This is a genomic window from Lachnoanaerobaculum sp. Marseille-Q4761 (assembly GCF_017565785.1).
In the GTDB taxonomy this organism is placed as follows: Bacteria; Bacillota; Clostridia; order Lachnospirales; family Lachnospiraceae; genus Lachnoanaerobaculum.
This window is the reverse complement of the sequence record NZ_JAGEKB010000001.1, coordinates 1,320,509-1,378,179: the sequence shown is the minus strand read 5'-3', so window position 1 is coordinate 1,378,179 and position 57,671 is coordinate 1,320,509. Positions and strand designations below refer to the sequence as shown.

General features: G+C 36.9%; 51 protein-coding genes and 2 pseudogenes (2 of these 53 running past the window's edge). 5 read left to right on the top strand and 48 right to left on the bottom strand.

The window, feature by feature from the left end:
• Positions 1-1,155 carry the 5' portion of an AAA family ATPase gene (locus tag J4O15_RS06355; protein ID WP_243761970.1) on the bottom strand. It extends 165 nt beyond the left edge of the window, so the window shows 1,155 of its 1,320 coding nt (coding positions 1-1,155); it begins with the start codon at positions 1,153-1,155; its stop codon lies off the left edge, out of view.
• Complete coding sequence (locus tag J4O15_RS06350; protein ID WP_208100097.1) at positions 1,103-1,786, bottom strand: D-lyxose/D-mannose family sugar isomerase; 684 nt, start codon at positions 1,784-1,786, stop codon at positions 1,103-1,105. The genes J4O15_RS06355 and J4O15_RS06350 overlap by 53 nt, the downstream gene beginning before the upstream one ends.
• A 230-nt stretch (positions 1,787-2,016) precedes the next feature.
• Here J4O15_RS06350 and J4O15_RS15895 point away from each other — a divergent pair.
• Positions 2,017-2,256 (top strand): annotated as a pseudogene (locus J4O15_RS15895) (ISNCY family transposase); the annotation flags it as partial.
• Between the two features lie 38 nt (positions 2,257-2,294).
• Here J4O15_RS15895 and J4O15_RS06345 read toward each other — a convergent pair.
• The 5 genes from J4O15_RS06345 to J4O15_RS06325 all read right to left on the bottom strand — a co-directional run bounded on the left by J4O15_RS06345 (position 2,295) and on the right by J4O15_RS06325 (position 6,867).
• Positions 2,295-2,609: a hypothetical protein gene (locus J4O15_RS06345; RefSeq protein WP_208100096.1), complete on the bottom strand. Its 315-nt coding sequence runs from the start codon at positions 2,607-2,609 to the stop codon at positions 2,295-2,297.
• Between the two features lie 197 nt (positions 2,610-2,806).
• Complete coding sequence (locus J4O15_RS06340; protein WP_208100095.1) at positions 2,807-4,135, bottom strand: IS4 family transposase; 1,329 nt, start codon at positions 4,133-4,135, stop codon at positions 2,807-2,809.
• A gap of 17 nt (positions 4,136-4,152) precedes the next feature.
• Positions 4,153-4,350, bottom strand: a complete 198-nt coding sequence (locus J4O15_RS06335; RefSeq protein WP_008752917.1) for a hypothetical protein — start codon at positions 4,348-4,350, stop codon at positions 4,153-4,155.
• A gap of 595 nt (positions 4,351-4,945) precedes the next feature.
• Positions 4,946-5,230 carry a DUF4491 family protein gene (locus J4O15_RS16435; protein ID WP_083810537.1) on the bottom strand — a complete coding sequence of 95 codons (285 nt, stop codon included), beginning with the start codon at positions 5,228-5,230 and terminating at the stop codon, positions 4,946-4,948.
• Entirely contained in the window at positions 5,227-6,867 is a 1,641-nt protein-coding gene (locus J4O15_RS06325; protein ID WP_009220020.1) for a DUF438 domain-containing protein, read from the bottom strand. Before J4O15_RS06325 ends, J4O15_RS16435 begins: the two co-directional genes overlap by 4 nt.
• A gap of 494 nt (positions 6,868-7,361) precedes the next feature.
• Between J4O15_RS06325 and J4O15_RS06320 the strand changes: the two are divergent.
• Positions 7,362-8,099, top strand: a pseudogene (locus J4O15_RS06320) (IS1634 family transposase); the annotation flags it as partial.
• A gap of 252 nt (positions 8,100-8,351) precedes the next feature.
• Here J4O15_RS06320 and J4O15_RS06315 read toward each other — a convergent pair.
• The 36 genes from J4O15_RS06315 to J4O15_RS06140 form a co-directional block, all read right to left on the bottom strand.
• Complete coding sequence (locus tag J4O15_RS06315) at positions 8,352-9,644, bottom strand: ABC transporter substrate-binding protein (protein WP_208100093.1); 1,293 nt, start codon at positions 9,642-9,644, stop codon at positions 8,352-8,354.
• Positions 9,641-10,294 carry a response regulator transcription factor gene (locus J4O15_RS06310; RefSeq protein ID WP_208100092.1) on the bottom strand — a complete coding sequence of 218 codons (654 nt, stop codon included), beginning with the start codon at positions 10,292-10,294 and terminating at the stop codon, positions 9,641-9,643. The genes J4O15_RS06315 and J4O15_RS06310 overlap by 4 nt, the downstream gene beginning before the upstream one ends.
• Positions 10,287-11,618 carry a sensor histidine kinase gene (locus J4O15_RS06305; RefSeq protein ID WP_208100091.1) on the bottom strand — a complete coding sequence of 444 codons (1,332 nt, stop codon included), beginning with the start codon at positions 11,616-11,618 and terminating at the stop codon, positions 10,287-10,289. Before J4O15_RS06305 ends, J4O15_RS06310 begins: the two co-directional genes overlap by 8 nt.
• Before the next feature lies 1 nt (position 11,619).
• Complete coding sequence (locus tag J4O15_RS06300; protein ID WP_243761969.1) at positions 11,620-12,444, bottom strand: substrate-binding domain-containing protein; 825 nt, start codon at positions 12,442-12,444, stop codon at positions 11,620-11,622.
• Positions 12,445-12,581: 137 nt separating this feature from the next.
• A complete protein-coding gene (locus J4O15_RS06295; RefSeq protein ID WP_009220475.1) occupies positions 12,582-13,553 on the bottom strand; it encodes an ABC transporter permease in 972 nt (323 codons plus the stop codon).
• Positions 13,554-13,565: 12 nt separating this feature from the next.
• Positions 13,566-15,050 (bottom strand): sugar ABC transporter ATP-binding protein, encoded by a 1,485-nt coding sequence (locus J4O15_RS06290; protein WP_208100090.1) that lies wholly within the window; start codon positions 15,048-15,050, stop codon positions 13,566-13,568.
• 98 nt (positions 15,051-15,148) lie between these two features.
• Positions 15,149-16,165 carry a sugar ABC transporter substrate-binding protein gene (locus tag J4O15_RS06285; protein ID WP_009220473.1) on the bottom strand — a complete coding sequence of 339 codons (1,017 nt, stop codon included), beginning with the start codon at positions 16,163-16,165 and terminating at the stop codon, positions 15,149-15,151.
• A 199-nt stretch (positions 16,166-16,364) separates the two neighbouring features.
• Positions 16,365-17,114 carry a Rossmann-like domain-containing protein gene (locus J4O15_RS06280; RefSeq protein WP_208100089.1) on the bottom strand — a complete coding sequence of 250 codons (750 nt, stop codon included), beginning with the start codon at positions 17,112-17,114 and terminating at the stop codon, positions 16,365-16,367.
• 66 nt (positions 17,115-17,180) lie between these two features.
• On the bottom strand, positions 17,181-18,017 hold the full coding sequence (locus J4O15_RS06275) for a class II fructose-bisphosphate aldolase (RefSeq protein ID WP_208100088.1): 837 nt from the start codon (positions 18,015-18,017) through the stop codon (positions 17,181-17,183).
• 2 nt (positions 18,018-18,019) lie between these two features.
• Entirely contained in the window at positions 18,020-19,135 is a 1,116-nt protein-coding gene (locus J4O15_RS06270; RefSeq protein WP_208100087.1) for a carbohydrate kinase family protein, read from the bottom strand.
• 92 nt (positions 19,136-19,227) lie between these two features.
• Complete coding sequence (locus J4O15_RS06265) at positions 19,228-20,124, bottom strand: magnesium transporter CorA family protein (protein WP_208100086.1); 897 nt, start codon at positions 20,122-20,124, stop codon at positions 19,228-19,230.
• 29 nt (positions 20,125-20,153) lie between these two features.
• Positions 20,154-20,798: an IMPACT family protein gene (locus J4O15_RS06260; protein WP_009220468.1), complete on the bottom strand. Its 645-nt coding sequence runs from the start codon at positions 20,796-20,798 to the stop codon at positions 20,154-20,156.
• A 252-nt stretch (positions 20,799-21,050) separates the two neighbouring features.
• Positions 21,051-22,394 (bottom strand): efflux RND transporter periplasmic adaptor subunit, encoded by a 1,344-nt coding sequence (locus J4O15_RS06255; RefSeq protein ID WP_208100085.1) that lies wholly within the window; start codon positions 22,392-22,394, stop codon positions 21,051-21,053.
• Between the two features lie 2 nt (positions 22,395-22,396).
• Positions 22,397-24,742 (bottom strand): ABC transporter permease, encoded by a 2,346-nt coding sequence (locus J4O15_RS06250; RefSeq protein ID WP_208100084.1) that lies wholly within the window; start codon positions 24,740-24,742, stop codon positions 22,397-22,399.
• The gene (locus tag J4O15_RS06245; protein WP_007594847.1) at positions 24,742-25,446 is read right to left on the bottom strand and encodes an ABC transporter ATP-binding protein; all 705 of its coding nucleotides are present in this window, start codon (positions 25,444-25,446) and stop codon (positions 24,742-24,744) included. Before J4O15_RS06245 ends, J4O15_RS06250 begins: the two co-directional genes overlap by 1 nt.
• A 17-nt stretch (positions 25,447-25,463) precedes the next feature.
• Complete coding sequence (locus J4O15_RS06240; RefSeq protein ID WP_208100083.1) at positions 25,464-26,117, bottom strand: TetR/AcrR family transcriptional regulator; 654 nt, start codon at positions 26,115-26,117, stop codon at positions 25,464-25,466.
• A 262-nt stretch (positions 26,118-26,379) separates the two neighbouring features.
• Complete coding sequence (locus J4O15_RS06235; RefSeq protein ID WP_009220464.1) at positions 26,380-27,075, bottom strand: lecithin retinol acyltransferase family protein; 696 nt, start codon at positions 27,073-27,075, stop codon at positions 26,380-26,382.
• Between the two features lie 85 nt (positions 27,076-27,160).
• Positions 27,161-28,408: a GTPase HflX gene (gene hflX / locus J4O15_RS06230; protein WP_208100082.1), complete on the bottom strand. Its 1,248-nt coding sequence runs from the start codon at positions 28,406-28,408 to the stop codon at positions 27,161-27,163.
• A gap of 7 nt (positions 28,409-28,415) precedes the next feature.
• Entirely contained in the window at positions 28,416-29,255 is an 840-nt protein-coding gene (locus J4O15_RS06225) for a tetratricopeptide repeat protein (protein ID WP_243761967.1), read from the bottom strand.
• Complete coding sequence (locus tag J4O15_RS06220) at positions 29,233-29,664, bottom strand: dUTP diphosphatase (RefSeq protein WP_208100080.1); 432 nt, start codon at positions 29,662-29,664, stop codon at positions 29,233-29,235. The genes J4O15_RS06225 and J4O15_RS06220 overlap by 23 nt, the downstream gene beginning before the upstream one ends.
• A gap of 5 nt (positions 29,665-29,669) precedes the next feature.
• On the bottom strand, positions 29,670-30,275 hold the full coding sequence (scpB, locus tag J4O15_RS06215) for an SMC-Scp complex subunit ScpB (RefSeq protein WP_208100079.1): 606 nt from the start codon (positions 30,273-30,275) through the stop codon (positions 29,670-29,672).
• Positions 30,268-31,062 carry a segregation and condensation protein A gene (locus J4O15_RS06210; protein WP_009220459.1) on the bottom strand — a complete coding sequence of 265 codons (795 nt, stop codon included), beginning with the start codon at positions 31,060-31,062 and terminating at the stop codon, positions 30,268-30,270. The genes scpB and J4O15_RS06210 overlap by 8 nt, the downstream gene beginning before the upstream one ends.
• 37 nt (positions 31,063-31,099) lie before the next feature.
• Positions 31,100-31,975, bottom strand: a complete 876-nt coding sequence (locus J4O15_RS06205) for a metallophosphoesterase (RefSeq protein WP_208100078.1) — start codon at positions 31,973-31,975, stop codon at positions 31,100-31,102.
• A gap of 7 nt (positions 31,976-31,982) precedes the next feature.
• Positions 31,983-33,350: a serine hydrolase gene (locus J4O15_RS06200; protein ID WP_208100077.1), complete on the bottom strand. Its 1,368-nt coding sequence runs from the start codon at positions 33,348-33,350 to the stop codon at positions 31,983-31,985.
• 264 nt (positions 33,351-33,614) lie between these two features.
• Positions 33,615-34,802 carry an NAD(P)H-dependent flavin oxidoreductase gene (locus J4O15_RS06195; RefSeq protein WP_208100076.1) on the bottom strand — a complete coding sequence of 396 codons (1,188 nt, stop codon included), beginning with the start codon at positions 34,800-34,802 and terminating at the stop codon, positions 33,615-33,617.
• 19 nt (positions 34,803-34,821) lie between these two features.
• Positions 34,822-36,522, bottom strand: coding sequence for an acetyl-CoA carboxylase, carboxyltransferase subunit beta (gene accD, locus J4O15_RS06190; protein ID WP_208100075.1), 1,701 nt, complete (start codon positions 36,520-36,522; stop codon positions 34,822-34,824).
• A gap of 24 nt (positions 36,523-36,546) precedes the next feature.
• Positions 36,547-37,890 (bottom strand): acetyl-CoA carboxylase biotin carboxylase subunit, encoded by a 1,344-nt coding sequence (locus J4O15_RS06185; protein WP_009220454.1) that lies wholly within the window; start codon positions 37,888-37,890, stop codon positions 36,547-36,549.
• Complete coding sequence (gene fabZ / locus J4O15_RS06180) at positions 37,891-38,316, bottom strand: 3-hydroxyacyl-ACP dehydratase FabZ (protein WP_208100074.1); 426 nt, start codon at positions 38,314-38,316, stop codon at positions 37,891-37,893.
• Positions 38,317-38,342: 26 nt separating this feature from the next.
• Positions 38,343-38,777: an acetyl-CoA carboxylase biotin carboxyl carrier protein gene (gene accB / locus J4O15_RS06175; protein WP_208100073.1), complete on the bottom strand. Its 435-nt coding sequence runs from the start codon at positions 38,775-38,777 to the stop codon at positions 38,343-38,345.
• A 4-nt stretch (positions 38,778-38,781) separates the two neighbouring features.
• Positions 38,782-40,017 (bottom strand): beta-ketoacyl-ACP synthase II, encoded by a 1,236-nt coding sequence (fabF, locus tag J4O15_RS06170; protein ID WP_208100072.1) that lies wholly within the window; start codon positions 40,015-40,017, stop codon positions 38,782-38,784.
• Positions 40,018-40,044: 27 nt separating this feature from the next.
• Complete coding sequence (fabG, locus tag J4O15_RS06165; RefSeq protein ID WP_009220450.1) at positions 40,045-40,791, bottom strand: 3-oxoacyl-[acyl-carrier-protein] reductase; 747 nt, start codon at positions 40,789-40,791, stop codon at positions 40,045-40,047.
• The gene (gene fabD / locus J4O15_RS06160; RefSeq protein ID WP_208100071.1) at positions 40,788-41,705 is read right to left on the bottom strand and encodes an ACP S-malonyltransferase; all 918 of its coding nucleotides are present in this window, start codon (positions 41,703-41,705) and stop codon (positions 40,788-40,790) included. The genes fabG and fabD overlap by 4 nt, the downstream gene beginning before the upstream one ends.
• A 2-nt stretch (positions 41,706-41,707) precedes the next feature.
• Positions 41,708-42,646 carry an enoyl-[acyl-carrier-protein] reductase FabK gene (fabK, locus tag J4O15_RS06155; RefSeq protein WP_009220448.1) on the bottom strand — a complete coding sequence of 313 codons (939 nt, stop codon included), beginning with the start codon at positions 42,644-42,646 and terminating at the stop codon, positions 41,708-41,710.
• A gap of 51 nt (positions 42,647-42,697) precedes the next feature.
• The gene (acpP, locus tag J4O15_RS06150; RefSeq protein ID WP_009220447.1) at positions 42,698-42,934 is read right to left on the bottom strand and encodes an acyl carrier protein; all 237 of its coding nucleotides are present in this window, start codon (positions 42,932-42,934) and stop codon (positions 42,698-42,700) included.
• Between the two features lie 59 nt (positions 42,935-42,993).
• Complete coding sequence (locus J4O15_RS06145; RefSeq protein ID WP_009220446.1) at positions 42,994-43,935, bottom strand: beta-ketoacyl-ACP synthase III; 942 nt, start codon at positions 43,933-43,935, stop codon at positions 42,994-42,996.
• A 125-nt stretch (positions 43,936-44,060) separates the two neighbouring features.
• Positions 44,061-44,987: a succinylglutamate desuccinylase/aspartoacylase domain-containing protein gene (locus tag J4O15_RS06140; RefSeq protein WP_208100070.1), complete on the bottom strand. Its 927-nt coding sequence runs from the start codon at positions 44,985-44,987 to the stop codon at positions 44,061-44,063.
• A 246-nt stretch (positions 44,988-45,233) separates the two neighbouring features.
• Here J4O15_RS06140 and J4O15_RS06135 point away from each other — a divergent pair, with 246 nt between their 5' ends.
• From J4O15_RS06135 to J4O15_RS06125, 3 genes are all read left to right on the top strand, one after another.
• The gene (locus J4O15_RS06135) at positions 45,234-46,775 is read left to right on the top strand and encodes a carbon starvation CstA family protein (RefSeq protein WP_208100069.1); all 1,542 of its coding nucleotides are present in this window, start codon (positions 45,234-45,236) and stop codon (positions 46,773-46,775) included.
• A gap of 142 nt (positions 46,776-46,917) precedes the next feature.
• Positions 46,918-47,835: an AAA family ATPase gene (locus J4O15_RS06130; RefSeq protein WP_009220443.1), complete on the top strand. Its 918-nt coding sequence runs from the start codon at positions 46,918-46,920 to the stop codon at positions 47,833-47,835.
• A complete protein-coding gene (locus J4O15_RS06125) occupies positions 47,832-49,532 on the top strand; it encodes a hypothetical protein (protein ID WP_208100068.1) in 1,701 nt (566 codons plus the stop codon). Before J4O15_RS06130 ends, J4O15_RS06125 begins: the two co-directional genes overlap by 4 nt.
• A 28-nt stretch (positions 49,533-49,560) precedes the next feature.
• Here the strand turns inward: J4O15_RS06125 and J4O15_RS06120 are convergent, their stop codons facing one another.
• The 5 genes from J4O15_RS06120 to cooS form a co-directional block, all read right to left on the bottom strand.
• Positions 49,561-52,773, bottom strand: a complete 3,213-nt coding sequence (locus J4O15_RS06120) for a type I restriction endonuclease subunit R (RefSeq protein WP_208100067.1) — start codon at positions 52,771-52,773, stop codon at positions 49,561-49,563.
• 14 nt (positions 52,774-52,787) lie between these two features.
• Positions 52,788-54,683: a restriction endonuclease subunit S gene (locus J4O15_RS06115; protein ID WP_208100066.1), complete on the bottom strand. Its 1,896-nt coding sequence runs from the start codon at positions 54,681-54,683 to the stop codon at positions 52,788-52,790.
• A 3-nt stretch (positions 54,684-54,686) separates the two neighbouring features.
• A complete protein-coding gene (locus tag J4O15_RS06110; RefSeq protein ID WP_208100065.1) occupies positions 54,687-56,252 on the bottom strand; it encodes a type I restriction-modification system subunit M in 1,566 nt (521 codons plus the stop codon).
• A 395-nt stretch (positions 56,253-56,647) separates the two neighbouring features.
• Positions 56,648-57,349, bottom strand: coding sequence for an NYN domain-containing protein (locus J4O15_RS06105; protein ID WP_208100064.1), 702 nt, complete (start codon positions 57,347-57,349; stop codon positions 56,648-56,650).
• A gap of 187 nt (positions 57,350-57,536) precedes the next feature.
• Positions 57,537-57,671: the 3' portion of an anaerobic carbon-monoxide dehydrogenase catalytic subunit gene (gene cooS, locus J4O15_RS06100; protein ID WP_208100063.1), read on the bottom strand. The gene runs 2,028 nt beyond the window's last position; the window shows 135 of its 2,163 coding nt (coding positions 2,029-2,163); the start codon falls outside the window, past its right edge — the gene reads right to left on this strand; its stop codon occupies positions 57,537-57,539.

Here is a 57,671-nt window from a genome sequence, read left to right as displayed (position 1 = left end):
GAACACCTCAATCGCACGTAAAAAATATGGACTATGGGTATTTATCAAAATATGCAGTCCCATCTCTCTTTGAAGTAACACTATAATTTCAGCCAATGTAACCTGCCAATCAGGATGAAGGTGCACTTCAGGCTCATCAAGTATTAAAGTTCCATTTTGTACTATGGTTCCGTTATCTATCAGGCTTTTAATTAAATAAAATGTTTTCATACCTGATGACAGGCTGTCTAATGATAATCCCCTTGTCCTCTTAGAACCTGAGATGCTGTCTTTATCCGTTTCAAATAATGACATATCCGAACCTAAGGTATCGTTGATTTTTTGATATACCGCACTTAATTTTTCTTTTAAGTTTACTCTATCTACCAAATTTAAATTTTTAGTGCTTTTATATTGCTTTATTAACTCCCCCCTGTGATTTGTAGTTTTTTCATTTCGTATATCAGAAAATAATGATTCAGGAGATATTTCAAATAGGCTATGAGAATCCATAATAAACGGATCATCAATATACACAATTCTCTGTATTAACTCTTTTTCATTCACTATCTCCAACAGATTATCCTTGTTATCAAAAATAACTTCTATTTTATGGTCTTTTATCTTTATTTCAATTTCACTTTTCTCACTACTTTGGATATTAGTTATATGCCCGTTAAACTCCCTCAAAAAAATTTCTGAAACAATTTCATTTCTCAGTAAATCATCTGAAGTGGAATTAATCTTTATCACTTTTTCAACTAAATCATCAATAGGTGCCGACTCATTATATACCTTTTGAAATTCTTTTCTAATACTGTTTTTATCAGTATTCCCCAATAAAGCCTTTCCCATTTCTTCTAAATCTATATTCATATTTTTGAAAAAATCCGGAGGCATCATATATAATTTATAAATCAAATCCTCAATAGCATACATTTTCTCCAAATTTATTTTCCTTGACATATTGCTGAATGAGTGAAACATTGCAAATAAACTTCGGCTGACTGTACTTTTTCCTGTGCCGTTCAAACCTGCTATTATTGTAATCCCTTTAATCTCTATCTCTGCCGAATCTATCTTTCCGACATTACTGATTTTTAATTCCATTATTCTCTCTTTCTCAATCCTTCGCCGCCGGATACTCATTGCAAAGCAATCTGTAAGGCGCTTCATCCTCTTCTATCTTAGGGAATCTGCCTATATCCTCATAGAATCTGTTGTCGATATTGTCATCGTTACATTGTGATACCTCTCCTATAAGCACGCTGCCGCTTCCCGGTTCCACATGGAATTCATGATATTGATGAGGCCATATCGTAATGCTCTCTCCCGGTAAAAGCTTTACCATGCTGCCTGCCTTTACATAGTATGACCTGCCGTCAGAGTTTATAAGCACATCGGAGTCGCTAAGTCCACCCTTGCCGTCATCATTATATACCTTAATAAGGAGTGTTCCTCCTCCCCTATTAATTATATCCTCCGATTTAAACCAGTGGAAATGCATAGGTGCCATCATATCATCCCTTAAGAATAAAAGCTTCTCGGCATAGACCTTTTTATATTTCTCATTGTTTCTGTTGCCGTTTCTTATAGTGATAAGACCAAAGCCTATTTTATCAAAATCTCCCAGACCGAAATCAGTGATATCCCATCCGAGCATATTATCCCTTATTTCATCATATTCATGCCCCTTATTTTGCCACTCATCAGGTGTCCAGTTACAAAACGGCGGTAGATGAAAGCCGTTTTCTTTTATCAGAGCCTCCATCTCTTTTATGATGCTGTTAATTTTTGATCTTTTCATGTTTTTCCCCTTTCTTGTATTAAATATTTTAGGCGTTTTCGAAACGCCAAAAGCCGTATAAATACGACACTTTTTTGTTACTGAATATAAAAATCTCCTCTCGGTCTGTGATATAATTTAGTTGAACAAAAAACATATGCCACATCCCGAAAGGAGACATTACTACGATATCACAAAAACAACTCTCTTTGGCAGATATTTTTGAAGATTGTAAAGATATTTTTGAATCTGACAAAAATGGGATTCCCTGTTGTCCCCATGATTCTTCACTTCCAATGAAACATGAAGGAAGTAAATCTCATTTAAAGAGCAAGCTGTCCACAATGAAATTCGTATGTCCCAAAATGAAATTGGAATACAACCGACAAGACAAGTCCAAACGAAGTGTCTGTCACTGTGACAATCCTTGTACAACTTCTTCCTGCAGTAGAATGATTTATGTTTATCCTGAAAAGAATCTCAGAGCTTATTATAACTCACTTTTAAAAAATTTATTTTTTCTACTTACTCAGCGAACTGAACAACCGTATATTAAAGACAACAGTACTGTAATCAATATACGAATTATAATATGAGACAATTGTAAATTTCCAACTATATAACCGGTAAAAATTACCAATGGAATCATTAACAATAAGGAAAGATATACAAGCCATGGTAGATTCTTGACTGTAGCCGAAATCAACAAAATAGCTCCGATAAAATATAGCAAGTGAATGCTTTGAAAACCTATCTCTTTCATTTCCGCAATCACTGCAATAAGAGTCAGAATTGCATACAATGCGATAAATGCTCTAGAAAAAATATTAAGTACAATTTTCAATTTTCTTCCTCCTTTTGAATAAAATTATAATATAGGCGTTTGCGAAACGCCCAAAGCCATATAAATACGCAATGTCATTAACTTAACGTTTGGAGCATACTCTTGCAAATAAGGGTATCCTCTTTTTCTTTCACTTTTACTATTATTAGCTTAAAAAGAGCATAGTTCACCAGTTTAAATCGAAATGCTTATTCAGTTTAGAAACTTCGCTTATGTGTATTCGAGAAATTTGCTGCAAGCTGTCCTTTAGTTCTGTGATAATGTCTATCATGCCTTATCGGCACTACATTTTTGCTTATTTCATCATACAATGCCTGTAGTAGCGCTACTTTTTTATTTCCATCTTTTTCTATAAGAATGTATATTAGGTCATTTTTCAGAAGTCCGATACTTAGGTTTCGGTTTAACTGCATTGTATGTTTATAATCATTCTTTAGGTGCTCCTGGCTACTTTCTTCTATATCACAGATTATATCTTCTGCAAGATTGCTAACATAAATAGTGCTGTTAATGTCCTGCTCAATAAGCACTGATTTTATCCCTGTGAAATTTTCGATTTTTAATCTGTATTTCAAAACTTCATAGGCCGTCTCTATACCCCAGCGCATATGATACAGTTCTGCAAAGCATTCCTCTGGAAATTTATCCCGTGGAAGATTAGTAGCGAAAATTTCTGACTTTCCATCATCTAAACACACCTTTACAAATCTCATTGAAAAGGAATCTCTGCTCATCATGATAGTTTCTTCTTTTTTGCCAATATAATTTCTCCTTCTAGCCTTTGTTAATGTTATGTCGACATCCTCATCATTTGATTTTAATTCTTTCTGTTCAGCCTTATAGTCACTTGTTTTTAGTCTTGCTACAAAATACACTCCATCATCTATAAAATTCAAAAATGCCGGTGTCGAAGGATAACCTCTATCCATAACAACAAGATAGGGATATCTGTTTCCAATTGTATCCTTTATTCCTTTTAACTGTTCCTGGGCTACTCGCATCTCATCAAACTTTACGGTATTAATACTGCTTTCCAGAATAAAGCGATTAAGAACGTCGTAAATACATCCCAGCCCAATCTGAGCACATGGTTTTCCTCCTCTCACTGAGGCACTTCCGTATTTCTCGATGGTTTCATCAGTTGTAGGAATATTTATATCAGATCCATCTGCAGCTAAAATAAGGAATCCTTTATAGGTATATGGTTCTACCTCTTCATCCTGGTAAAAATTTTTATTATGTTCCTGATAAAGAAACTTAAATGCGTCTGGATTTAATTTCATCCTTTGCTTTAGATAACCTGGTTTAGATATTTCTGTTCCCGGATGTGTTGTTTTCATATAATTTCGCAGCTCCATTTTGAGAGTAAGGCCCTTGCGATTAAACATAGAATACACTAAATCTTCTAGTGGCATCTTTCTACGTCTGACAAGAGTATTTGTTTTGCCACCACGACATACCTCAAGAAATACATCTGAAAGAATATTATTCTGATCTTTTAATAGTCTATTCTGTGATTTTCTCACTACAGCCCTTCAATTATTTAATCCTCATCATAAACAAGACGAGGTTTCTTCTTAGCATAGGCTGCCTTCAAATATGGAATCTGCTCCCCAGTAACTGCACCCAGATTCGCTTTCACTGTCTGCACAACCTTGCCATCAATACGTTTGTTTTCAACAAGGCTGGCATAATAATACTTTTCACCTCTATATTCTTTTGTAAGTATTTTTATAAACATGCTACACCTCGTGATTTTTCTCACTATAAGTATAGCATAATTATCGTTTTTAAACTATCTTTTTGTAATATTTTTCTCACTACTCTTAAGTTAATGACATTGCGTAATTACGCCGTTTACGGGCTCTTGACTCTTTCCCAACTGTCAAAGACGGGAGTATATATCGATTGAATATTGTATACAATAAGAATTATTATTGTTTTTAAATTAGTGCATACTAACTTTTACACAACAATATCACAGGCGTATAAAAAATATTAAATAATAAATAATAAATAAAAGTAAAACAATATAAACAAAATATAAAAACAATATAACGAAATTCGTGCTTTATAAGCAAATGCCTATATAGCATAAAGAATAAAAATAGGATATATTCTTATTATTAGAAAAAAGCATAATGAAGAATATGAGGGGTAATTTTAGAAGTATAGGGAGAATGAAAAATAATTTTTTTATATGTATTAGTGAATAAAATAGAAAATTAAAAAAAGTGGCTGTAAAAATAGAAGCTTGAAACTCTTTTCATGAGTTGTTGCCTAAAGAGAGCTTTCTATTTTTACAGCATCTATAGCTTTATTTTCGTTGTATTGAACTATTTTCTCTTTGGATTTTTCGGGAACCATCCTTTTTCCACTCTTTTTTCCTGCTCATATAATTCATGGATACTCCAAAAGCAGGAAATGCCAAAGATGGCCAAACTTCCGGAGAGGAAAAGAGAAGGGAGAAAAATGCTGGCTACACAAGCGAATAGACCTATTATGAAAAAAAGCCAGGCTATTTTTTTACTAAAGTAATACTCCGCATAGACCACTATGGGGTGAAATATCCCTATGCAGAGAAAACAAACCAAGCCTAAGAGTAAACCTTGAAAGCTCATAGTTTAAAATACCCCCGAAGCTCTCGAAGCAGAGTGTTAAGATCCACCTCTGCCCGTTCACTCATCATCTTTACCGTGGCTTTCGGCATCATAATACGAGCAAGAGGAGTGTTTAAGGCCTTAAAGCGATCGCTTAATCGGAAAAGGAGAGTCTTAACATTGGGATCTGCTTCCAAAATATCTTTTAACAGAGTGTCTTCGGTGATTTCTGTCAGCTTGCCGGCTGTCAAAGACTCTGTACTTTCTCTATTTTCTTCGTCTCCCAAAGTCCCTGCGTTTTCTTTATTGCCTACATCTTCAGAAGTCTCTGAGTCTTCTCTCTTGTCTTCGTCTTCAGCAGTCTCTTTGCCTTCTCCCTTTTCCTGCTGCTCCCAGGTCAGAAGAGTTTGAGAGCCCTGTAGGGAACGGATATGGGTGCAGTCCTGCATCATTTCCAGCACACCGCGGAACTTTCCCTTTTCATCTCGAACCGCATAGTAAACGATATAAATAAAGAGGTCCGGCTTGTTGATCCAAAACTCCGCCTTGTCCTGCTCTCCGGAACGAAACTTTTTGATGATTTCCTCAACGATATGTACAGAAGCCTTTGGATGACAGTTTTTCACATCTCTTCCGATGACATTTTTACTTCTGGGAAAAACTCTGTGCTTGGTGTCGGTGTAGAAGCATACCAGTTCATTTTCGTCCACATAGGAAAGATCCACCGGCATGTGCTGGTAAATCAGGTTAATCTGATCCAGGGTAAGCTGACCAGTAGTAACATTCAACTTTTCTTCTTTATTGTTAAAGCCGTATTTTCCCAGAAGACCGGCAAGCTCTTCCGCAAAACTGGGAGCGGAAGAAAGTCCGGATAGAGGAGCACCGGATGTAGAAGCTGAGACAGAAGAGGAAGCCGAAGCTGAATTGTCGGACTTATCTGCTTGCACGCTAATATAGGCAAAACCGATTTCCCGGTCTCCCTCGGCCATATAACGGAACTCTTCTTCATTAATCATTTCCAAGGAGGTGGGGTAGAGGATATTTTCTTCCTTGTCCATCAAATCCCGAACATCAGCCACAAGTTCTGCCTGCTTTCCGATAAATTCCTCTTCCTTATCCTCTAAAAGAAGATTGTAGCACTCTGAAATCTCATCCCGGATAAAGTCATCCAAAGTCCACATGGTGGTGGTAGGGCGAGTAAAGCCTTTCTTTTCCAAAACCGGGTATAATTGGTTTTGCTTTCTGGACAAATGAATCTTGAATTTCAACAAGTCTTCATAAAGCTCCAGCCATTGGTTTTTAATGAGAGGGTACTGCACCAAATCCTCAACGGAAAGCAGTAGTTCCTTCATTTTGGCATTTTCCCTACGGTAACAGGAGATGGGATGATTTTCCGGAAGCTCTTGATCCTTTGTGACTAAAACATCCTGGAAGACCTCCAGCATAGCCTGAATATCTTCCTTAATGCACTCATCTTCGGTTTCTTCCACCATTTCCTGCTCGATAATGGCGATTTCATAGGGGGCAAGGTGCTGTACTCTATCTTTAAGGGCTTTTCTTGCTTCTTCCAAAGAAATCTTTCCCTCATCATAGGCGGATTTTATTTCATGGACAATTTCTAACTTCTTACCATCAATATTTTGAAAATTCTCTCTCATAGTTTTCTCCTTCAGGGGATATTCCTATCTGCTATCCAATTAGATTAGAAAGGAAAATATAGTATTGCATAGTTGGTTAGAATAATCTAACTTATAATATTATAGCAAAAAAGAAGAAAGAAAAACAATGAAATTTCCATATTAAATTCTAAAGAGATTTTCATAGAATTTCTCCAAAGCCTTATTTATATGTTATAGAAAAATATCTTCAAACAAGTTTACGGAAAGATAGAATAAAAAATATTAATGCATCCCATAACGAAGCTTTTATTTATAATTCTTAATAACGGCATTATACTGCTTAGGTAGACATGGCTAACCAATTTAAAAAAATAATGAGAAAAAGATTTTCTTGACTAACTATTCTGTTATAAAGCTAATCCTAGGATCTTAGCAGAGTAATAGTAGGGAAAAGTATAAAACGATCCTTATTATTCGGATCGGTAGTTTGACAGTTATATAATTCCAAAATCTCCTCAGGCCTCGAAAAGCCTTTAAAAATCCATGACATCTGTGCTCAGATTGCCGAAAAGTACAAGTTTGAGTTTGACCTGAATCAAATCCTGTCTATGCTACTTTTCTCTAGGATTATTTATCCCGGGTCCAAGAGGTCTTCTCTTGAACTTTCAAAAAAGTTTCTTGAAAAGCCTGACTGCAAGCTCCATCACGTTTACTGTGCACTGGAAATCCTTGCAAAAGAGAATGTTTTTTTCCAGTCTCAACTTTACAAGAATTCCGAAATGGTACTGAATCGACATAAAAGAGTTCTTTACTATGACTGCACTAACTATTACTTCGAGATTGAGGAAGCGGATGATTTCAGAAAATATGGTCATTCCAAAGAAAACCGTCCGAATCCGATTGTACAGATGGGGCTGTTTATGGATGCAGATGAGATTCCTCTCACCTTCTCCCTCTTTAACGGAAATGAGAATGAACAACCTTCGATGAAACCATTGGAGAAAAAGATTCTTTCTGACTTTGGAATGACGAAATTTATTGTTTGTACAGATGCAGGACTATCATCAACTTCAAATCGTGTTTTCAACAACACGCCGAACCGGAAATTTGTTACAACGCAACCAATCAAAAAGCTGAAAGGACATCTCAAGGATTACTGTCTTGATGAAGACGGATGGCACCTTATCGCAGATAAAACAGAGTATAAGCTCAGTGAATTAGATGAGATTGAGAACTACGAGAAGACATTCTATAAAGACCGATGGATTAACTAAGACGGTCTGGAGCAACATCTCGTTGTCACCTTCTCCTTTCAATATCGGGATTATATAGGCGTTTGCAAAACGCCAAAAGCCGTATAAATACGACACTTTTTTGTTACTAAATATAAAAATCTCCTCTAGGTCTGTGATATAATGGAGTTGCACAAAACCATAAACCACATCCCGAAAGGAGACATTACTATGATATCACAAAAACAACTCTCTTTGGCAGATATTTTTGAAGATTGGCGAGTTTTGCAATTACTTAATTAAATATTTACTCATTTGTCTTTGCAAAATTCTAAGTGCATTTTCTATATCATCACCCAGATTCAATTTGGAAATCTTTGAATCCGCCATTGATATCGCACCTTCATATCCGCTAAATTTCGGTTTGCCGCTGCCGTTTTCAAGTATATGACAAATAAGCTTGGAATCTATAATATCCTCATTTTCCTTAAAAATATTTTCAGACTCCTTACTTTCCATCACTTCCTTTAAAACCGACGCCACAGGCATATCATTGTACAAAGTCTGTTGTATTTCCACATCATAGGTCAGAGTTTTTAAAAATTCCCATGCAAGCTCTTTCTTATTTGATTTTGCACTTATTGCAATATTCAGACTGTCAATCATACTTACATTATTGCCGGATTGACCTGCCGGCATAGGTATACAATCCCATGCAAATCCTGTATATTTTTTTATCTTATAAGGATAGGATTTATATGTTCTGTATTCCGCCAATGACATTTGACTAAAGGCAACATTGCCGCTGTCAAACTGCTCCTTTGTTATATTTTTATTTCCGTTCAGGGATTCCAGACTTTTTACAAATCTTATCGCCTCTGCAAGCTTCTCCTGATTAAAATATGATTTTTTACCATCCTTGGAAAACAACTCCACATCATTTGAAAGCGCGGCATTTATCCAGTCATATTTATATATTCCGAAATAATCTGGGCTACCGTCCAAATCTCTGTCAAGAGTTATCATTCTGCAAAGTCTGTAAAAATCATTAAAGGTATAATCATTACTTGGAATATCCAGATGAAAGTTTTCAAGTAATGTCCTGTTTACAAACATAAGTGTCGGCATTGCCTCATATGGCAGAGCATATCTGTGACCTCCAAAAACACCCGAACTTGCAATCTCGCTATAATATTTATTTATATCAAAATCACTGTCTTTTGCAATATATTTATCCAGATTTTCTATCAGACCGAGATTTATATAATTCTCAAAATCCTCATCCAGTACCATAAATATATCGGGCATTTTATCCTTTAAGATTCTTTCAGACATCCATTCACTGTAATCTTCCTTTAGTATGCCGCCGGAATATTTTATTTTTACACCTGCATGCTCTTTTTCAAATTTTTCTATTGCCTTATCAATTACAGAATAACTCTCCTGAACCGCCACATCCCAATTGCTGCCGTTAAACATCGCAAACTCTATCACGGTTTCTTTAGGTCTGCATCCATATACATATATTCCAAGTAAGACTGTTAAAAGAGCTGTTGCTGTAAATATTATGCCCCTCTTTTTCACAACTCACCTCTGCCTATTGCCCATATTGCAAGCTGTGTTCTGTCACGGAGTTCTAATTTATCCAGTATGGTTGACAAATAATTTCTTACAGTGCCTTCCGAAAAGTTAAGTTCCTTTGCAATTTCCTTATTACTTTTCCCCTTTGCCACCTCTTCTATTATACTCCATTCGTTTTTTGTTATAGCCTTTACATTTTCTGTGGGTACATGCATTGTTTCATTATTGACTGCAAGCTTTGAAAAAAATCTTAAAACCTTTGAAGCAATATCCGGATTTATCATTGCCTGACCTTGATATACGGTATTTATCGCCTCTACAAGACTCTCCATACTTATACCCTTTAAAAGATAACCGCTGGCGCCGTATTTTAGCGCATTAAATACATACTCATCATCATCAAAGGTTGTCAGTATTATTATTTTTATATCGGGATATCCCTCTTTTATAATCTTGGTACAGGATACACCGTCAAGTCTTGGCATTCTGATATCAAGAAGTATTATATCCGGTCTTTTTTCTCTGACACTTCTTATAACTTCCAGCCCGTCTGACACCGCATCCGTTACCTCTATATCAGGCTTACTCTCAAGGATTATCTTTAAGCTTTCTCTTATCAGTTCCTGATCATCTGCAATTAAAACTTTAATCATATTCCTCTCCCCATCTTATAGGTATCATAGCCTCCACCTTAAATCCCTTATCGCTGCTAAAGCTCACCTGACCTTTTAGCATATTTACTCTTTCTCTGATATGTCTAAGTCCGAATCCCGCTTCCAGCTTTTCACAACCTATTCCGTCATCACATATCAAAAGTCCTATACTTCCATAGCTTTTCTTTATTAAAACATCTATATTTTTAGCATTTCCATGTCTTATAGCATTGGTTAGGCTTTCCTGTACGATTCTGTATATAGCCGTCTCCTCATCTTCATCAAACTTTAAAATATCCGCATCACAATCGAATTTAATATTTACCCCTGAAATCTTTTTAGTGTTTTCCACCAGTTCCTCGATTGCCTTTTTCAGGTTTAATCTTTCCGTGGCATCAGGTCTTAATGAACTCACACTCATTCTTATATCCTTGATACCGTTCCTGCTGACCTTTGAAAGCAGATCCAGCTGGTTTCTAAGCGGTGTTTTTTCATCTCCCGCCAATGCTATACAGGCATCAATACCTGCCGCAAGCCCTGTAAGTGTATGCCCCAAAGTATCATGTATCTCTCTTGCAATACGGTTTCGCTCCTTTATCTCAGCCAGCCTTGCATTGTCCTTTAAAGACTTTTCAAGTTCTTCATTAGTCCTTTGCAAGTCCGTATTTGCTATCTCAAGCCTTTTATTTAACTCAAGATTTTTCTCTATGATTTCTTCCTTGCTTACTATTATAATAATACAACATAGTATAAAACATACCACAGTCATCAGATTTAACACATTATAAATAAAATATATAAAGGTCTGCAAATTCTGGCTGCAGGTTTTTATATATGATGAGATATCAAAAATATTTATAAAGAGTTTTACAAGTTCATGTGTCGTAAGTAGATAACTTATCATTGCAATCACTACAACTATGGGCATATATTTATTTCTTTTTAAATACATAAGTGCATTTGCAAAAGTCCAAAGCAGTATTCCGTTATAATTAAAATTCAGCAATACAATGCATATCAGTCCCAAAACAAATTCTATTACAAAGGTAATAAATACAACTTTTGTATAGCCTGCAATATCGCTGTTTCTTAAGCAAAAGGTCAGTATAAAGCATACCGATGATATAAGCGTAAATATAAATATATGAAGCGTATTTCCCGGTACATTTACCGCATTTGATAAAAAAAGTTTTGCCTCATGCAGACTTACAATCCTCTCCGTCACTATCCATATAAAACCCGAGGTCAGCATCATAGCCGCAATGGATATGCAAAGCATTATATCCAATATTGTATTTATTTTTAAATATCCTATACTTTTCATATTATTGCCATTTTGATATATCAAATCTCGTTATATTTCCTGCATTTATCAAATCCACATCTATATGAATATCCGATTCTATTTCCTTTCCGTCCAGATAATCATATGCCACTCTTGCAGCTTCCTTTCCCATATAAATCGGATGCTGTGCTACAGTTGCGGTATAAAGTCCCTGCCTTATAAGCTCTTTTGCATCCGGAGAGCCGTCTACACCATAGATTAAAAACTTTTTTTCGCTTTTTTCTCTAAGTGCGGCAATCGCTCCTATGGCTGTAGGATCATTAAGTCCGAATATAACATCAAATTCCTTATCATTTGTTTTTAAATATTCACTCATGGCTTCATTCACGGTTTCTATTTCACTGACACCGTCTATTTCATCCACGATTTCATACCTGCCCTCACCTGCAAGTCTGTCTATAAAGCCCTGTCTTCTTTGTACCATTGATGAAGCTATAAGATTTGCAACTATAAGAATTTTTGCTCCTTCGGGCTTTTTTCTTATCAAATCCTCCGCCAGCAATACTCCTGCCTTATAGTTATCTGATTGAATGGCACTTATCACTCCCACTCTGTTATCAACATCCGTATCCAGTAAAATTACAGGTACTCCCTTACTTTGACATTTATAGAGTGCCTTTTCTATTCCGCTCTTATCCACTGCATTTACAAATAAAATATCAATGCCTTCATCAAGCATATCTATAATCTGTTCATTCTGCCTCTCCTGACTCTGTGCCGGATCTCTTGTTATAAGTATATCACCATTTGCCTCAATAGTATCTCTAAGATTTTCATTAAGCACATTAAAATACGGATTATTCATAGTCATATATGTTGAGCCGAAGATTATTTTTTTATCCTTACTTCTTATCTTTAGTAAGAATATCAATAAACACAATAAAAAAACATATGCTAAGAGCATATAAAATACTCTTAGCCTGTTTTTGCCGTTTTTTTCCATTATTTACTCTTTTTTAAATTCCTGATATAGTCAATAAATACCGCAAGCAGTATAACAATACCCTTTACAACTGTCTGCCAGAAAGAGTTTACATTCATAAGATTAAGTCCGTTACTCAAAATTCCTATAATAAGCGCACCTACCAATGTACCTCCAAGCTTTCCATATCCACCGGACATGGAAGTTCCGCCTACCACTACCGCAGCTATGGCATCCATCTCCGCACCGTCACCTGCCGTAGGCTGTCCGGAATACATACGGGAAGCGAGGATAACTCCTGCAAGTCCTGCCATAAGTCCCGAATAAGTATACACCATGAATTTTACTTTTGAAACACTTATGCCCGAAAACTTTGCCGCAAGTGTATTTCCGCCGACTGCATATATATATCTTCCGATTTTTGTTCTGTTCATTATAAGAACCGATATTATAAATATTATTATCATTATAATAACAGGTACAGGGAAAATCCCTATATATCCGGCTCCAATCCACTGCCATTCCTTGGATACCACTCGCACCGGTGAACCTCCGGTATATACTCCCGAAAGTCCTCTTGCAATATTCATTGTAGCCAATGTTACGATAAATGGAGGTATTGTGGTTCTTGAAATAACAAATCCGTTAAATGCACCTATTATAATTCCGATAAGTACTCCTATAATCATTGCCAAATATATATTCATACCATATCTGGATACACAGCCGGCAGCAAACACTCCTGAAAGTGCTATTACCGAACCTACAGACAAATCAATACCGCCAAGTATGATTACCATTGTCATTCCGCATGCAAGAAGCATATTTGTAGATATCTGTCTAAGTACATTAAAAACATTCTTTGTTGTAGGGAATGAGCTGCTTGTTGCAGGAAATACCGTAAGGAATATTGCCAGCACCAGCAATGCAATAATGATTCCCATATTCTCTTTGAAAAAATTTAATGCCTTCATATTGTTTGATTTTTTCACTTTTTACCTCCATTATATAGCTGCCAATTCCATAATGCTTTCCTGTGATATTTCCTCGTGGTCTATACAGCCTCTTATTGTTCCTGCCGCCATAACATATACTCTATCGCTCATATTTATTATTTCAGGCAGCTCCGAGGATATCATAATGATTGAAACTCCGTCTTTTACCAGTTCATTCATTATTTTATATATCTCGGATTTTGCACCTACATCTATTCCTCTTGTAGGCTCATCAAGTATCAGAATCTTAGGATTTGTGGCAAGCCATCTTCCAATCATCACCTTTTGCTGATTTCCACCTGAGAGATTTCCGATTATCTGCTCCTGTGAAGGTGTTTTGGTAGCCATCATATCTATATATTTCTGAGTTATTTCAATCTCTTTTTTGGAATTTACATTCAGATTTTTTATAAACTCGTCAAGCACTTCTATTGTGGTATTGTATTTTATATCCTGAAGTAAATAAAGCCCCTGCTCCTTTCGACTCTCAGGTACCAGTGCCAGTCCGTTTTTTATAGCATCCTTAGGTTCTTTTATGCTGACCTTTTTGCCGTCAATATATATATCGCCCATAGCATCTTTTGAAAGTCCGAATATTGCCTGCATAGCCTCGCTTCTGCCTGCTCCTACAAGTCCGGCAAAGCCTATTATTTCACCCTTTCTTAATTCAAAGCTGACATCTTTTACCTTATCACCGTCCTTTAGATTCTCCACCTTCAAAACCACCTCTTTTGTAGGCATAAAATCTCTTACATAGTAATTTGTCAGAGTTCTTCCAACCATCATTGCTATAAGCTCATCCTTGTTGGTTTCCTTTACCACCTTGGTACCCACATACTCGCCGTCTCTCATTACGCTTACTCTGTCACATATTTCTTCAAGTTCGCTCATCTTATGTGATATATATATGATACCCACGCCCTTCTTTGTCAAATCTCTCATTATATTAAAGAGATTTTCCACCTCTCTGTCACTTATAGAGGATGTAGGTTCATCCATAACAAGTATTTTGGCATTTACAGACACCGCCTTTGTTATTTCCACCATCTGCTGCTTAGCTATAGGCAAATTCATAACAAGTTCTCTTGAATCTATATCCATACCCAAATCATCCAATATCTTTTGGGCATCTTTTTCCATTTTTGAAATATTTACGGTAAAGCCCTTTCCGGACTCTCTTCCAAGATAAATATTTTCAGCCACTGTCATATATGGCACAAGTACCAACTCCTGATGTATTATCGCAATATTATTTTTTGAGGCATCATGTACAGATTCTATGGATACCTTTTTGCCCTCAATCTCTATCTCACCTTCATCAAGGCTGTATATTCCACCCAGCACTTTTATAAGCGTGGATTTACCCGCACCATTTTCTCCCAACAGTGCATGCACTTCTCCCGCCTTTAATTCAAGGTTTACTTTATCCAAGGCTTTTACTCCGGGGAAGCTCTTAGATATATTTTTCATTCTTAATAAAATATTGTCCGTCACTGTTTCACCTGCTTTTATTTTCTAAATAAGGCATCCCTTAGGATGCCTGAATTTTTATTATATACAAGGATATAACCCTTATTTGTTCTTAAAGAACATTACTGCCAGCCGTCTGTTCCGTACTGTGCCACATTGTCTGATGTAATAAGGAATGTCTCTACAGGATATCTCTCATCAACCTGCTTTCCTTCTACATAATCATACATTATCTTTACCGCCTGCTCTGCAATAGAAACCGGAGACTGTGCACCGCTACCCTCTATTAAAGATTCTCCCGAAGCAAGCTCTGATTTGATATCAGGTGAACCGTCAACACCATAAATCATGCAATCCTTAATACCTGCAGCATTTGCCGCTGCCAAAGCTCCAAGTGCTGTAGGATCGTTTCCGCCAAAGATAGCAACTACATCAGGATTTGATTGTAATAAATCCTCTGCAATACCCATTGCAATCTGAAGATTTCCCTTTGCATCCTGCTGTGCAACCACTTCAAAGCCATGATCCTTTATAGCATCCATAAATCCGTTTGTTCTGTCTACTACTGACTGCATTGTAGGGGAATCAAGAACTATGATCTTTCCTCCGTTAGGTGCCTTTTTAACAAGGTCCTCACCTACCACTTTCCCTGCATTGTAGTTATCGGAACCGGTGTATGAAACAAGGTATGACATATCACCTACCTCCGTATCAAATCCTACCATAGGTACACCTGCCTCCTTAGCCAAATCAAGTGCAGGTATAATGCCCTGTGCATCAACCGGATTCATAAACAAACCGTCAAGCTTTTGTGAAAGCATATCCTCTACCTGTGAAATCTGCTTTGTAACATCATTTCCCGGATCTGTTACGATAAGTTCATCACCGTTTGCCTCAACCAATTCCTTGATTTTGTCCTGAATAGTAACAAAGAAAGGATTGGTTCCGTCCATACATGTGTATCCGAATTTATAATGCTTTTTTTCGCCACCGGCACTTTCGCTCTTTTCCGCCACAGTGGTTTCCTTGCTTTCTCCCTCAGATGCGGCCTTTGTCTCTCCACCGCCTCCGCTTCCACATGCTATCAAACTACCTGCCATTACCAATGCCAATGCACTTGCTAATAATTTTCTTCTCATAAGTCCTCCTCATTTTACCTCTTTGGGTGTTGTAATTATAATAACAATACTTAGTCTGCTTAATAATTGTTTTTTGTAATAATTATAGGATGACAATTGTCATTTTTTAAATGGACTTATTATATAGCTTATATCAGATTTTTTGCATATCAGGATACTGTAGTCCGACTTAACAGTAAAATTGTGCAAATTTTTCATTTTATTCGGATTTAAAACAGACACGCTTTAAACCAAGCAAATATGCCACTCCGGCAAGTGTGGTACCGTAAAATCTTACATCTTTACCGCTTTCCATATAGTTTAAATATTCAACTATTGAACCGTTTGCAATTGTACTTCCGGTACATAGTATCAAATCTGCCCATGCTATGGCTTCATCATGTTCTTTGCCTCCATCTTCTACAGTTACACCGTTTAGAGTTTTTCCTATATTTTCAGGATCCAGATCCAGTATACGCATATTATAATGCAAAGAAAGCTGATTAAATAATGCCGGCTGATAGCCTATCTGTAATATATTTGGATTATCAAAGTTTTCTTTAAGCCAATCTATAAAATCCTTCGCACATTCCTCAGGTCCATTATTTTTACAATGCACAGTATGGTCTATATGCCCGAGGTATCTCATTACGGCATTTATACATGCTATAAATAAAGCCCTTGCATGCTCATTGTATGCTATATCCGCATTTATTATATTATCAATATTTCCCGTATAATCTGCCGGTGCCAAAGTAAAAGCCTGACCTATACAGCCCCTGTATTCAGCCATTACCATTATTTCTTTGCCTGTAAGTATAGGATAATCTGCTCTCTTTGTATCTCCTATAGCTTCTTTAGGCGTCATTCCCCTTGATTTTATGGAAATATTTTTTGTATCACATTTATACTCCTTTAGCAATTCTTTAAATTTTTCTCTAAGAGTTTCAAACAATTCCTCCTTTGTCATGCCAAAATCTCCCTTTTTCATAAAAATATAAGTTCGGGCATTTTATATCACAGTATTCTTCCTGCATTATCTGTTTTTAAAGATTTTTATTGCATCCTTATAGGTCTGCTTCATACTCTGCCTTGCCTGTACAAATATATCATGTGAATATAAGTTTCCGCTTGTATCCGCTGCCATTTGTCTTATGGCATCACCTGCAAACTTGGCGGCATAAGTATAGAAGTTTATTTTTCTTACTCCACGGTCTATGCATTTTCTAAAATCACCGTCACTGATACCCGATCCTCCATGCATTACAACCGGAACACCTGTAAGTTCTCTTATCTTTTCTATTCTTTCAAAATCAAGTTTCGGTTCACTCTTATATATGCCGTGAACAGTTCCGAATGAAGCCGCCAATGCATCAATACCTGTTTCTTCCACAAAAATCTTTGCAAGTTCGGGATCCGTATATGCTCCCATAATATTATCCTCTGCACCCTCAGCACCCATTGCACCAAGTTCCGCCTCTACCCCTGCCGCATATTGATCTGCAAGAACCTTGGCATATCTTGTATTTGCCACATTTTCCTTAAAGCTTAGTGCCGATCCGTCATACATTATACTTGAAAAACCAATATCCAAGGCCTTTTTTATCTCATCAAAATTATCACCATGGTCTAAATGTACACATACAGGCACCTTTGCCTCCTCCGCCAGCATTACCATTACTCTACCTATGGTATCAAGTGGTACATATTTTCCATGTGCCGCATTGGCAAATTGTAATATTACAGGTGTATCTTCCTCCTGTGCCGCCTCTATCACTGCCATTATTCCCTCAAGTGAAGTTGCATTAAATGCAGCTATTGCCATATTTTTACTTTCCGCTATATCTAAAATATTTTTAAGTGCTATTACCATTTTTACTCCTTTATAAAATCCTGTGTACTCCAGTTATTTTTTATCTTTTCTTTCAGTTTTTCAATATCCGATAATCCGCTAAATGTATCATACTCCGTAATACACATAGCACCTGTCCCCGCCGCTATTTCCATAGCCTCCTTCGGTTTATAATCATTTATAAATCCATATAGAAATGCAGCTATTGCGGTATCTCCCGCACCTATTGCCGATTTTACCCTGTCAGGCTTAAAGCTCTTTTGGAAATATTTAAAATTATCCCATTTAGATCCTATTCCAAGCTTTTTTGAAACATCCTCTGATGTGCATAAATACATACCTGCCGCACCGCATTTTATTAAAAGTATGGATACTCCAAGCTCCATTACCTTCTTTGCAAGAGGCAGGATATCCTTTTTAAGGCTTAGACACATACATACATCCTCATCTCCCGCCCTTTCCAAAAGCTCTTTATATGCCTCCTTATCCATCATACATAGCAATTCTTCAAAGCTTGGCTCAAATATATCCACATATGGAAGTACCTGTTTTAAAATTTCTTTCCAGTCAAGTTTACCCTGTTTACTCTCAAGGTCAAAAGCTGCCACATCAAGACTTGTAATAAGACCTGCTTTTTTTATGTTTTTATACATCTTAATCAAATCCCCGGCATTATTTTCATAAAAGCCTGCCATCAATGTAGGATAACCGAAATGGAAAAGATAGCCGTCCTCTATATTTGACATATTCAAATCATCAAATTTAAATGTATCATTGGTTCCCGTAAAATGCAAAAAACTTCTGTCAAATCCCGGCGGTGATAAAACTATAGTATAAGAAGTGTCCTCTCCCACAGCCTTTATAAAGCTTGTTTTGGCACCCTTTTCTTCACATGATTTTATTATCCTGCGCCCAAACTCATCATCTCCGACCTTGGCAATAAGTTCCACATTCGCACCGAATTTATGCAATGCCATACCGGTATTGTTTACGGCACCGCCATTGGCAACCGTAGCCCTTCCTACATTTATCAACTTCCCGGGCTTTAAAATATTTCCGAAATTCTTACCGTTTGTATCATATATCTGAGGTGTGATATCATAGGATATATGACCTGCCACTATTATTTTTCTGTCCATAGTACCCCCTTTCTAAAAATAATTTACTAAAATTCACAAAAAAATAATAGTTACATTAGTCATTTGATGACTTATATAACTATTATCCTTTGTTATAATTTCTTCCATATAAATTTCCACATTACCCATAAAAGTACTGCGGTAATAACGCTGATAAGTATCCATCCGCCCTCCATCTTGGCAAAGGGCAAGTCTACATTCATACCGAAAAAGCCGGAAATCACTGTAGGTATAGTCATTAGAAGCGACCATATGGTCATAATACGCATGGTTTCATTCAACTTGATATTTATAAGATTATTATACATACCGCTCATCTGTTCCACTATACTTGCCGACATATCAGCCATATCACTTGCCTGCTTCGCCTCTATATATGCATCTTCAAGTTCCTCTTTTTCAGCTTCATTGCATTTTTTTATTGCCGATGTTATTCTCATCTGTCTTATTGCCACCACATTCTGTCTTGTAGCGGCTCCCAAATAAATAAGACCTACCTCAAGATCCGACAAATCCCAGATTCCCTGATTATTTGTATTTATTCTAAGCCTTCTGTTTAGATGTAGTCTTTCCTCATTCAACTTATCAAGTATAGGCATAAATGAATCGGAAATTACAAAAAGGCTTAAAAATAAAAGCATCATAGGGCTGCTTGCCTCTTCCGCTTTTATATACTTTTCAATCTGTGGAACTATATAGTTTGTATCATAAGTAACAAACATAAAAACACTCTCTGAATTTACAAAAAACTTTATAGACCTTGTCTCATAATGTCCGTTATTTTGTGTAAATGCCGGAACATGTATTACTACAAGCAAATTCTTTCCGTCATATTCCACTCTGGCTCTTTCATTGGAGTCAAGCACATATTCCGCCATTTCCTCAGTCAGATCAAATTTTGTTTCCAAGGTCTCTACATCCGCTATATTGCTGACATCTTCAACCCTCCAATAATACTTCTTTCCCTCTTCTCCCAGATACATCTGCATTTAATTATCCTCAAAGCTCTTAGCTGTTTCTATTTATATTCTTTATACCATTTATCTTCAACCGTGATATACTTTATTTTTTCCAAAAGTAATTGCTCTATATTTGCATTGGTCTCTTCTATAAATTTTTTTTGTAATCTCTCATAACTGCTGTCTTCAAATATAAGGCTTATATTTACCATCTCATCAAATACGGTATCCTCTATAACTATATTTTCGCTCTCTGCAATATATTTTATTTTTCCGTAAAAATCATATCCGAATCTGTACTTTACCCTGAATCCGCTTCTAATCTCTCCGCTTTTACTCTTATCAAGTCCTTCTATCACCGCTCCCTGATATGCACGGATAAGTCCTCCCACCCCAAGTAAAGTTCCGCCAAAATATCTTGTTACCACTGCAACTATATCAAAATATCCCTGATTTTCCAATACCTCCATCATGGGCATTCCTGCACTTCTTTGCGGTTCTCCGTCATCAGAGCATTTTTTCTTATTTCCATCCTCTCCTATAATATATGCATAGCAATTATGCCTCGCATCATAGTATTTTTTCTTTATCTTATCTATAAATTCTAAAGCCTCTTCCTCAGAACCCACCGCCGCTATATTGGCTATAAATCTTGATTTCTTCTCAACAATCTCCGCTTCCTTACTTTCCAGAATGATTTTCATAGATTTCTCCCCTGTTTTTTAATATAATCATATATCATTCTATTCACCTCATATTTTTGAACAAAGTATTTTCTCTTCTATAATATAATAAAATCTCAAAAAATCAAATACCGGATACAATACTGAAATTTCTTAAAGAATCAAGTTGTGTCTTACCTGATCTGTAACAAGAATCCTATTTTCAAAAAGTAACCGGTCACAATTGTAACCGGTTAAAAATTCTTGAACATTTATTATCAAGCTTCTATATCTTTATTTCTTTTCTCTGACCTTGCTGCCGTCATTAAGCTTTTCTTCATCCGAATTTATAATCACTTTATCATCCTCTTTTAATCCTTCGCTTATAACTGCCTGTGTGGATGATTTATAGCTTATGCTTACAGGGGTTTTCTTAGCCTTTTTATCCTCTATCTTAAACACATAGTCCACTTCATCTTCAGTAAAAACAGCACCTATCGGTACGGCAATCGCATTATCATTTTTATATAGTGTAAATATCGCATCCACACCATAACCGCTTTTTAATATATCATTCCCTGCATTATCTAATATTGCCACAAGTTTTACCCTGTACTCCTTTAATCCCAGAGGAGACTTTTCCTCAGTCGCAAAATCATATATTTCACTTATCTTTCCGCTGTAGTTTTTCTTTATCCCTCTTAGATTAAACTCAGCCTCCATTACATCACCTACATGCAGATAGGGTATAACATCCGTTAAAACACTGCACTCCAGTCTGTACTCATTATTGTTTGTATCAATTACCGCAAGTTCCTGACCTGCTACAGCCATTGATATATCCTTTGCAGGTATCTTAGAAATAATTCCGTCATATTCCGCTTTTACTTCACAATCTTCTATTTGATGTTCCAACTGTGCTATAGATGTTTTTTCGGATTCAATCGCCGCCTCAATCTGCTTTTTTGTACTTTCATAAAACTTCTCACTGATATCCTTTTCACTTAAGCCCTGACCTTTGAGAGTTTGCAGATATTTATTGCTTTCATCAAGCCTTTTTGATGCGGTTTCAAAATTTGATTTGGCATTTTCAAAATTTGCTCTGGAAGTTTCAAATTCAATCAATGATACACTCTGTGCTTCAAAAAGTGCCTGTTTTGCCGAGTAATCTGTCTGTGCCGCCTCATAAGCTGCTTTTGCAGTATCAAGACTTGATTTCAGTCCACTTATATACTCCATAGGAGATGTTGCCATAAGCTTACCTATATCACTTTCTTCCTTTTTTGCCGTATATGAATCCAAGCTGCTCTGTCTTAACTGCTTTTGATACAAAAGATCTCTGCTTGATATTTTTATAAGCACATCTCCCTTTTTTACCGTTGAATTCTCATTTACCAAAACCTCTTCAATACTTCCGTTCACCTTTGAAAGAATATGATACTCCTTTCCAAGACTTATAACAGCATTTTCCTTATATGTATCATTCACCTCTTCTTGCTTTACGGTATAGACCTCCACATCTATAGCCTTATTAAGATTATTTATAATAAAGACTGATATAATCACTAAGATAATAATAGAAATCAGTATATATTTTTTTCTTCCTTCAAAAAGCTGTGCTAAACTATTTTTTTTCATAGTTAACCTCTTTCTTTTAAACTGTCATTCGGATTTATTTTATCAATGGTTTTAAGAATTGCCATTCCGGATATATATAGCATCAATATACAAAATATAAGTGAGGATATATACATCGATATCTCTATATTTAATTTCAGAGTAAAGGATTCTGAAACCAGCAAACTCTCAAGCAACCATTTGAATAATTTTAAAAGCGGAATACTTAAAATAAGTCCGCATATAAGATATACCAGCTGTTCCATAAAAATCATCTGTTTAAGTTCCGTATCAAGCACCCCCATAATCTTCATAGTGGCAAATTCCGTTTTTCTCTCCCTTATGCTTATCAAAGAAATATTGTATATAAGTACCACACCTGAAAATAATGCCAGATATATAAACATTCTGAGCATAAATTTGGAGCTTTTCATTCTATCTTGATAAATCCTCAAAGTATCTCTCTTACTTGAAAATGAAGTAATATTTGCACTGTCATCTGTAAGCCTCTTTTTAATATTATCTTCCATTCCTCTTTGTGTATTAAAAATCAATGTATTTGAGAAGTTCTGCAATGAAAGGTATTGATTTATATTTTTTATATCCACATAACAGCCGCTTCCAAATGCCTCAAAAATAATCTTACTTACAGGCAATTTCGTTTTTTTCTTAGGGGCATAGCCTGTACTGATTTCAATACTGTCGCCCTCTTTTACATTCAAATCCTTTGCAATCCTTGAATTTAAAATAATTCCTTGTCTTGGAGGCTCATAAAATACATCATCCACATCACATATCCTATAAAGCTTTGAACCTCTGCCTATGCCTGTAAGTAATGTCGGCTTTGTATGATTTTGAGATTTTAATGTTACAGGTATCTCACAAATAATCTCTCTCTCTCCCACTCCGTCTATACTGTCAAGTGAATTAAATACACTGTTAAAAGAGGAATAATTTTCTGTAGTTATTTTTACATCATATTTTGCAATATCTTCAAAATATCCTACAAACATCTTATTGACCGCATTTTCCGACGCAAGCAAAGCACATGAAAGTGCAAACGGAAAGGCAATCGCAAAGGCAATAAAAAATGTTCTGAACGGACTTCTTAAAATAGAGCGTATACCCATTTTATGCATAACATTAAAATGCCTTATTATACCCGGAGAAAAATTATTTCCGACGCTTGGTGCGGCTGCCCTCATAGCCTCCGCAGCCTGTATTTTTGTTATACCGCCCACTCCCAAAATCACAGCCGCAATGCTTGAGGTAGCCGCTATTAAAAATCCTTTAAGCTTTGTGGAAAGCGGATCGATATAGCTTGGTGACGGCAATGAAAAAAACTCCGCATACTGATTAAACATATACATTCCGAAAGGTCTTGCAAGTATGCAGCCAAGAAAAGCACCCATAAAACTTATCATAATCGCCTGTACCAGATATGCGCCTAAAAGCTCACTGTTTCTAAGCCCCATCGCCTTCATTGTTCCTATAAGACTTCTGTCATTATCAATCATTTTTTTCAGCACCGTATATAGCATAAATACAGACATTGACATAAATACAACCGGCAATATGGTACCTGTACCTGTAAGTTCTGTAATCTCACCGTCTACCATATTGTAGCTGCTTTGCTTTTCCTTATTTGAAAATCCCTGCAATCCGTACTCTGATAAATGCTCCCTTAAACTGTATCTGACTTCCTCATAGGAATAATCGCTTTCCATTTCAAAGCCTATTTCATTTACTATATTCTCCCTTCCAAGTATCTTTTCAAGCTTATCCGAATTTACAATTGCAATATCATAATCTCTTCCGTCAGATATTACCGCACCGCTTGGAGGAATGGCATATATATAATTGGGTGCGGACGCAACTCCTGCAATTATAAAATCATAGCTCTCACCATTATGTATAAGACTTATAATATCACCCTTTTTTAAATTTCTGGCTTTCATCATCTTTGAGCCTATAAATATCTGCTCACTGTTTGGAGGAATGTCAGGCTTTAAAAGAGGTCTGTTTAAATAAGCTTCTTCATCATAGGAGAGTACATGCAGATTTGCTATATCACCGATACCCGCTCCGGCAATTCTTAGATCTGCACTCAAAATACCGCAAGCTCTCTTTATACCCGGATAATCTTCAAATTCCTTTAACCTTTCTTTCGGCATGGAGATGACATTTGCAAAAATATCAGCCATATTATTTTCTTTATAATAGCTGTATACCTGCACTTTAAGATTTATAAATGTATCATTCATTGAAACAAATATAAACACTCCAAGAGCCATTATAAGAGCGGCACCTATATATGTTCCCAAATTCCTTTTTGCGGATCTGAATAAATTTTTTGCAAAATATTTCATTACCACACCACCTCATCCGGACTTATGGGATGCTCATTTGTCACTATTTTTCTGATATTGCCGTCTTTAAGATAAAACACTCTGTTTGCAATCTTTGCCACATTTTCATTATGGGTTATTATCATAATGGTTTTATTATATTTTTTATTAAACTCAAGTAGTATTTTAAGTATCTGTACTCCTGTGGATATATCCAAAGCACCTGTAGGCTCATCACAAAGCAAAAGGTCCGGATTTTTACAGATTGCCCTGGCAATCGCCACTCTTTGCTGCTGACCTCCGCTCATTTTTCCCGGATAATGATCTCTTCTATCCCATAATCCGACCTGAGTAAGAAGCTCCTTAGGATCAAGCGGATTTGGTGAGAGTTCCGCCGCCAGTTCCACATTTTCAAGAGCATTTAAGTTCGGCATCAGATTATAAAACTGAAAAATAAAGCCTATATTTGCTCGCCTAAAGGAGGTAAGTTCTCTTTCTGTCATACTGCTTAAATCAATTCCGTTGTAGCTTATACTCCCTGAGCTTACGGTTTCGATTCCTCCAAGGATATTTAAGAGCGTGGACTTTCCTGAGCCTGAAGGTCCCAAAATAACCACAAGTTCCCCTTTATATACCTCAAAGCTTACATCATCAAGTGCATTTACCTTTACTTCCCCAAGAAGAAATTCCTTATGTACATTTCTTGCAATTATAAGTTCTTCCATAGTTCTACCTCATATGTTTATTCGTCAATATAAAACCTTCTTACATATTGTTTTGAAACTTCCGTCATTTCCTCATCCAACAGCGGAATACCTATGGCATCAAGAATCACTTTGAGCATATCTATTTTTCTAAATGCACCCTCCATACTGTTATCTGTCAGTGTAGGCAAAAGCCAGACCTTTGAAAGCAGACCGAATACCTCTGCCGCCTCCTTGGTGTATTTGGGATCAACTCTCATAGAGCCGTCCTCATTCCCCTCCTTTATAAGAGCTTCTATCTGAGGTGAAATATTTTTTAAAACAGTTTCAACCAATTGAGTAAAAAAATGCGGATTATGAATCAGAGGGATGGTTTCCATATTCATTCTCCTGACATTCTCATCATTGGCGGCTTTCTTAAAACTTGCCCTGATTTTTTCCAATGCGTTTAATCCTGTATGATTTTTTATCATATTCGTAAAGCTGTACTCTTCACATAATTTATCAAAGATTGCACTGAGGATATCATCCTTTGATTTAAAATGATGGTATATAGCCCCCTTTGTTATATCACCCAGCTCATCTACGATATTTTGTATAGAAACATTGTCATATCCTCTTGTGGTAAATAAAGTATAAGAAGTAAGCAATATTCTCTCCACTGTTTTTTCAGGGTATTTATTTCTTGGCATATCTCCTCCGGTATCTCTTATTAAAAATTATTTATCCCTTCTTAACTCTGTCGAATATATTTAGTACGAAACTTAAAATATACATACCAACCGTATGTATGTATATTATAATATTATTATGTTTTTTTCAAGATAAAATACTATAAAATCAGAAAATAGTAGTTCCGGTTTATTTATTATCCCGGTACATAAAAAAGCTTTTGGAAAATATCCAAAAGCTTTTTATCCGGATGACTTCAAGTTCTCCCGGCAAAACTTAATATTATATTGATAATACCATATCCACCTGCCTGGAAAATGATATCCCCGTTTTACACCACAATGCAAAATGTTCACAATTATTTTTAGCAAAATTATAGGATTTCTCCCCAAGCCTTGACTTTGCTCTCTCTATAGTCTCTTCAGGTGAAAACAGCTTATACTTTGCCTTAAATAAAAAATCAAACACTCCTGTGTTTTCCCTCGGATTTACACTGAAATTTGTGCTGCTCCTCAGCTTTCTCGGCGGCCCTCCGCTCTTTGGGAAATGCAATACAAAATAATCCTTTGATTCTCCTTTAAACTCCTTAAGCCCGGTTTCATATATGCTGATATTTTTACCGAAATCCTTTGATTTGTCCGCATAATGAATAACCCTGTCGTCACCTATATAAATACCATAGTGATCATACAATGTTCTGGAAACACCTATTACATCACCCGGCTTTAAAAAACTCTCAGATACAAGTCTTTCAAATTTCTCTTCCATTGCACTCATTGTTCCTATGGCTTTTCTTATATTGTTTTTATCCAATATTCTTACACTTCCATCCAGCTGATGGTACTGTAATCTATAACCGTTTTCTTCCTTTATATCTCTCCAAAAATACTGTTTGCCTCTGACTATTTCTTCTTTATTAGGTCTGTCTCCACTATGCTGCATCAATATCTTTCCGGCAATCAAAAGTGCTAATAACATATATGCTCCAAGTAATATACTGATTTTGCCAAGTTAGGTTTAACTAAGTTAGGCAAGACTAATATATATTACCTGAACATCTTTTTCAAGTGGAAATTACTTTTCCGAAAATTTCGGCAGGTATATATGCCTTTATGGAAATACCCTCGTCTATATATTCCTCACTAAGTATTTCTCCGAATTTTCTTATAACTGCTATTTTGCCCGCATCCTTATAAGAAAACACATGCTCGAGATATACTCTTTGTTTTTTCAAAATATCCTCAATGGTATTTTTCAGTTCATCTATACCCTCTCCGGTTTTTGCCGACATTTTTAAGACCTTATCCGCATGAAAATCTCTTGGAAGTTCCATTCCCTCTTCCATCAAATCGGTCTTATTAAAGACTGTTATAATATCCTTATCCACCACATCCAGACTTCTTAATGTATCATATACCACCAGCATTTGTGATGTAGCCTCTTCATTTGCGGCATCCACCATATGTATCAAAAGATTTGCATATTTTGCCTCTTCCAAAGTGGATTTGAATGCCTCTATAAGATGATGGGGAAGCTTTCTGATAAAGCCTACCGTATCCGTTACCAGTATTTCCTGACCGCTTCCAAGCTTTAACTTTCTTGTTGTTGGATCAAGGGTTGCAAAAAGCTTGTCCTCCGCCAAAATACCCGCATCGGTCAACTTATTGAGCAATGTGGATTTTCCCGCATTGGTATAGCCCACTATTGCCACATTAAAGGCAAGATTTTCATCTCTTGACTTTCTTATAAGCTCTCTGTGATTTTCAACCTTTTTTAACTCGGCTTTTAATTGAGATATCCTCTCATGAATAAGTCTCCTGTCCATTTCAAGCTTTTTCTCACCCGGTCCTCTGGTGCCGATACCTCCTCCAAGTCTTGAAAGACTGTTTCTAAGACCTACAAGCCTTGCCGCCGAAAATTTCAACTGGGCAAGCTCAACCTGGATTTTACCCTCACTTGTGGTCGCTCTTTTTGCAAATATATCAAGGATAACCATAGTTCTGTCCATTACCTTGGTATCCAAAAGATCCTCCAGATTTCTAAGCTGTGCGGGAGTAAGCTCATCATCACATACCACACCCGTGGCATCCAGCTCCATAACTCTTTCTTTAACTTCTTCTATCTTACCCTTTCCAAGGTAAGTACCCGGATGTATTCTCTCTCTTGTCTGTATAATACTGTCCAATACTATAGCTCCGGCAGTATCCACCAAATCAGCCAGCTCTTTTACAGACTCCTTTGTATCATCACCTACATCCACACCCAGCAGAATAACTTTTTCCACTATTTCCTTTGTTTCGTATGTACTCATATATTACCTATCTTATTCTGGACTTTAAAAAAGCCACTTCATGAGAAACCGCCTCATCCTCGCCATATTTTTCAATATATGCATTAAAGCATTCCAATGCGGTATTATAATCGCTCATATATTCATAGCAGGAAGCTTTTGAAAACATCAATGATTTTAAAACCTCATCATCATGTTCATTAAGGCTTTTATTCTCTAAAAGCGCAATTCCCTCTTCTACCGCTTCAAGTGCCCTGTCATAGTCCTCTCTCATAGCCAGATGCTTTGCATAAACGGCTAAAACTTTTGCATTTTTCCTATTGGTTTCTTTTAATAATTTTTCCAAAAAATCTTCAGCCTTGTCAAGATATGTTGTTTCAAGATTTTTATCATACATATCTTCATAGTATTTTACAATACTTACTCCGGCATTGATATGCAAATCGCTTCTATCCTCAAGGCTCTCCGCCCTTTCATACATTTCTATGGCATCCTCTATATCAATATCCATATCTATATTGCAAAGATTAGTATATATAATGGATAGCATATCCATATATTCTCTTCTTTCTTCATCGGCAGACATCAAAAGCTTATAGGTATGCTCCGCAGCCTTATAATCTTCCGCCTTATATTCAGCCTCCGCCCTATATCTTAGGATATCTATTTCAAGACCTCTGATATTTTTACTTCCATGTGCACTTATTGCCTTATCAAAAGCTTCCACAGCCTCCGTATATTTACCCTCATCAAGTAGTGCCTTACCGTTTTCAAAGTTCTTTTTTTCATTTGCAGAACATCCGCTGAGTAAAAGTATTGCAAATATTGCTGTTATAAATAGTTTTTTAACTCTTCCCTGTACTTCCAAAGCCACCTCTGTCAACCCCGTTCAGTTTATCAACTTCTTCAAATTCAAAAAAATCCTGATGTTTTATTATTCTAAACTGACATATCCTGTCATTTATATTTATTACCGTATCCCTCATTGCCAGTGCGGGATACTTCCATTCATCATTGTCACCGCAATATGACTCATCAATAACTCCTATGGAATTTGTCTGTAAAATTCCGAAGTTTTTAAATGTAGAACTTCTTGGAACCACCAATGCCTCATAACCCTTTGGCAATTCTATAGCTACTCCAAGTCTTATCAGTCTGTATTCTCCCGACTTTAGTTCCACTCTTTCAGCCGACCTAAGGTCAATCCAATCACTTTTTCCGTCTATAAACTTTAATTTATCAATCTCTTTACTTAAATACTTTATCTTTAACTTCATATATTTTATTTATCTTCACCTGTTTTGTTTATTTCACTTTCAAAACCGAATTTCCATCCGGTTTCTTCTTCCACCTCGTGCACAATCTCAGCCTCCAAATCGGAGTTAATCCTTGGTAGAGACTCCTTTGATTCCATTCCGAATCTCCTTAAAAATTCTTCCGTAGTGGCAAACTGTGCCGGTCTTCCGGGAGCATCCAGTTTTCCCGCCTCATATACCAGACCGAATTCCACAAGTCTGCTTACCATATAATCCGATGAGACTCCTCTTATTTTTTCTATCTCTGCCTTTGTTATAGGCTGCTTATAGGCAATAATAGACAGAGTCTCAAGCAGGGCATCCGTAAGCACCTGTTTTTTTGGAGTCTTACAAACTTTGATAAGCTGCTCATAATACTCTGTTCTTGTGCACATCTGTACGCAATCGCCCAAATCAATTATTTGTATGCCTCTATTGTCTTTTTCATACTTTTCTTTTAAAGAGTCCAGATTCTGAATCACTTCGCTCTCCTGCATTTCAAGTGCGGCACATAATTGTCTGATTTCTACAGATGCCCCAAGTGCAAAAAGTATTGCTTCTATGGAAGCCTCCGCCTTACTCAATTTAGCCATCCAATATATCGCTAAGATCTAGCGTTTCCTCCTTCCCCTCTTCTTCCAAAGTTTCTATTTGCATTTCACCAAAGGTCTCCTCCTGTGAAAGCTGTATCTTTCCGATTTTCATAAGCTCCAATACACTTAAAAATGTAACTACAACCTCAAGCTTTGTAGCCTGCTTTTCCAAAAGCGAATAAAATGTAAACTTCCTGTGTTTTCTTGCATATTCCATTACTTCCTTTATCTTATCCTCAAGGGAAACCGGCTCTTTTTTTATAGTGCCGAAATTGCTTCTGACCTTATCTATTCGATTTTCCTTTTGCTTCATCACATTGTCAAAAACTTCTTTTAGCTTATGCAAATTTAAATCACCGAAAAGTTCATCCAAATTTACAGGCTCACTATATTCCGCCACTTCACTTGGGATACTCGGCTCTTTAAAAATCATCTTTTCGGCTTCAAAATATTTGCCGGCAAGTTCATTTGCCATCAGTTTATATTTTTTATATTCCAAAAGCCTTTCCACAAGCTCCGCCCTCGGATCGATAAATTCCTTAGTTTCCTCATCCTCTTTCGGAGGCAGAAGCATCCTTGCCTTTATATCAAGAAGTGTGGTAGCCATCACTATAAATTCACTCATCAAATCCAGATCATCCGTTTCCAAATGATTCATATAGTTTAAGTACTGCTCCGTTATACTTACGATAGGAATATCATATATATCTATTCTGTCTCTTTCTATAAGATATAAGAGTAGATCCAGCGGTCCTTCAAATCTTTCCAATTTGTATGAAATCTCCATACTCACCTCACATATATAGGTATATCTCCAAACCTTACTATTGTACCAAATTAATGTTTTTTTTGCGAGGCTTAAGATTTATCACCACTATTTCAGACATATCATTTAATCTGATATTGACACTATGTGTTCCAAGTCCGGCTCCTATTATCTGCACCATATTCCCAAGTCTTTTCATCCCCACAACCAATCTGCTGAAAAAATGAAACTGTGGTGTCATAAGCCCTATGCCTCCGGGCAATCTTATGGTACCTCCGTGAAAATGTCCTGCAAGTGCAAGATCTACCCCGCTTTCTTCATAATCCTTTATAAAAAGTGGAGAATGTGCCAGCAAAATATTAAACTTATCTCTGTCTATAGCAATATGCTCCTTTATATAACCTGTATCCATACCGCCTTTATATCTTCTGTAATAATATTTTTTCAACAAATCCAAACCGTGAACACAGATATTATCATCTATATCCAAACTGTTATTTGAAAGATATACTATGCCCATGCCCTCGATTATCTGCTTATATTGAAGATAGTTTAATCCGAATTTATTTTCACCGAGTCTTTGCTCGTGATTTCCGTTTGCATATATACATTTATATCTGCCTGAAAGCCTTTTTAAAAGCGGCAATACATTCTCTATACCAAACTTATCTTTTACGGTTATCATATCTCCGCCTATAAGTATCAAATCCGGAGATATGCTGTCTATTGCATAAAAAAGCTTTTCATTATTTTTACCGAAGCTGTTATTATGTAAATCCGTCAAAAAGACTATTTTCTTTTTAGTATCAATTTTTTTGCTTATTACATCATATTGTACTGTTTTAAAATTCTTTCTCTCATAAAAAGAACGGAGCAGCAAGGCACTACACCCCACTACTCCCAATCCTAAAATTTTAGAAAATATATTTTTCATTAAACTCCTAGCTTACCCAAACTCCGTCACTATTTAAAGTGTAGCCGTCAGGTGTGGTGGTATTTGTCAACATTTTACCATCACTTCCAAAATAATACCATAGTCCATTATATTTAAGCCATGCCGATGCATTCATAGCACCTGAATCTTCCATAAAATACCATGCACCGCTTGTATCCTGTCTCCAGCCTCTTGCCATATATCCGTTTGAATCAAACCAGTATTTTTCCCCGTTTATATTTAAAACTTCGGCTCTTGCGCTGCTTCTGTCTGATTTTATATAAAACCAATTGCCGTTACTTTCTTTCCATCCTATATCGGGAGCCATTCCCGGACCATAGTTCTCAGCTCTTATATCTGAGGTACTGATTGATTTGGGTGCTGCATCCACCTTTGCACTGTCGGCTATGGCTACCTGTGCCTGTGAAGTACTTTCAACTACAGCCTTTGTCTCCTGTTTGGCTTTTACAACAGCATTTTTTGCTCCTGTATCCTTTGAGGATATATTTACCCCGCCTGTTGTAGCAACTTCAAAGCCGTAGTCAAGCAGTGCCCTTGTATCGGCATAATGTGTGGACGGACTCTTTAATACTACCACTATCAGCCTTACGCCGTTTCTTTCGGCACAGGTGACAAGAGTATTTCCGGCACTTCTTGTATATCCCGTCTTCCCGCCTATAACTCCCGGATAATTATCGCTTCCGTTGACCATTCTATGATGCATTTTTATAGGTGTAACTTCAGCCTTAGTCTTTATCGCCGGAAAATTATATACTTTAGTACCTGCAATCACCCTGAAATCAGGATTTCTAAATGCTTCAGCTGCGATACGAGCCATATCTTTTGCTGTTGTCACATGGTTTTGATTGTTTAACCCGCTGGGATTTACAAAATTTGTATTTGTAGCTCCGATTTCTCTTGCCCTTGCATTCATCATACTTGAAAAACCTGCTATAGAACCTCCCACATACTCGGCAAGTCCGTTTGAAACCTCATTTGCCGATGCAAGCATTGTTCCGTAAAGAGCATCTCTTACACTCATTTTATCGCCTTCACTTACACCAAGTCTTGTAGCACCTGCTTCCAAATTGGTAGTGGCAGCCCTTGAAAATACAACTGTGTCATTCAAATTTGCCTGCTCTAAAACAATCAAAGTGGTCATTATCTTTGTGATGGATGCGGGATAAAACTGCCTGTCTCCGTTTTTTTCATACAAAAACTCACCCGTGTTTGCATTATAAACCGCCGCTCCCTGTGATTTTATATCAGGGGGAATGGCTGCATGTGTTACCATAGCGTATTCCGATGAAAAACTTATCATGCCTATAGACAATAGTATAGATAAGCCACCGGCAACTAATTTTTTAATTTTCATCTTTTCTTCCTACTTTATTATTTTACTTTACGGTTCATATTTGATGTCATAGATTTAGAATGAACTCTTATGATTTAATACTCTAACTTATTAATATTATATCACATTTATTACACATAAGTATTACATAAACCTTACATAGCAATGATTTTATACTAAACTATACCAATTTAGTAAAGTATATAAATAATAGTTTAAGAAAAATGCAATGAATAATTAATAAAAAAGAGCAAAATCGCTCTGCGATTCCGCCCTTTAAATTTTTTATTTCATATCCTCTGTCAGCTCATGCATAATATCTTTTACATATTCAAGCCCCGTAGCTCTATAAGCATTGGAACCGCAAAAAAGCAATGCATGATTTTCATCCGAATTTGCAGCAGAGCAAAGTGCATCTGTTATACAATACGGTATGGTCTTTCTGTCACAGATTGAATGTGATAAGCAATTATGGCAATGCCTTATAGGTATAGGGCCCGACTTTAATCTGTCCATAAAATCATTTCTGATAGCTCTTCCCGGCATACCTACAGGTGATTTTGTAATAACTATGTCCTCTTCCTTTGCGTTTATATAGGTCTGCTTATAGTCATCCGGAGCATCGCATTCATAGGTGGTCACAAATCTTGTACCCATCTGCACTCCGTCAGCACCAAGGCTTATAACATGTGCTATATCCTCCCTTGTATATATGCCTCCTGCCACAAATACCGGAATTTTTTTTCCGAATTTTTCTTCATATATTCGTACTTCTTCTATGATTTCCTTTATCTCGGCATCATACTTTTCCCTCTTATAATTCCTGCTTGCCATAGTATCGGCTCCCAGCTCATGAAGTTCATCATAGGAAAATCCCAAATGTCCTCCTGCAAGCGGACCTTCTATAACTATTGCATCCGCCGTGGTCTTATACTTTCTGTCCCACATTTTTAAAATGACCTTGGCACTTTTTCTGCCTGAGACTATCGGCGCTATACAGGTTCTTTTTTCATTATCGCTGATTTCCTGAGCTTTTTGTACAAGTTCGGGTAAATCCACCGGCAGTCCGGCTCCCGATATAATTATATCGGCTCCCGCTTTTACAGCCTCTATTACATAGTCGGCATATTTATTTGTTGCCACCATTATATTAAAGCCTATAAAGGGTTTATAATTTTTTAATTTGTCTATAAAACCTGCGGCCTGCTCTGAAACCTTAAAACTGTTTTCAAATACTTGTACAGCCAAATCTCTGGCTTTTTGAAGTTCCGTCTTTATAGCACGAAGATTTGCAACTATCGGATTTTTATAAAAATCATCTTCTCTAAAGCCTATTTGTGCTGTGGATATGATGCCCATTCCACCATTGCCTGCTACATGTGCCGCCAAAGATGAAAGACTGATACCTACTCCCATACCTCCCTGAACGATCGGATAGAGTAAACTTCTGTCACCTATTTTTAAGAATTCCATATTTCCCTTTCATAGCTGTTTAAAACTTTCTGAACCTGTTATATCTGTCCTCTGCTATCTCAGCTTTTGATTTTGAAGTATATTTCTCAAAAAAATCATCAATATTTGAGGTCAAATCCTCCACTACCGTATCCATACCGTCCACCGTCAGAGGTATATCTTCTTTTATAACTCTGTCTATAACTCCCAGAGCGAAAAGTTCCTTTGATGTGATCTTCATTACCTCGGCAGCCTCTTTGCTCTTTTTTGCATCCTTATACAATATGGATGCAAAGCCCTCCGGTGAAAGTATTGAATATATCGAATGCTCCATCATCCAGACTTCATTTGCAACAGCAAGCGCAAGCGCACCGCCTGAACCTCCCTCTCCTATTACCAGTGAGAGTATCGGCACTGTAATATCGCTCATTTCAAATAATGCACGGGCAATAGCCTCAGCCTGCCCCTTTTCCTCAGCCTCTATACCGCAGAATGCTCCCGGGGTATCCACTATACATATAATAGGCATATCAAACTTTTTTGCATGCTTCATAAGCCTTAAAGCCTTACGGTATCCACAGGGGTTCGGCATTCCGAAGTTTCTTATCTTATTTTCCTTTAGATTCTTACCCTTTTGCTGTGCCACCACCACAACAGGTCTGCCATAATAATTGGCAATACCTCCAATGATAGCCCCGTCATCTCCAGATAATCTGTCTCCATGCATTTCCAAAAAGAAACTGAACAATCTGTCGATATAGTCTTTTGCCGTAGGTCTGTCAGGTCTTCTTGATAAAACCACACTGTCCCAGGCGCTCTTAGGTTCTTTTACCTTCTGATGCTTTTCCTTTTTATTTTCTACACTGTCATCTTTACTCTCTATACGACTTACTTTCTTAAAACCGGAGGTATGTGCTCTTAAGATTCTCTTTAAAACACTTCTTTGTTCCGTTCTTTCAACTATCGCATCTATAAAACCGTGTTCAAGTAAAAACTCCGCACTTTGAAAACCTTCAGGGAGCTTCGCACCGATGGTCTGCGCTATTACTCTTGGACCTGCAAAGCCTATAAGCGCCTTCGGTTCTGCAAGTATTATATCTCCAAGCATTGCAAAGGATGCACTCACTCCTCCCATAGTAGGATCTGTAAGAAAACTTATAAAGAGCTGACCTGCTTCATGATGCCTTTTTAGAGCGGCTGAGGTCTTTGCCATCTGCATAAGTGAAATAAGCCCCTCCTGCATTCTGGCACCTCCCGAGCATGAGAAAATAACAATCGGCATTTTCTCCTTTGTAGCATTTTCTATAGCAGCCGTTATCTTTTCACCCACAACTCTTCCCATGGATGACATCATAAACCTTGCATCACATACGGCTATGGCAATTCTTACATTGCCTATTGTAGCTTCTCCGGTAACCACAGCTTCATTAAGCTTGCACTTTTGTCTTTCTTCTTCAAGCTTGATTTCATAATCCGGAAAATCAAGAGGATTTGATATGGGCATTGTCTTATTCCACTCGATGAAGCTTCCGTCATCCACCAGCATCTCTATTCTTCTGTATGCATGAACTCTAAAATATCCGCCACATTTCGGACAGGTATAAAGATTTGCCTTTACATCCTCTGCAAAAATAGGCTCTTTACAGATTCTGCATTTTTTCCAAAGCCCTTTTGGAATATCTATCTTTTCGCTTTCCGGCTCTATTTTTGCATATGTCTTTTTAAACATATTTCTAAACATGACAACACCTCAAAACTTTCATCGCTACATTTTAAACTGTTTTTCAATAAATGAAGTATCTATATCAGCCTCTATAAAATATGGATTATTTATTATCTCATAATTAAAGTCGATATTTGTATCCACACCCTCTATTACAATCTCACCTAGAGCGGATCTCATCTTTGCAATAGCTTCCTGTCTTGACTTGCCGTGTACAATAAGCTTTAGAAGCATTGAATCATAGAAAGGAGATACTGTATAATCATCATATATATGTGTATCCACCCTGACTCCGTTTCCTCCCGGCAAATGCATACTTGTTATTCTTCCCGGAGAAGGTGCAAAGTTCTTTTCAGGATTTTCAGCATTTATTCTACATTCTATAGAATGACCTTCTATTCTCACATCCTTTTGTGTAATGGAAAGCTTTTCGCCCGCCGCCACTTTTATCTGCTCCTTTATAAGATCCATTCCTGTGATCATCTCTGTAACCGGATGTTCCACCTGTATTCTTGTATTCATTTCCATAAAATAAAAATTCTTATTTTTGTCTACAAGAAATTCTATAGTTCCGGCATTTTCATAGCCTGCAGCCCTTGCAGCATTTACAGCCGCCATTCCCATCTTTCCTCTAAGCTCTTCATCAAGAAATACCGAAGGTGCCTCCTCCAAAACTTTTTGATGTCTTCTTTGTATGGAGCAATCTCTCTCCCCAAGATGGATTACATTGCCATGGCTGTCAGCCATAATCTGAAACTCTATATGTCTCGGTCTTTCAATATATTTTTCAATATACATGGAATCATCGGAAAATCCTTTAAGTGCCTCAGCCTTTGCAGTCATAAAGTTTTCCGCAAAATCATTCTCACCTCTTGATATTCTCATTCCTTTTCCGCCACCGCCGAGTGCGGCTTTTATCATTACCGGAAATCCTATTGTTTTTGCAAGACTTAAGGCTTCACCAACTTCCTTTACACTTCCGTCAGTACCCGGTATTACGGGAATATTTGCCTTTTGCATAGTTATTCTTGCCTCTGATTTATCCCCAAGCTTTGCAATGGTTTCAGACTTAGGTCCGATAAATTTTATACCCACCTCGCTGCAAAGTCTTGCAAATTTTTCATTCTCTGAAAGAAAGCCGAATCCCGGATGAATAGCCTCCGCACCTGTTGTAATAGCTGCACTGAGTATTCTTTCCATATCAAGATAGCTCTTGATTGCCGGCGCCGGCCCTATACAAACAGCCTCATCCGCAAGCATGGTATGTAAGCTGTCTCTATCCGCCTCGGAATATACGGCAACACTCATAATACCCATCTCTCTAAGTGCTCTGATGATTCTGACTGCAATTTCTCCTCTGTTTGCTATCAATACTTTTCTAAACATTTATTCTCCAATGATAAAGGTAAGTTCGGCATCCACCGCAATCTCACCGTCCACACTTGCTATAGCTTTTCCTATTCCTATTCTTCCCTTTGACCTGATTATCTCACAGGATAATTTAAGCTTATCTCCGGGAACTACTTTTCTTTTAAATTTAGCAGAATTTATAGCTCCGAAATATGCGGTCTTACCCTTGTTTTCAGGCAATGAGAGTATTGCAACCGCTCCTGTCTGTGCAAGCGCTTCTATCATAAGCACACCCGGCATTACAGGCTCCTGTGGGAAATGCCCCAAAAACTGCGGCTCATTATATGTAATACATTTATATCCTACGCTTTTTTTACCCGGCTCCAATTCCTCAATGCAGTCAATCAGCAAAAAAGGATGCCTATGAGGTATTATTTCCTGAATTTCCTTGATTCCCAACATAAATATTCCTTTTATCAATACTATGATTATTCCAATATAAACAGTGGCTGTCCAAACTCTACCACATCCTCATCCTTAACCAGGATTTCCTTTATAACTCCGTCAAAGTCGCTTTCCAGCTCATTCATAAGCTTCATAGCCTCGATAATACCTATTACCTGCCCTTTTTTAACTCTGTCTCCGACATTTACAAAGCTTGGGGCATCCGGTGAAGGTGCACTGTAGAATGTACCTACAAGAGGTGATGTAACCGTATGCCCGGAAACCTTGGTGTTTTCTTTTTCACTTACCGCCTCAAAGCTTACACTTTGCAGTACCGGGGCAGACTGAATCTCACCTGTAACAAACTTTTTTTTGTTCTTTTTTATAACAATCTTTTCTGAATCTGTAGCATAGTTTAATGAATCAACATCATTCTTACTTACTGTTTCTATCAGCTTTATAATTTCATCTATCTGCATAGTACTACTCCACGAATTTTTTTATAACTATACTTGCATTGTGACCGCCAAAACCAAGCGAATTGCTGATGGTTCCTGTTACCTTGGCATCTCTTGACTCGGTCAAAAAGTCCAAATCGCATTCAGGATCCTTATTTATAAGTCCCACATTCTTATGGATGAAACCATCCTCTATAGACTTCACACATACAATTGCCTCTACTGCACCGGCAGCACCCAGCAAATGTCCTACCATTGACTTTGTAGAGCTTATTCCCACTTTATATGCATGCTCTCCCAAAGCAGTTTTTATAGCCTTTGTTTCAAACAGATCATTGTGATGTGTACCTGTACCATGTGCATTTACATAGTCAATATCCTCAGGCTTCATACCTGCATCATTTATTGCAAGCTCCATGGCTTTTGCAGCTCCGGAACCGTCCTCGGCAGGTGATGTTATATGGAAGGCATCACATGTTGCACCATATCCTGCCATCTCGGCATATATATGCGCTCCCCTTTTTTTTGCATGCTCAAGCTCCTCTAAGATAAGTACTCCCGCACCCTCTCCCATAATAAAGCCGTTTCTGTCCTGATCAAAAGGTATTGATGCTCTGTCAGGATCATCTACAGTGTTTAATGCGGTAAGTGAAGTAAATCCGGCAACACCTATAGGAGTTATAGAGCTCTCGGCTCCACCGGCAAGCATAACATCAGCCTCACCGTAAACAATGGATCTGAAAGCCTCACCTATACAATTTGTTCCTGTAGCACAGGCTGTTACTACATTTATATTCTTTCCCTTACATCCGAAAGCAATGGCAACATTTCCCGCAGCCATATTTGAAATCATCATAGGTACCAAAAGAGGTGCCACTCTACCTGGGCCCTTTTCCAAAAGCTTGCCGTATTCCTTTTCCATTGATTGGAGTGAACCTATTCCCGATCCTACCGCAACACCCACCATATAAGGATCTTCATTTGCTATATCAAGCTTTGCATCTTCCATAGCCTCCTTTGCCGCAGCTACTGCAAACTGTGAAAATTGCTCCATTCTTCTGGCGGATTTCGGGTCCATATAATTTTTGGCATCAAAGCCCTTTACCTCGGCAGCCAGCTTCGCCTTATAATCTGTGGTATCAAAGTATGTTATCGGTCCAATACCATGTACACCTTCCTTTATATTTTTCCAAAAATCATTGACATTCAGACCTATAGGAGTGATAGCTCCCATACCTGTAATAACAACCCTTCTTCTCATAGTCACCTCATTTTTTCACTAAACTGCTTACATACTCATTCCGCCATCTATTTTGATGACCTGACCTGTAATATATCTGCCCTCTTCTCCGGCTAAATATGCTACCATATTGGCGATATCCTCCGCCTCACCTTGATATCCCAGCGGGATAAATGAATTTATCTTTGCCTTTGCATCCTCCGGCATGGCATCTGTCATATCTGTTCTTATATATCCCGGCGCTATCGCATTTACAGTTATATTTCTGCCTGCCATCTCTCTTGCCGCAGTCTTTGTCATACCGATGACTCCCGCCTTTGATGCCGCATAATTTATCTGACCTGCATTACCCATAACACCGCTTACAGAAGAAATATTTATTATTCTTCCGCTTCTTTTCTTTATCATATACTTTGAAACCGCCTGCATGGTATTAAAAGTACCCTTAAGATTGGTAGCTATTACCACATCAAAGTCTTCCGGTTTCATTCTCATCATTATATTATCTTTTGTAATTCCGGCATTGTTTACCAATATATCAATAGCACCCTCTTTTGAAATAATATTTTCAATCATCTCCTTTGTGCTGTCATAATCCGATATATTACATTGGCAAAGCAAAGCCTTTCCGCCATTATCTTCTATCTCTTTTGCCACAGCATTTGCAGCCTCTTTGGATGCCGCATAATTTACATATACAAGTGCACCGTCAGCGGCAAGTTTTTTTGCTATAGCCGCACCTATACCTCTGCCCGCACCTGTTACCAATGCTGTCTTGCCTTCTAATCTTTTCATTTTGCCTCCAAAATCTGACTACAAACTTTTTCAATATCCTCATATTCTTCAATATTGAATATTTTTACATCGGCATCAATTTTTTTAACAAAGCCCGCCATTGTCTTTCCGGGACCGATTTCCACAAAGGTATCCACTCCCCATTCAATCATTTTTCTAATGCTCTGTTCCAAATGTACGCTTCCCGATACCTGCTCTATCAAATTTTTCCTTATATCATTCTTATCTGTGACAATCTCTGCATTGATATTTGCCACATAAGGTATCCGTATATCTTTTATTTCGATATCATCAAGTGCTTTTCCCAGTTTGTCACCGGCTTCTTTCATCAGTCCTGAATGAAAAGCTCCGCTTACCTTTAACGGCAATACTCTCTTTGCACCGGCTTCCTTTAATTTTTCACCGGCAAGAGCCACAGCCTCCACGGTTCCTGATATTACAGTCTGACCGGGGCAATTATAATTTGCCACCCAACACCCCTCTATATCATCCACTATGGCTTTAATAGTCTCATTTGAAAGTGAGAGCACCGCACTCATGGCACCGCCTTTTATTTCAGACATATACCGACCTCTTTTATTCACTATGGCAATTGCATCAGTTTCATTTATTGCACCGCTAAGATACAGTGCTTCATACTCTCCAAGGCTCAGCCCTGCACATATATCAGCCTTCAGCCCTGTTTTTTCTATAGCCTTTAACATGGCAATTCCTGTTGCCACCATGGCTATCTGTGTAAATCTGGTATTATTTAATTCATCATTTTCCTTAAAAATCAGATCACATGCATCTATTCCCGTGACCGTTTTGACACTGTCAAAAACCGCCCTTGAATCCGCATCATTTTCATAAAAACTTTTGCCCATATTTTGTTTTTGAGCTCCCTGTCCCGGGAATAAAAATGCTATCTTCATATTTATACCAAGCTCCCTGCATTCTTTAAAAGATTACCTGCCTCAGCTATTATCTCATCAATTATTTCTTTTGCACTTTGCTTTTTATTTATAAGTCCTGCTATCTGACCTGCCATAACGGTTCCGTTTACGGTATCACCTTCCATTACAGCTTTTCTGAGAGTTCCAAGAGTCAGATACTCCAGTTCCTCAAAGCTCTTTCCCTCAGCCTCAAGCTTAGTGTACTCTCTGGTCATTGCATTTCTAAGACATCTTACCGGATGTCCGTGGCTTCTTCCTGTAACAGCCGAGTCTATATCCTTTGCAGCTATTACCCTGTCTTTATAGTTTTCATGCACTATGGACTCATTTGCCACTACAAATCTTGTACCTATCTGTACCGCCTTTGCACCAAGCATAAGCGCAGCCGCCAGACCTCTGCCGTCAGCAATACCTCCTGCAGCAATTACAGGTATATCTATAGCATCCGCTACCTGAGGTACCAAGGTCATAGTGGTAGCCTCGCCTATATGTCCGCCGCTTTCAGTACCCTCGGCAACCACTGCATCGGCTCCGCATCTTTCCATTCTCCTTGCAAGTGCAACACTTGCAACGACCGGAATTACAACTATTCCGGCTTCCTTCCACATTTTCATGTACTTTTCAGGAGAACCTGCACCGGTAGTAACTACCTTTATACCTTCTTCCACCACTACTTTGGCGATTTCTTCCGCATGTGGCGACATAAGCATTACATTTACTCCAAAAGGCTTATCTGTAAGCTTTCTCGCCCCTCTTATCTCATTCCTTATGACATCAGCCGGCGCATTCGCTCCGCCGATTAAACCAAGACCTCCTGCGGCACTTACAGCGGCTGCCAGGTTATGCTCGGCAACCCATGCCATACCGCCTTGAATTATCGGATATTCTACACCTAATAACTTTGTTATATCTGTTTGCATTAATTTCCTCTGCCTTTTTAAGAAAACGCCTAAAGAAGGCGTTTTTTATTTTTATAAATTGTCTACGCCCTTATCCTTAAGGTAATTTACCACATCACCTACAGTTAAAAGCTTCTCTAAATCCTCAGAAGGTATTTCAACACCGTAATTGTCCTCAAGTGCCATTACCATCTCGAAAAGGTCAAGTGAATCCGCATTCAAATCATCCTTAAAGCTTGACTCCAGGCTGATTTCTGATGCATCGATATTTAGCTGCTCTGCAATAATTGATTTCATTTTCTCTGACATAATTTTCTCCATTCTTTAAGCCCAAGGCTTTTTATTTTTTATATATAAGTTGTAAATAATTACAATCTTAATACACAACTTCCCCAGGTTAAACCTGCTCCGAATCCGCATAACAAAATCAAATCTCCCTTTTTTGCTATGCCCTTTTTTATCACCTCATCCAGCAGTAAAGGTACACTTCCGGCTGAAGTATTTCCTGTGTTTTCAAGATTATGCGGCAGTTTTTCAAGAGGTATATCCAGCTTTTTTGATACTGCCTCAAGTATCCTTAAATTTGCCTGATGTAAAAGATATACATCTATATCATCCTTATGTACTCCTGCCTTTTTAATCGCATTCTCAATGCTTTGAGGCACTGTTCTGACAGTAAATTTAAAGACTTCCTGTCCGTCCATTCTTATATACCTGTCATCACCATAGGAATTGTCATATAGTGCAAACCCCTTACTTCCGTCGGCTCCGATATCAAAACTTAAGAATCCCTCTTCTATATCCGATCTTTTAAGTACCGCCGCTCCCACACCGTCACCAAACAGTACACAGGTGGTTCTGTCGGTCCAGTCCATTTCTCTTGAGAGTACATCTCCGCCGATAACAAGAGCATGCTCTATATCCAAAGTGTTCATCATGGAATATGCAATACTCAGTGCATATATAAATCCCGAACATGCTGAACTTACATCCATACATGCACAGTCCTTTGCTCCCAAAAGCGGTTGCAATTCACAAGCGGTATTTGGAAGTCTCTTATCCTGAGTAGATGTTCCCACTATTATAAGTCCCAAATCTTCGCCCTTAATATTTGCGGCTTTTAATGCATCTCTTCCCGCTTCAAACGCCAGACTTACAAGGTTCTCATTCTCACCTATAATATGTCTTTGTTTGATACCTGTCCTTTGACTGATCCATTCATCACTTGTATCTACGATTTTACTAAGATCATCATTTGTTAAAATCTTAGACGGCAGTTTTGAGCCGGTTCCTGCAAGTGCTATCTTCATCTTCTATAAGCCCTTTCATAAGACTTTCATCAAAGCAAAAAAATACTTTGATACTCAAAGTATTTTAATTTTGCAATAGAACTTTGTCAAGTGTTTTAGAGCATGATATGATTTTTTTAAGTATTTTATTCTCTTCCATAAGCTATTAAAGCATCATTTTGTCTTACACCTAAGGATAAGGTATAGTATAAAACCCGGGCATCAAACTCCGCCCTGACTTCTTGCAGGATATTCCCTTCAATATCTTTTAAAATCCCAAGCAATTCACCTTTTTTTACATTATCACTTTTTTTAACATGTGGATACCACAGCCCCTCACTCCTTGCTTCCACATATTCAGCCTTCACTATTTCTTTTTGATTTTTATTTATACTTATATCATAACCTTCTTTTAATATTCCTAGCATCTCCATAAGCCTGTAAAGATCTTCTTTTTCAGCAAGTACATCAGCCTCACTCCATAGACCTTTAGAACCTCTTTCATAAAGCATTGCGGGAATTTCTTTCTTTGCGGCATAGCTGTAGAGACCGTTATTTGCATACGAACCCACTCTAAAATCCACATTCATTCTTGAGGCTATATCTCCTACATAGCTTTTTATCTCCTCTCCCGAAGCGTATGGAAAAAATATAAGAGGTGTAAGGCTTTCATTTATATCTCCACCATGCAAATCCACTATAAAATCAGCCAATGGATATAAATATTTTTCCACATCATGGGCAATTTTTTGAGTAATGCTGCCTTCCTTATCTCCCGGAAATTCTCTGTTTAAATTTTTTCCGTCCACTGTGGAGATTTGCTTTACACCATTATAAAATCCGTCCGTATTCAAAATAGGGCAAATAATAATATTTCCTGACATTTTCTTTGGATTAAGCTCATTTATAAGCCTTAGTGAAGTCTCTATTCCGACATACTCACAACCATGTACTCCGGCTGTTATTACAAGAGTTTTACCTTCATTTTTACCACAAAAAATCACACCGCTTATCTGACCGGTTTTAAACTTTTTCTTCTCTCCTTTTTTTATTAAAATTTCTCCTATTTTCACAAATTTAACCTTTCCTGATGATAATTAATCGTTATGCTTATATTAACACAGTTAGCTGTTGCTAACCATATTTATCTTAATAATTTAATTATTCTTTAATTAATTACAGATAAAATGTCATGTATTTCTTTTATTTTTATAATAACTCTCTCTGATGTTTTATTAAAAAATATTGAAAAAAATATTAACAAGTAGTATCTTTACATATACAACAATTTAACATAGAAAGAAAGAGAGGAATTTTCTATGGCAACATTTATGATTGGTCTTGTTATCCTCATCGTAGGTGGATTTATTATGGGACGCCTTTGTGACCATGTTTTCCAGCCTGATGACAGAGAAACACCCGCCTTTTCCAGACAGGACGGCGTTGACTATGTTCCTATGCCAACATGGAAAAATGCTTTAATCAACCTGCTCAATATCGCAGGTACCGGACCTATCCTTGGACCGATCCAGGGTATCTTATTCGGACCTATTGCACTCCTTACAATACCGATAGGTAATGTAATCGGCGGTGCGGTTCACGATTATTTTGCCGGAATGATTTGTACCAGAGACGGTGGTGCTCAAATGCCTGAAATGGTTCGTAAATATACCAATAAAACAGTATTCTGGATATATGATGCATTTGTATGCTTATTGCTTCTATTGGTAGGTACCGTATTCATTTATACACCGGGTGATATAGCCGCAACTCAGGTTTTTGGTTTCAGCGGTACTCCTACAGAGGTTTCAACCTGGGTTATTTATGGAGTTATTTTCATCTATTACTTGGTTGCAACAGTATTCCCTATCGATAAGATTATAGGAAGAGTATATCCTATATTCGGTGCAATCCTTGTATTCTCGGCAATCGGTGTATTTGCCGCAATGGTTATTTTCCATTATCCGCTTGTAGAGGTTTGGGGTGATTGGGCAACAACTTCATTTGACTATGCCGCATACTTCAAAGCGGGACATTTTGTTCCGATTTTCTTTGTTACTGTAGCCTGCGGTATCCTTTCAGGATTCCACTCATCTCAGACAGCTCTTGTTGCGCGTACAATAAAGAGTGAAAAAGACGGTCGTATGACTTTCTACAATATGATGGTTGTTGAGGGCTTTATCGCAATGGTATGGGCTGCCGGTACAATGGCATTGATTCAGTTTACAGCTGCAAACGGCGGTATCACAATGCAACTTAGTGATAAGGGCGTATGGCAGTATATGATTCAAAAGGGTGGAGAGTTGGTTGCTATTTCTCCTACCAGTGTTGTCGGTGTACTTTGCAGAAAGGCACTCGGTCCTGTAGGTGGAGCGGTTGCACTTATCGGTATTATTATACTACCTGTTACTTCAGGAGATACAGCGCTTCGTGCACTCAGACTTACAATTGCGGATACATTCCACATCAAGCAGGATAATAATCCTCGTAGACTTAGCCTTGCATTACCTATTTTTATTATAGTAGGCGGAATTCTTGTTTGGGCAAAGGTTGATCCTAAGGGATTTAATATCTTATGGAGATATTTTGCATGGTCAAACCAGACAATGGCACTCTTCCCTCTTGCTGCGGCAAGCATTTATCTGATTATACATAACAAAGTAAAATGGGCGTGGATGACTCTCATCCCCGGAGTGTTCTACACATATATTTGTGCCTGCTATATCTTAAATGCAAAGCTTGGCTTTGGACAAAGCTGGGGTGTTGCTTATATAGGCGGTGCAGTTGTTGCTGCTGTTTATGCAGTTCTTATTCTTTGGAGAGGTAAAAAAGGCGGTACCACTCCTGCAGATCCGGCATAATAAATTATTGCTACTCCCAAGACAGTTGTAATATAATACTGTCTTGGGAGTTTTTTAGAATTGTCGTTTTTTATGAAACAATTCTATACCTTTGAGGTAAATATATTTACCCGTAAATCAATAAAAATAAACAGAGGATACTATGGAAATTTTAGAATTTTTAAAACAGGAAAATATATCAGATAAAATAATTTCAGAAATAATTTCATTTCGCAAGTTTTATAAGCTTGAAAAGGAAGAAGAACAAAGGATTCCAAAAGAGTCCTATCTCTACTATGGAAAAGAAATCTGGGAGGAGGCGGCTACAGCGATAATCGCAGGTGAAAATATTTTACTGGACGGCGCAAAGGCTACAGGAAAAAATGTACTGGCTGAGAATCTTGCCACAGCCTTTGCTCGTCCCGAATGGGATATATCGCTTTATATAAATACCGATGCGTCATCCCTTATAGGTTCGGATACCTTTGAGAATGGAGAAGTAAAATTAAGAAAAGGCCCTGTATTAAATTGCGCAATAAAGGGCGGCTTTGGTGTACTGGATGAAATAAATATGGCAAAAAACGAATCCCTTGCCGTACTTCATGCGGTGCTTGACTTTAGGCGTGTTATCGATTTACCCGGATATGACAGGATAAATCTCCATGAAGCTACCAGATTTATCGGTACCATGAACTATGGATATGCCGGTACAAGGGAGATGAATGAAGCACTTGCATCCAGATTTATGGTACTTCATATGCCTGTTATAACAGGTGAAAACCTTGGCAAACTTATAAAGGATAAATACCCTACATTAAAACCCGAGTATATCTCACAGTTCACCTCTCTTTTTGATGAAATAAGGAAAAAGGGAGAAGGTGGCGAAATATCCACAAGAAGTCTTGATTTAAGAGGTCTTATCTCATGTATAGGTATGATGAAAAAAGGTCTAAATGTAACAAAGGCGCTTGAAATGGGACTTATCAATAAATGCTTTGATGAATATGAAAGACAGCTGGTGCTGGATATTGTAAATGCCAGATTGCCAAAGAGCCTTCCCGGGGAGAATATTTTTTCATGATTTTAACAGAATTTGAAAAAAAGAGGGCTGCAAATATGATTTGGAATGCAGCCGGAAATTATAATGTTTCTGTCGGTTTTCGTATGTATGATGATAATGCAAAAGCTGATTTATATTGGAATACGATACTTGGAAGCAGCTATGCTCATTTTGACTGGAAAAAGCTGAAAGAATTTTATAATACCTTTCATGAAACAGTCGGTCAGGGTACCTATGAGGCATTATTTTGGATTGCACTTGAAAATACCACCTTTGAAAAGGAAAAAGATAAAAGACCGGGGCTTTTACTTTTGCGAACAGAATATTGCAAAAAAAAGCTTCGTGAATTTATGCCAAGTATAGCAGAAAGCAGAGAGGGATGGATACTTGAAGGACATTATAAAACATCCATAGGAGAGGACAGCGGACTTCCAGATCTTGTGGACAGAAAGCTTCTTGATGAGCTGGAAATCCCAGGGGATGTTGATACGGAAGGCTTTATAAAAAGTCTTTCATCCACTTTGGCAAAGTATTTTACCTATCTTCCGGGAGTCGGTGCACATGGACAAAAACGAAAGTTTAAAATACCCATACCAAGACTCTTCTTTGGAAAAAAAGCCGGAGTATCGAGTGAAATATCAGGTGCAAAAAAACTTGTTGTAGGTTATGTCGAAAATCAAGGAGGTTCTGATACCTCAGCTTTTGAAACCGACTCCGAAAAATTCAACCGAGTCACGGAGGAAGGCCTTAGAAAATATATCAGCAGTTATTTCGGCAAATCCATATATGATGATAAAACTTCCGAAAAAATTCAAAGAGAATGTTGTACCGGCAATCACTTAGGTACTCGAATATTTTTTACAAGAGGTGAGGATGAAGAAAAAGTCACGGGCTTTGCCGCCAAAATGAGAAAAGAAATGAAAAAGCAGCATGAGAAAAATGAAGCTGCATTCTTTTCAAATATGAAAATAAATAATGCTGCAATTTCTGAGCTTACTCATAGAATAAAAAACGCTCTTCTTACACAGCTGGAGCCTACCGCCGTCTGCTCAAAGACCGGAAAACTTAAACCTTCTCTTGTATGGAAGGCTCTATATCTTAATAACAATAAGATCTTTGAAAAACAGATCTCTGAGGGCAGCGGTAATATCAGTGTCGATATTTTACTTGACGCCTCCGCCTCACAGATACATCGTATGGATACAGTTTCCGCACAGGGATATATCATTGCCAAAGCTCTTGATAACTGCCATGTTCCTGTAAGAGTGTGGGGATATTCATCTATGAACGGATATACTGTAATGAATCTTTATCGCAATTATAGTGAAAGCTCAAAAAACAAAGAAATATTCAGATTCTTTACTACAGGTGCAAATAGAGACGGTTTGGCTCTAAATGCCATATTATGTCAGATGAGAGAAAATACAGCCACCCATAGAGTGGTAATCTGGCTTACCGATGTCAAACCCAATGATATAATGGAGGTAAGCCAAAAATCCACCAACTACAGTGGGGATATTGCAATAGAGGATATGACCGAGCTTGTTCATAGAGCTAAACTGGAAAATATCTATGTACTCTGCGCCTTTACCGGTGATGATGCCGATATACCGAATGTTCAAAAAATCTTTGGCAGAAGTTTTGTAAAAGTAAAATCGCTTGATAATTTTGCATCTTTGGTCGGAGATATGATACAGGCGGAAATAAGGAGAATGTAAAAAGGGTGAGGCAACCGCCTCACCCCAATTAGTCCAACTTCTCTGCAACATTACCCAGATATTTTTGACTGTCTATGTCATAATTCACAATCTTTGGCTTTTCATCAGCAAATGATCCGCCGATACCGTAATACTTTTCAAAGAAAGATTTCAGCTTATCAATAACTGTCTGTTTTTTAGCAGCTCGACTTCCACCCCCAAAACGAGATACTGCCGGCATAAGCTTATCAATTTCCGTACCTGTAGTCTTGATTTCACCGTCACGAAATGCATTTTCAATGAACTTCCTGGTTTCGATTCCTTTAAGCTTTTCTTCATCAATAATCTGAAGAAGCTCTTCTTCTCGATTTTTATTTACATAATCACTCCATTCAGCCATAATGTCATCAACATCATTGATTCCTGAAATAAAATTCTCAATAAGAAGCTTTTTACTACGAAGCTCAGGACTTGAATCAATAGCCTTTTTAATTGTAATAAGAACCTCTTTATCTTCACAATGACTGTCATGATATTTATTAACCAGCATAAGAATATAATCAATATTTATTTCTATCTGCTTGATAAGCTCAACTTCAAATACAATATCATCAATAATATCAGTGCTTTCACCCTTTTTTCGCTTTTCATTCCATTCATCACGCAAATCCTGATATCTTCCAAGATAATCCTGGAAATCTCGCTCAGTAATTATTTCTTGACCGGCGAATTCGTCAAATGCAGATAATATATTTCTCATACGAAGAATAGCACCAAATAAAGCAATAAAATCCTTCTGATTCTGCTCACCTATGATTCTAGGCTCTGAAAGCGGAAACTTTGATATAAGTTCTTCTATCATGTCCACATATCCGGTATATAATTTACCGTCTACGCCCTCATAGCCATAGTAATAATCTTTGAATCCCTTCATCAAAACAATACCGCCTGCATTTTTATCACCAAAAAGAGAAATGGCAGTGTCTACTCTCTTTTGAAGATTTCTAAAACAAATAATATTTCCAAAGGTCTTAATAGAATTCAAAATTCTGTTTGTTCTTGAAAATGCCTGAATCAGTCCATGCATTTTGAGGTTCTTATCTGCCCATAATGTATTTAATGTGGTTGCATCAAAACCTGTAAGGAACATATTTACAACAATAAGTAAATCAAGCTCCTTGTTTTTCATGCGAAGTGAAACATCCTTATAATAATTTTGAAATTTGTCACTGTCTGTCGAATAATTCGTATGAAACATCTCATTATAGTCTTTAATAGCATCTTCCAAAAAATCTCTTGATGATTTATCCAGTGCAGATGTATCCTCTGAGTTCTCCTCATCAAGAATCCCACCTATCACTCCGTCATAGTCATCCTCATTTGCACCATAACTATAGATAGTGGCAATACGTAATTTCTTAGTCGGATCCGCTTCCATCTGCTTCTTAAATTCTTGGTAGTATAATTTTGCCATAGGAACAGAAGCCACAGCAAAAATCGAGTTAAATCCGCTCACTCTTTGTTTTTGCTTTATCTCTTCTACCGCACCCTTTTTGCCTGATGCAACATCTGAAATATTGGTAAGTGTATTATAAATATAAGTCTTGTCACCTCGATATGTTTTTCTGTCAAAGTTATTTAATATATATTCGGTAATAAGTCTTATCCTTTCAGGTGCCATCATAGCCTTTTCACGTGCAATATCCCACACCTGCTCATCATTTATATCCTCCCCTAAATCCATTGTCTTGACGTAGTCTACCCTAAACGGTAGTACATTCTTATCATTAATTGCATCCACTATCGTATATGTATGAAGTTGATCTCCAAATGTCTGCTCAGTTGTAAAAAACTGCGATTTACGAACACCTCCGGTGTTTGCAGGGAAAATAGGAGTTCCTGTAAATCCGAATAAATGGTACTTTTTAAAGCTTTTTACAATAGCTGCATGCATATCACCAAACTGGCTTCTATGACATTCATCAAATATAATAACTACATGCTTATTGTAGACTTCATGTTCTTTATTTTTCTTGATAAAAGTCGCAAGTTTCTGAATGGTGGTAATAATAATATGTGCATTGCTGTCTTCCAACTGCTTCTTTAGTATTGCTGTAGAAGTATTACTATTTGCCGCACCTTTCTCAAAGCGGTCATATTCCTTCATTGTCTGATAGTCAAGGTCTTTACGGTCAACAACAAACAATACCTTATCTATATAAGGCAGTAATGAAGCTTGCCTTGCAGTCTTAAATGATGTAAGTGTCTTACCTGAGCCTGTTGTATGCCATATATATCCTCCACCGGCTACATCACCATATTTTTTATAGTTATTAGCTATATCAATACGATTTAAAATACGCTCAGTAGCAGTAATCTGATACGGTCTCATTACCATGAGCATATTTTCAGATGTGAAGATACAATACTTTGTAATAATATTGAGAATAGTATGCTTTGCAAAGAATGTTCTTGTAAAATCAATCAAATCAGGAATAACTCTATTGTTTGCATCTGCCCAAAAAGAAGTAAATTCAAAACTGTTACTTGTTTTACCCTTTTTTGAAATAGCTGCGGCATTGATATCTTTGATTGCATTGAATCTGGTACTGTTTGAATAATACTTTGTATTTGTGCCGTTAGATATAACAAAAATCTGTGTATATTCAAACAAACCGCTTCCTGCCCAAAACGAATCTCTTTGATATCTGTTAATCTGATTGAATGCTTCTCGAATAGCCACTCCTCTTCGCTTTAATTCTATATGTACCAGAGGAAAGCCGTTCACAAGGACAGAAACATCATATCTGTTATCACGCTTTGCACCTTGTGCAGTACCTATTACATATTGGTTGATAACCTGTAAAAAATTATTATGTATATTTTTCTTATCAATAAGAGTAATATTCTTTGTACTTCCGTCATCACGCTTTAATACCTGAATATTGTCTTCTTGAATTTTACGAGTTTTTTCTACAATTCCCTCATTTTGATTCGCAATACACTCTTTAAAAAATCTGTTCCACTCATCTTGTGAGAAATTATAGTTATTAAGTTTTTCAAGTTGACAACGAAGATTATTAATCAAATCATTTTCTTTATGTATTTTAAGGTATTCATATCCCTGTTCAGTAAGCATACGAATAAATTCTTTTTCCAATGCTGCTTCAGATTGATAATTTCCGGAGCGTGTTTTTACCGGTTCATATTCTGTAATAACTGTATTTTCTGTCGTCTGTGCGATAATATTAAAATATGACACAGCACTTTCCTCCTTTACTTAAAATCAAGTAATTTATCTCTATAATATTCATATTGTTTTTTACGGGCTTCTATTTCAGCCGGAAGTCCACTTGTAATATCATTGCATAGTGAATCGAATCTATCTAAGATAGATACTATTCGGGATTGCTCTTCTAATGATGGTATATATAATATATATTCCATAATGGCATCTTTATTTCCTCTCGGCATTTTAGCCCCTTTAGAATATTGATTATTGTATTCGAAAAAATCTTCGGATGATAAATAGTAATATAAAAATTTGGGAATGATAATATCAATACATCCTCTAATAACCAAAACATCTCCATTTGTTCCACCTGTATTATCGGCTAACCATATTTTTCTTAAATATGGTCTAATATTACCAATTAAAACATCTCCACTTTTATACTGTGTCAACCTTCCTGTTTTAGGAACACAATTGGATAGTGTTTTCCCTTTTTTATTTTGAAGTAAATTATCTACTCCGACATATGTATTTTCATCTACATCATTTGCATTAACTCTATCTTTAGAATATTCTGCAATGTATTTTAATTTAACAGGTGCATATCCAAACACATATTGAATAAGTTTAATTACTGTCTGTCTGTCTGTCTGTCTGTCTGTCTGTCTGTCTGTCTGTCTGTCTGTCTGTCTGTCTGTTAAGATTGTGCTTCCTGTTTCAGCAAATGTCAACAATACATCTCTATAGTACTCATACTGTTTTTTACGAGCTTCAATCTCAGCAGGAAGTCCTATATTAAGGTCATTGCAAATCTTCTCAAAGTTATCCAGAACATCAGCATAACGTTCCTGCACTTCAAGTGTTGGCAAAGGAATTCTTATCTGTTCAATAGATGAAACATTTGAATGTACTACCTTACTCTTAACTTTTCCCTTGCTTTTTTGTTCTCTCGCCATTGAAGTATTTAAAACATGTGCAAGATATCTTGGATTTTGATTATGTTTCATTACAACTATATCCCCACCCGCCAGACATTTATCATGCCCTATATATGCTATAGATTTTGATATATCTTCAACACTTTCTCCTGTTATTGCAAACAAAATATCTCCATGCTCGAAATATTTCGGAGAGGAAACATACTCTTCTTTAGTATGTGATACACACTCATCAAACCAAGTATTATAAGTTGTATATATTTCTCCATATCTGACACATGGTTCTCCATCTTCTGTAACTTGATCACGTTTTATTCCTGTTCCTCTATAAATAGAACAGGCAATCTCTTTTAAAGTTACCATTGGAATACTTTTATGTGGTTTTAACAGTTCATCTCTATAATATTCATACTGTTTTTTACGAGCTGTAAGCTCTGCTGTAAGCTCTGCTGTAAGCTCTGCTGTAAGCAACGTAAAAGAGTCCAAAATACGGACTATTTCACGTTGTACCTCCAAAGGAGGTACAGGAACTTTTAAGTTCTCTATACTTCCAGCCTTAATATAGCCTTGACTTGAAGCATTCTTCTTTGTTACTAAAGAGTTCTTGATTGACGCTGACGTTATATAATAATAGAAATACTTAGTATCAATTAAATTCTTATTTAATCTAACCAAATATAAGTTTTGTCCATAAAATTTTATATTATCATCTACTATACATACTTCGCCAATAGTACCAATCATTGTTACTAAGATATCTCCTACTAATATACTTCTGTTAGATGATATATTTTTATAGTCCTCTTCTGATATATAACTAACATTTGTAAAATCTATCTTACCATTTCTTACATTTTTTGATGTGATATATGGTACGCCACTTTCAATATAATTTGGTGTAGCAGGCATTAACCAGAAACTATCTATTTTTATATCATTAGTACTTAATCTATCAACCCCATTCGGGCATAATTCTTTTATAAGTTTATCCAACTTGCTCATTTATTACACCTCAATTTCTGCAATTATTTCATCAATTGCTTTTCTTAAAGCTTCTTCACGAGCAACGATTTCTTTGATTTCTGCATTAAGTTTTACTATATCAATCTTTTCTCTTGTATCTTCAGCCTCTACATAAGTAGAAACAGAAAGGTTATATTCATTTCCTGAAACTTCTTCATATGTAGCAAGATGTGAAAAATGCTTGATTTCATCTCTTTTTGTAAAGCAGTCCACAATCTTATTTATATTTTCCTGAGTGAGTTTATTATTATTTGTAACCTTAACACACTCATTTGTAGCATCTATAAATAAAGTTTTACTGTCAGCTTTTCCCTTCTTTAAAACCATAATACAGGTTGCAATAGATGTACCGAAGAAAAGATTTGACGGAAGTTGTATTATGCAATCAACATAGTTATTATCTATCAGATACTTTCTGATTTTTTGCTCGGCACCACCACGATACATTATACCCGGGAAACATACAATAGCGGCAGTTCCATTTGATGCAAGCCATGAAAGACTATGCATAATGAATGCCAAATCAGCTTTGCTCTTAGGTGCAAGCACTCCCGCAGGTGCAAATCTGGGATCGTTTATAAGTAACGGATTTTCATCTCCTGCCCACTTTATTGAATATGGCGGATTTGAAACAATAAGTTCAAAAGGCTCATCATCCCAGTGTGCAGGTGCTGTGAGAGTATCTTCACATGCAATGCTGAACTTATCAAAGCCTATATCATGCAAGAACATATTTATACGGCAAAGGTTATAGGTTGTTATATTGATTTCCTGTCCAAAGAATCCGTTACGAACTTTATCTCTTCCAAGTACTTTCTCAGCCTTCAAAAGCAACGAACCCGATCCGCAGGCAGGGTCATATACCTTGTTAATTTCAGTCTTTCCAACTGTACCAAGCCTTGTAAGCAACTCTGAAACATCTGCAGGTGTAAAGAATTCTCCTCCCGACTTACCTGCATTTGACGCATACATTGTCATAAGGTATTCATAGGCATCTCCAAAGGCATCAATATCATGATTTTTTACATCTCCAAGATTCATACCGGCAACACCGTCAAGAAGCTTGCAAAGCTTTTCATTTCTCTTTGCTACTGTTGAACCAAGCTTATTGCTGTTCACATCAAAGTCATCAAAAAGACCTGCAAAGTCAGATTCAGATTCACTGCCCTTTGCTGATTCTTCAATATGTCGAAACACTTTCTCAAGAGTTTCATTCAAATTTTCATCACCTTTAGCTTTTGCCCTTACATTACAAAACAACTCTGAAGGCAGAATAAAGAATCCTTTTTCTTCAACCAGACTCTGTCTTGCTTCTTCTGCTTCAGTATCATTCATCATTGAGTAATCAAAGTCCGGATTCCCAGCCTCTATTTCACCTTTATTGATATAATCTGTTATATTTTCAGATATATATCTATAGAACATAGTGCCCAGTACATAATTTTTAAAATCCCAACCGTCTACCGCACCTCTAAGTTCATCCGCTATTGCCCATATTGCACGATGAAGCTCATCTCGTTCCTGCTCTTTCTTATTATCTATAGCCATTACTATCTCCTGTATTAACCTCTCCACTTATAAAGTAACTCAAATTTCTCACACCAATAAGTTATATTGAACCTTGAAAATTCTATTTTAAACAAATAAAAAGGTATAATTTTATAATATTTACATTGTACCACAAAACTATTCATATTCATAAAAAAGGTGAGTTGTCATCCAACTCACCAAATCAACGTTATAAAATGTTTGTAGTTTATAAACTAACCTTTACCTCTTTAACTTTACTATAAACCACCTTATAAGAAGTCCAAGAGCAACCCAAACTCCTATATTTATAACTATTGCCACAATATCCCAAAACAACTGCATATCCATAACAAATCCTCCTCATTCCACACACAAAACTTTTACGAAGCTTTTATTTAATTTTATTGTACATCTTATAAATCAGTTGTCAATAGCTGTGTCTTATTTGTAGGTTTTATGCTATCTATATGTGTTTTCAAACCATCTATATGTAATGACAAATCGTCTTTAACCTTTTCTCCAAGTGAATCTAAAATAAAGTCTATACCCTCTCTTCTTGCTAATTTTGATGCAGGTACAAAGTCACTGTCTCCTGATATTAATACAATTTGATCAACCTGTTTTTTGTAAGCTAATGATGCAATATCCAACCCGATTTTCATATCCACGCCTTTTTGATCGATAAATATCGAAAAATCATTTTCAGTCAAATCTTCTATAGTTTTCTTGCCATTTATAAGCATTTTAACCGTATCTTTTTTTAGATTATAATGTGCTAAAGCATCCGATAATGTTCCCATTCTTAATGCAACTTTTCTCTTCTTACTTAATTCATCAAAAAATTCATTAGCCCACTTATATATATCTGTTTTTCCCAAATCTATAGTACTCCGTAAAAGTGGATGATAAATTTTTTTAGATGATGGGGGACAATCATAATAAAAAATCCTGTAGAGCTCATGTTCAAAAAAATCTTTTTTATTTTTCTTCTCCCAAAGATGCCTTTTACAGTAAGAATATAATTCTTCCGCTCTTTCTTTTGCTGTGATATCTCCGGCAATGGCGAATGCACGCTTACGATAAAATCCACCATCTACTAATATCGCTGTCCTCATATATCCCTCCTCTAAAATAAAAAATCTCTAGGCTCGGCTGACTCCTGATATTGGAGAACTTACTGCTAGAGATTAATATCAATAGGTATATACACAATTTGTGTACATATTCATACTACTACAATAAATAATAATTGTCAATCATTCAAAATGCTCTATATTTTATAATTTACACTGTTTTACAAAACTATACTAAAACCAATTCTTCCTCTTTATGGACTATCTCATCAGGTACAGCCCATCCAAGTGCCCTTCTCTTTTCAATAATATCCGCCACTATTTTCTCACCGAGTGAATCAGGATTTGTATCCACCACCATCAC

Bases quoted from the DNA above. Each gene is read 5' to 3' on its own strand.
- J4O15_RS06115 (WP_208100066.1), bottom strand. From the start codon at position 54,683: ATGAGCAAGTTGGATAAACTTATAAAAGAATTATGCCCGAATGGGGTT.
- J4O15_RS06220 (WP_208100080.1), bottom strand. From the start codon at position 29,664: ATGAAGTTAAAGATAAAGTATTTAAGTAAAGAGATTGATAAATTAAAG.
- J4O15_RS06110 (WP_208100065.1), bottom strand. From the start codon at position 56,252: ATGGCTATAGATAATAAGAAAGAGCAGGAACGAGATGAGCTTCATCGT.
- J4O15_RS06245 (WP_007594847.1), bottom strand. From the start codon at position 25,446: ATGGAAGAACTTATAATTGCAAGAAATGTACATAAGGAATTTCTTCTT.
- J4O15_RS06280 (WP_208100089.1), bottom strand. From the start codon at position 17,114: ATGACAAAGGAGGAATTGTTTGAAACTCTTAGAGAAAAATTTAAAGAA.
- fabK (WP_009220448.1), bottom strand. From the start codon at position 42,646: ATGCAAACAGATATAACAAAGTTATTAGGTGTAGAATATCCGATAATT.
- J4O15_RS06275 (WP_208100088.1), bottom strand. From the start codon at position 18,017: ATGGTAATAGCACTTAAAAATATTTTAGATATAGCGGAAAGTAAAAAT.
- fabZ (WP_208100074.1), bottom strand. From the start codon at position 38,316: ATGTTGGGAATCAAGGAAATTCAGGAAATAATACCTCATAGGCATCCT.
- J4O15_RS06270 (WP_208100087.1), bottom strand. From the start codon at position 19,135: ATGGACAGAAAAATAATAGTGGCAGGTCATATATCCTATGATATCACA.
- J4O15_RS06130 (WP_009220443.1), top strand. From the start codon at position 46,918: ATGGAAATTTTAGAATTTTTAAAACAGGAAAATATATCAGATAAAATA.
- J4O15_RS06285 (WP_009220473.1), bottom strand. From the start codon at position 16,165: ATGAGAAGAAAATTATTAGCAAGTGCATTGGCATTGGTAATGGCAGGT.
- J4O15_RS06235 (WP_009220464.1), bottom strand. From the start codon at position 27,075: ATGTTATTAGCACTTTTGATTGCCGGAAAGATATTGATGCAGCATAGT.
- J4O15_RS06210 (WP_009220459.1), bottom strand. From the start codon at position 31,062: ATGGAGATTTCATACAAATTGGAAAGATTTGAAGGACCGCTGGATCTA.
- accD (WP_208100075.1), bottom strand. From the start codon at position 36,522: ATGTTTAGAAATATGTTTAAAAAGACATATGCAAAAATAGAGCCGGAA.
- J4O15_RS06335 (WP_008752917.1), bottom strand. From the start codon at position 4,350: ATGTTTATAAAAATACTTACAAAAGAATATAGAGGTGAAAAGTATTAT.
- J4O15_RS06105 (WP_208100064.1), bottom strand. From the start codon at position 57,349: ATGAGGACAGCGATATTAGTAGATGGTGGATTTTATCGTAAGCGTGCA.
- accB (WP_208100073.1), bottom strand. From the start codon at position 38,777: ATGCAGATAGATGAAATTATAAAGCTGATAGAAACAGTAAGTAAGAAT.
- J4O15_RS06260 (WP_009220468.1), bottom strand. From the start codon at position 20,798: ATGAAAATCATTCTGGAAAGTAAGGAAGCGGAGATTGTTGAGAAGAAA.
- acpP (WP_009220447.1), bottom strand. From the start codon at position 42,934: ATGTCAGAGAAAATGAAATCAATTATTGCAGAGCAGCTAAATATCGAT.
- J4O15_RS16435 (WP_083810537.1), bottom strand. From the start codon at position 5,230: ATGAGCTTTCAAGGTTTACTCTTAGGCTTGGTTTGTTTTCTCTGCATA.
- J4O15_RS06305 (WP_208100091.1), bottom strand. From the start codon at position 11,618: ATGAAAAGTATAGGATATTTAAAAATAAATACAATATTGGATATAATG.
- J4O15_RS06310 (WP_208100092.1), bottom strand. From the start codon at position 10,294: ATGATTAAAGTTTTAATTGCAGATGATCAGGAACTGATAAGAGAAAGC.
- J4O15_RS06200 (WP_208100077.1), bottom strand. From the start codon at position 33,350: ATGAAAATTAAAAAATTAGTTGCCGGTGGCTTATCTATACTATTGTCT.
- J4O15_RS06135 (WP_208100069.1), top strand. From the start codon at position 45,234: ATGGCAACATTTATGATTGGTCTTGTTATCCTCATCGTAGGTGGATTT.
- J4O15_RS06195 (WP_208100076.1), bottom strand. From the start codon at position 34,802: ATGGAATTCTTAAAAATAGGTGACAGAAGTTTACTCTATCCGATCGTT.
- fabD (WP_208100071.1), bottom strand. From the start codon at position 41,705: ATGAAGATAGCATTTTTATTCCCGGGACAGGGAGCTCAAAAACAAAAT.
- hflX (WP_208100082.1), bottom strand. From the start codon at position 28,408: ATGAGTACATACGAAACAAAGGAAATAGTGGAAAAAGTTATTCTGCTG.
- J4O15_RS06145 (WP_009220446.1), bottom strand. From the start codon at position 43,935: ATGAAGATAGCACTTGCAGGAACCGGCTCAAAACTGCCGTCTAAGATT.
- J4O15_RS06250 (WP_208100084.1), bottom strand. From the start codon at position 24,742: ATGAAATATTTTGCAAAAAATTTATTCAGATCCGCAAAAAGGAATTTG.
- J4O15_RS06350 (WP_208100097.1), bottom strand. From the start codon at position 1,786: ATGAAAAGATCAAAAATTAACAGCATCATAAAAGAGATGGAGGCTCTG.
- J4O15_RS06185 (WP_009220454.1), bottom strand. From the start codon at position 37,890: ATGTTTAGAAAAGTATTGATAGCAAACAGAGGAGAAATTGCAGTCAGA.
- J4O15_RS06240 (WP_208100083.1), bottom strand. From the start codon at position 26,117: ATGCCAAGAAATAAATACCCTGAAAAAACAGTGGAGAGAATATTGCTT.
- J4O15_RS06265 (WP_208100086.1), bottom strand. From the start codon at position 20,124: ATGCAGATGTATCTGGGAGAAGAGGGAAAGAAGTATTATTGGAGGGTT.
- J4O15_RS06325 (WP_009220020.1), bottom strand. From the start codon at position 6,867: ATGAGAGAGAATTTTCAAAATATTGATGGTAAGAAGTTAGAAATTGTC.
- J4O15_RS06125 (WP_208100068.1), top strand. From the start codon at position 47,832: ATGATTTTAACAGAATTTGAAAAAAAGAGGGCTGCAAATATGATTTGG.
- scpB (WP_208100079.1), bottom strand. From the start codon at position 30,275: ATGGCTAAATTGAGTAAGGCGGAGGCTTCCATAGAAGCAATACTTTTT.
- J4O15_RS06255 (WP_208100085.1), bottom strand. From the start codon at position 22,394: ATGAAAAAAAATAGTTTAGCACAGCTTTTTGAAGGAAGAAAAAAATAT.
- fabF (WP_208100072.1), bottom strand. From the start codon at position 40,017: ATGAGAAGAAGGGTTGTTATTACAGGTATGGGAGCTATCACTCCTATA.
- J4O15_RS06205 (WP_208100078.1), bottom strand. From the start codon at position 31,975: ATGAAAAATATATTTTCTAAAATTTTAGGATTGGGAGTAGTGGGGTGT.
- J4O15_RS06300 (WP_243761969.1), bottom strand. From the start codon at position 12,444: ATGAATAATCCGTATTTTAATGTGCTTAATGAAAATCTTAGAGATACT.
- fabG (WP_009220450.1), bottom strand. From the start codon at position 40,791: ATGAAAAGATTAGAAGGCAAGACAGCATTGGTAACAGGTGCGGGCAGA.